Source organism: Colwellia meonggei, assembly GCF_057537295.1.
This window is the reverse complement of record NZ_BAAJLZ010000006.1, coordinates 173,015-230,685: the sequence shown is the minus strand read 5'-3', so window position 1 is coordinate 230,685 and position 57,671 is coordinate 173,015. Positions and strand designations below refer to the sequence as shown.

Below are 57,671 nucleotides of genomic sequence, written 5' to 3'. Positions count from 1 at the left end.
AGCTCAATGAGATAATAAAACAACGCTGTGGAGATAATGTAACACTATATGAAAGGGTTATGGAGTTGCATCACCAAGATCTAAAAAATAGTAAATCAACACTACCAACGGAAAATAGCGTTTCTCAAAATTTATTCAAAACAAACTTTATTGACCCTCTTCAGCAAACCTTCGGAAACTATCAAATTATTGATTTAATTGGATGTGGAGGTATGGGAGATGTATTTTTAGCTTCTCGTAGTGACGGGGAATATCAAAAGAACGTAGCAATTAAGGTAGGAACATTTCAGCTGCAATCAGAATTTCATCAATCTCGTTTTTTATTAGAACGACAGTTATTTGCAGACTTAGAGCACCCAGCCATTTGCAGAATGCTCGATGGAGGAACAACAGATTACGGTACGCCATATATTATAATGGAATTTATTGATGGCATGCCTATTACCGAATATTGTAATGAGCAGGAGCTTTCAACAAATGAGTTAATCAATCTTTTTCTAAAAGTTTGTGATGGCATTCAGTTTGCCCACTCACACTCCATTATACACAGAGACATCAAGCCAGCTAATATTTTAGTAAATAAGCAAGGAGAGCCTAAAATAATTGATTTTGGCATAGCCAGCTTAGATACACCTTCCAATCCGGGCGATGAGGCTAGTAGCACCCCAAAAATGTTTACGCCTAACTTTGCTAGCCCAGAACAAATCAAAGGTCTGAAGCTATCAACAGGATCAGACATCTACTCACTAGGCGTCACTTTATACGAATTACTCACTAAAAGACGGCCATTTGAATTATCCTCGCTGCAGCCGAATGAGTATGATAAAGAGCTAAAAAAAGAACATTCATATATCGGCGAAGATTATAAAAAAAGTTGGCTAAAGAGAAAGTTAAGAAACAAGAACTTCCGATTAGAAGACGTTAATGCAATAGTCACTAAAGCTATGTCTTATGATGTCTCAAAACGTTATCAATCCGTTACTCAATTAAGAAGTGATTTACAGTGTTTTCTTAATCATCAACCAGTTTCGGTTAACCCTCCAGGTCTTTTCCATCGTTTCAGTTTATGGAGGCTTCGACATAAATTTGCCAGCCTGATGTTAATATTTAGTGCAATACTAGTTATATTTTCTTTTACGTTGCTTACATTTAAAAACAACCAGTTAGCGACAGAAAGAGATATTGCCAATACGCAATCATTACGCGCACAAGCAATTAGTTCATTACTTACTAGCGCATTTAAGCAAGTAGACCCATATAATGCAAATGGTCAATCAAAGTCAGCACAAGAAGTATTAGTTGTAGCAAGTCAGCAATTAGTTGAAAAGGAGTTTTCTCCAGAATTAGAAAGCAGTTTACACAACACTTTAGGTGAAGTTTTTTTAAATATGTCTAGCTACTCTGAAGCTAAGCAGCATTTTAATAAGGTATTGTCGGTAACAAATTCGCCCGACTTTAGGAAAAAAAACTTCTCTATAGAGGCTACATTAACATCACTTGGTTTCGCCGAGCTTGGTTTAGGAAACATTGAAAGCGCCCAACACTTTATCGAAAAAGCGTTAGCTGCAACAATAGAAAACAAAACTAAAACTCCACATTTATTAGCCAATATAAATTACTTACAAGGTAGGATTCACCAGCATCAAGCTAAGTGGGAAGAAGCAATCGACTCACATATAAAAGCAAAGAATCTATACTTGTCCTCTAATTCCCAAATGGAAAGTTCTGCGTTACAAAACAATATTTTTTTAGCTAAGGCACAAATAAGTAATCGAAGTTATGCTGTAGCTGAAAAGCTATTACTGAAATTACGTGGGCAATTAACAGAGCAAAAACTTACTATGTCGCCAGATTTTGCAGAGATTGAGGCAACAATAGCTTTACTTTACTGGTTTCAAGATCGTTGGCTAGAGTCAGAAGTTCTTCTAGAAGAACAATTAACTCGGGTAACTAAACTATACGGAATTTATTCTGACCTCCATGCTGATACAGCAGGTATGATGGCCATGACTAAACTACAACTAGCTAAAACAGATGATGCACAGAAGTATCATAAACTAGCAATCGAAATAACAACCCAAAAATATGGTGGCGAACATGTAAAATTGATAGGGCTTTTAATTAATTACGGTAATTTACTGCAAAACTTAGAAAAATATTCCGCAGCAGAACCAATATTAAAGCAAGCATTAGCTTTATCAACAGCGCATCACGGAAGAAACCATGACACGACTGGTTACGCTAAATGGACATTAGGGATTATTACAGGCCGATTAAAAGACTTGGAAAAGAGCATTTTTCTAATGAAAGAAGCAGAGCAACTTTTCCAAGCTAAGTACGATAAAGCTGAATACCCAATAGCTGAGATTAAGTTATCAATCGGAGTAGCACTACTTTATAGCCAAAAATTTCTCCACGCCGAGCAGTATCTATTAGCATGTATAGAGCGAAATATTCAACGGGAGAATGTAAATAAAAAAATGTTAAAGCAAAGTATCAAATATCTTAAACAAATTTACACACAAATCAGCCAACCAGAAAAGATCGGTGCTGTTGAACAATTAGTGAGTGATTTTATTTAATTCTCCCAAACATTATTTTTAAAGTATTAATACAGCTTGTAGTTCATTTTTATTGACGCTTTGTACCATTAAATACACCAAGGTTAGGCGAATCATATGTAACATACGCTATATTACCATGTTCATCTCGGCTAAAAGTAACCTTTAACCCAGGAACCATTTTACTAAAAAATTGAGTTTCAGTCGTCGGATACATTTCAAAACCATTATTCCCAGTAATAGCCGCAACTAACATTTCTCCCTTTGCGGTTATCGTCATACTCAATCCAGGAAAGAAGTCATAAACCCCTAGAAAATCCTGTTGAACTGAAGATGATATCTTAATAGCTTTAACATCACTAAACACATGGCGTAACCCTTTATTAAAAGAAGGCGCTACCATTGTATTATGTGCTTCTCCTTCAATTTCACGATCTTCTATTAATAAATTTGGATAATTGCGAGATTCCAATGTGGTTACTAAACCATTAAATGGTGCTTTAGTTGTCTCAACACTTTCAAGTTCTCCAACACTTAAAAACAACCGAGTTTGCAGATCACTATTAGCGGCAGCGTACTTTGCCTCTTCTTCAAATATCATATAGTCATCCCAAGGTAAGTAAGGAGAAGAAACAATATAGTTGTCGAACATTTCGCCATGATTAAACATAGTGTCTAAAGCAAATAAACCACTTAGTGACCATGAAACTAAAGTTTCATGTGATTGGTCAATATTAAGTTTTCGATTTACACGTGGCATCAATTCGTAGGTTAGCATAGAACGAAAATTATCGGCCCCACCAGAGTTTTGAACATCTGCAACTTCTGTCGGTGAGTAATCTCGTATGCGTTTAACACCATCAGGATCGCTATCCATATAGCCTATACCAATAATAATAGTATCCGGCAATAAGGTATTAAATGCATTTACATGGTCTAATGTATAGACAAAATAATCCGCATCTAAAACATAAGAAACAGGATAGCCACCTACTTTATTTTTATCGTAATCCTCTGGTAACAGTACATAAATTTTAAAAGTTTCATCAACGTATTGTGATTTCAATTTACGTTGAAATCCTTCAGGGTAAACCAATTGTCGTTTTTTATGCTTTTGTTTAAACATGCGCTTTTCCGGCGGAAAATCCATCGCATGAACGGCTGGTGCCGTACTAACTAAAAAAGCAATAATAATCATGATATATTTCATATTCTTCTCCTAAGTACAAATAATTATGTTTTGTTAGAACAATTTAATTACTCGTAAAATAAGAAAAAAAAGGGTCAATTTTTTATAATTTATTTTTTATCAGTTAAATAAGAACGTAAAAAATTTAGCACGTTCATATATAAAAAAGGCTCTTAATTGAATAAGAGCCTTCTGCTAATTAGATCTTTAAATCAAAAGTTTATTTAGAATTTGTAACTTGCTTTTAGATATACAAAGCGACCTTGAGCATTATGAGTGCTATTCACATACCCCATAAAGTCATGGTAAGTAAAAGGAGGTTCTTCATTAAAGAGGTTCGTTGCTCCTATACTTAATGTTGTGTTTTCTATACCAATATAATTAACAACAGTATCAACGGTTAGCATCGAATCTATATCGGATAATGTAACTGTTTCAATAACGTTACCATCTGTATCTTTGATAGTTTGAATACGTACAGAGTTATCCTGTTTAAATGAGCCTATATAGTTTAAAGCAAGGCTTGCATTCCAATCATCTTTAATCCAATTGGTATTAAACGTCCAACGAACTTCTGGCTGTTCAAAATCACCTTCTTGGGTATCTATACGCATACTACCATCAGCATTTGGACGTGCATCTTCATAAGATAAAACATAGTTTACAACATAAGAAAACTTGAACTCTCCCATTTCCGTATCTAAACCATAATTCGCTTCAATATCCAATCCAGATGTTGTGATATTTCCAATATTTTCAAATTGGTCGAAGATGCGAACAACTTCTCCAGGGTCACCGGAAATATTCGAAGGTAAACGTTCAACAACACTTGGATCATTACCTAATGTACTAAACTTAAATTGAGTATCCTTGGTAATAACATTTTCAATATCATAGTCATAATAATCAACTGAAAAATCGAAGTTATCTGTTACTTCATAAATCACACCTAAATTATAACTTGTCGATTCTTCAGGCCCTAAATCCGCATTACCTGATAAAACAGCAGTATATTCTTGAGGTTCACAGGCTTTATTAATATTACCTACGGCATTACAGCGTACTGTATCAACTAAGTTAGGAGATTCATCAGTATTTCCTAAACCAATTTGGTGTAATGACGGTGCTCTAAATGCTGTACCGTATGAGCCACGTAAAGAAAGCGACTCTGTTGGCTGCCATATAAATGCGAGTTTTGGATCGGTTGTCGTGCCAAAGTCACTGTAATCTTCATGACGCAACGCAACCTGTACTTCTAAAGTATCAAGTACAGGAATTGCAAGTTCTGCAAATATTGAAGTATTATCACGTGAACCATTAGCTTGTGTAGCTTCAGTACCAAACACCTCCCCACGCAAAAACTGGTCATCAGGGTTATCACTAATGCTTTCTTCACGGTATTCAAAACCTACAGCCAAGCCAAGGTCACCATGCTCCATCTCTGTAAGTGTTCCACTTAATTTAGCATCAAATGACTTGCTCGTGGATTTACCAATACGTGAAGTTGTAGTTTCAATGAAGTCTAGAGCTTCTTGAGTATTTGTCGACGGTTCAAATGGATTCCATAAGCCACTATCTATCGCCTCTTGTACTCTGCGAGAGTTAGGGAAACCATTTACACCTCGTTCAGTTGACTCACTCTTAATATAATTATATGCAACTTCCCAGCTCCACTCGTTTAGCTCACCTTGTAAACCAATAATTGAACGATAGTAATCTGACGTAACACGCTTTTCACGATTACCTATATCGACCATTCGTCTGCGCATGGTTAAGTCTTGTTGATAAAACTCATGATCAGGCATATCAGCAAATGGGTGATTAACATTATCACCAGCCATAAAGAGTTCATTAAAACTTGGGCTACCAGCACCACGAATGGTTGTTTTTGAATGTTGCCCATTTAACTCAGCAAAGCCACGTAAATTGTCATTGATTTCATACTTGCCCATATAAATAAAACTTGCGCGCTCAGTTGCTGGAACGGAAGTCATCACAGGAGCGTAATCATAGCGACATAGCGTACCTACAATATCTTCTGGTGCACAAACATCATTACCAAAAGTATCAGGAATTCTATTTGTTGGATCCGATTTCAAAGCAATTGTACCCGGAAAGCCCGATGAGCTTCTAAAATCAGTTGCAAAACGGTCATTTGGTCTAAGTGCCGATTGATTAGCTGACTTTGAATAATCACGGTCACCATAAAGTATTTCTTCACGATCAAAATAATCTAAAGCAAAAGTGTGACTCGTTTTTTCGGTAGAATTACCCCAAACTAGGCTGATATTTTTTTCTTCACCCCCACCGTCTGCTGTGTCACCTATTTTGGCGGAAACTTCGGCACCATCAACATCATCTCTTAAAACAATATTAATTACCCCAGCAACAGCATCGGAACCATAAGTTGCGGAAGCACCATCTTTTAAAATATCCACACGCTTAATAGCTGCCAGGGGAATATTATTAATATCAACAAAGGCAGTATCAATGTTATTAGCAAATGGGGATACAGATACTCGTCTGCCATTGACCAATATTAACGTTGAATCCGCACCTAAACCTCGTAACGAAACACTTGAACCACCGTTACTGGTATTATCACTACTATTCCCTTGTGTTGAAAATGTGCCTTGCCCGGCCATCGGTAACTTAGTAAAGAGGCCAATAAGATCCGTGACCCCAGTATTGGCAATATCTTCTGCACTCAGTGATGTTAATGGTGATGGACCTTCCATATCAGTTCTTTTGATATGTGAACCTGTCACTTCAATTCGCTCAACTTCTTCTTCGGCTGCATAAGTGGAGTAACTTTGTGACGTGATCAGTGCGGTAGCGATACCTATGGCGAGAGTGTTCTTACGATTTTTAAAGACTTTCATGTTTCCTTCCTTTTGCTTTTATATTTATTTGTTTTTTATATTTTTTTATTCCATTTACAATACTTAATTACTGTTTAATTAAAACAAATCAGCAGGTTTTTATAACAAATAATGTTTAGCTTTAATAGAGAAGTTCAATATGTTGCTTCACGAAAATGTAAACTTTTGTTAACCGAAGTTATTTATTCTACGAAATCATTCGGATATTTTAAATTAGGTGTTTGAAAGACTTTATTAATAAAAAAGGAGCCCTTAGGCTCCTTTACATTTACTTAAAAAGTGATAATTAGGTTGCAGGTTCTGCTTTCATAAACACTTTACCCGTAAGTCTAAATAGCACAGCACTTAATGCTAATGTAGTCACTATGGTTGCTCCACTGGGTAAGTCGAAGCTTGCGGATAAAAACAAACCGAAAACATAGCCAATAAGTCCAATGCCATACGCCCAAAATAACACATATTTCCCCTGTAACTTATTAATTGCTAATGCAGGTAATATTAATGTACTAAATACAAGATAAACCCCAACCAATTCAACTGACAAGGTAATAACTAGGGCAAACAATAAATAGAAAAAGGCTCCATTTAGTATTTTAGGCTTAATTACTATAAGTGCTAAAATGGCACTGTATACTACGGCTGGTAATAATAGCTGTTGCCAATTAACCCATAATATTTGCCCTGACATCAGTTGTTTAAGTAGTTCACCACCATGTGGGTCGTTAGACAGTAATAACATTGCCGCGACGGCGGAAAGAACATAAAAACAGCCTATCATAGCTTCTAGTTCTTCCTCCATGCGCTTGGCTAACCACGCAATAATGCCAGCGCCTGCCAAGGCAAATATTGCTGGCATCCAAATGTTTACATAGGCGAGTTCGGCAATGTCATGATCCATACGTACAACAATCGCGCCTAAAGCTGCAATTTGTGCTATCGCTAAGTCAATAAAGATAATGCCTCGTTTTAGTACTTGTTTCCCTAAAACAACATGGGTAGAAAGTACTAATATGCCGGCAACAAACGCTGGTAGCAAAATCGTAAGTAGCTCATAATTCATTGTGATTACCTATTACAGCTTTTTTAATTTTTCAGCGCTATATTCTTGCGTCAATAACGTAAAAGCACTGTCGTATAAACTAAACAAGTCATCACTTTCTTCATTGCCACCAACAGATAACGGCAGCACCACAATAGGTAGGTTAGCTTTGTCAGCCAGCCACTTAGCACCACGTTTATCTTGATATGATGCGATAACAATCGCAGTAATATCACCTTGTTTAGCACGTTTTAAAAGCTTAGCTAAATGTCCACTTGTTGGTGGCAAACCTGGCTTAGGCTCTAAATCAGCAACTTGCTCAATATCTGCAAAATCAAATAGATAACGAAAGCTTGAGTGATAGGCAATGACTTTCATGCCCTTTAATTTATCTGCCGAAGCCTGCCATTTTGACATAGACAACTGCCAACGTTTACTAAAGCTTTCAAGTTGCTGCTGATAGCTATTCGCTTGTTTAGCATCTAATTGAACAAGCTTAGCTGTTAATGCAGTTGCAATATCTAACATTCGCTGCGGAGAAAAGTGTAAATGCGGATTACCTAAGCTATGTACATCACCCATACTACGATCAACATTTGCCACTTTGTCTAAGGTATCAACATGCTCTGCAGCAAAAAACAAACCTTTATCAGTACTGCGCACTTGCGCATTAGCAGCTTTCATTTGCAACATGGGCAACCAACCAATTTCCAGCTCAGCACCAGCACAAATAACCAAATCGGCTTGGCGCATTTTAGCTATTAGGCTAGGACGTGCCTGGACCAAGTGCGGATCTTGCATAGCCGTTGTAGCCGAATATATTCTAGCCTCAGGTGCCAGTTCTTTAGCTAACGCGGCGTACTCTGGTTCGCATGCAAAAATATTCATTTGCGCTAGCACACTATGGCTTAATGTGAGTAACGCACTACCTAAGATAAATTTAAAATTGATGCGCACTGTGAGCCCCCAAAGCCATAACATATTGTAAAGTTATCACATTATCTTTTTCAGCATTTTCAAAACCAACATTACTTTGATGACTGAACTCTAATCGTACAGTCGAAAAATGGCTATTATGCCAAGCAATACTCAACTCAGTTTCTTTTAGTTCTTGTGAATCAAAATGTTCTTCATGTTGTAATTGGCTATCTAGCTCACCATAGCGTAAACCTGCAGACCAATTCGGTGAGAATTGATATACACCACTAACATACCAGGCTTGATGATAATCTTTACCACCTTCGTCGTGATGCTCTTCTTCATCGTGATGTTCTTCTTCCTCATGCTCATCATGAAGTTCCGAAACCATAAAGTCATTCACTCGAAAATATTCCGCACTCAACGTTAAATGTTGATATTTATAGTTACCATTTGGTGCCCACTTATAAACAAAGTCAGCGACATAGGTATTTTTACCGGTATAACTAGCTGAATGAGAGTGACCATGCTCGTCTTCCGCATGCTCTTCTTCGTGATGGTCTTCTTCTTCATGCTCTTCTGGTGTTAATTGCCCATTTTCATTACGCAAGTAACTAAAACCTAACTGCCAAGAGCTTTCCGTACCAATATCACCGCCAAATTTAGTAAAAGCAGTATAAACACCTGTCGTATCAAATTCACGCTCGCCATGCTCATCAGCTGCACGTAAACTATCGCCTGCAAAAACCTCTGCGCCCATAGTCCAATATATATCGGTTGGAGCTGTATAGCTTACACGTAAACCGTCATCATAATAATGACCACCCAAAAAAGCTCGATACGCACTAGGGCGACTCGTAAAAGCATCAGTGTGTAAGTGTTGGTTATTTAAATAACCAATATCAGATAGAAAACGACCTGCACGTACGGTAAAACCATTAGGCAATGCCATAGTTTGAATAAATGCCTCTTCAACGTTTACTTCGCTTTCTCCATCATGCGATTCAAACACCGTAGTTAACTTGCCATAGAACATATCATCAATACTGGCACTAAACGCCAATTCAGTTTCACCTAAACCAAAACCTTCAGCACGTTCAGCCATTACACGATTTTCACTTTGATAGTAGCCATCTAAAATAGCACTAACCGTAGGATTAGAAAGCGTTGGTGTTTGCGCCTGTGATGTTGCAGGAAGTAAGGCTGTTACTGCTAATGCAGCAGCAATTTTCGCAGGTAAACGGGTCGGTAAAAATTGTTTGTTGTTCATTTCTTTAAATCTCTAAAATAAATTAAATACGACAACACAAACCATCTGCCAAATAGCAAATTAGGTATGTGGGAATGCAAATTGTTAAATAATGAGTTTTAAAGAGAAACGGGAGGTGCGCGACTAAGGTAAGTAACACTATGAACAAGTGCTAATGACGGTTGAGCAATACTCGTTAGTTCGTACTGCTGACTTATAAATTCAAGATTGGCGTCTTGCTGCGGTAGTACTTGATTGAATTGATGCTGGTGAAAGCACAAAGTACAGTGCGTTTTCGCACCTTCATCGATATGTTCAACACTATGCGCAGAAGCAGCCACAGACAAAACTAACAATATAGCACTGAGCCATATTGCGATGAGTCGCCTGTTAGTTACTGAAAAGTACATTTCTGCTATCCAATGAGTGAATGAATCAAATTCCCCAATAGTGTACGCGACTTACAACACGCCATGCAAGCCAAGCCTGTGCCATTTATCACATTAAAGCGCCCTTTCAGCGCAATTTTTTAGCCTCAAATATTCTGTCTGATTATCACCTACCAAACTTCCCGATAAAGATTCAGTAAGTTTGTACCAAGAATTTTATCAATTTGTCTATTTTGATAACCACGCTTTTGTAAATGCCAAGCAATCAACTCCATCCGCCTTTCAGAGTTTAGCTCAGCTATAAAAGGTGGACGATTAGGTGTTTCCCCTGGCGCTGAAATACCAGCGGCAATGCGTCGTTTAACTTCTTGGCGAATGGCTTCCCGATACTCTGGGCCATCATTTACCGGCACGACACCTTGGTCACTACCAATTGATACATGGTCTTCACCCACTAGATTAACGGCATAATCAATGTGACGTAATAAAGCTTCAGCCGTTAATTCGCTATCACCACCTTCTAAAAATGGCATTAAGTAAAGACCAATTACACCGCCCTTGTTTGCAACAGTTTTTAACTCCGCATCATCATTATTACGAGGATGGCGATAAACGCTATTACAGCCAGTATGAGAAATTGTTAGTGGCCTAGTAGCAGCTGATATTGCATCTGCAACGGTTTTCTTTCCTGAATGAGAAAGATCGACCAACACCTTATTTTTTTCCATACGCGCAAGTGCCTTTCGCCCTAAATTTGTTAAGCCAGCATCATCACTCACTAGCCCACCACTGCCGTATTGCGAAGGGCCGTTGTAACTCATTTGCATGTAACGAACACCTTGGCGAGCAAAAAAATCAATTTGGCTTAAATCATCAGCAAACATTTCTGTTGATTGAAAGCCCATAATAATGCCAATTTGTTTTTGCCGCTTGGCTGCTAGTACGTCTGCAGCCTTAGTAACCAATCGGAAATATTTTGGATAACACTTAATTAAATCAAGCGTTGCTTGTACTTTAACTAGGGTCGTTTTATGGTCGTCACCAGGTGAAGGTATTGTGGCATTCAAGGCACTGATACCTGATTGTTTAAAGAGTGCTAACGTATTTTCATCAAAACTTTTAACACCATAATCAAAAGCGGCGCTGAGGCCATCAATCACTATGCTGCTATCGTAAGGTTGCCAGCTCATATTACTATGAGTTATTTGCTGATGACTTAATGCAAATACACTTTGCGGTAGTAAGAAACCGATAGAGAAACCTGAGCCAATTTTCAAAAACTGTCGTCTTTTCATTTTTAATCCCCACCCTTCCTTAATTAAAGCTCTGCAACACATTCAATTTCTACTTTTGCATTTAATGCAAGGCCTGCAGCGGCATAAGCGCTGCGTGCTGGCGGCATTACAAAAAACGGTAAGTAGGCTTCATTGGCTTTTTGCCAATCATCAATGCTTGCCAGCATTAAGGTACACTTAGCGATATCACTATAATTTAAATCATAGTTTTGCAAAACACTGCCAATGTTTTTCATTGCTTGCTGCATTTGGCTGGTAATGTCGTTACCCGCTAATGTTTTTGTACTTGGGAAATTGCCTATTTGACCTGATAGCCACAGCATACCACCAGCTTTTTTGGCGCTAACAAAAGGTAGACTTTTATCATCACCGATGTAGACAAACTGGCCATTTTTCACAACATGGGCAATATCTTTAACATGATTAATATTTTCAGCAGGGTTTTTATTAAGCACAACCAAATTAGCTACTTTTCCAACACTAATATCACCATGAGTAGCATCAATACCAATCACCTCTGCACCATTAATAGTTGCCGCTTGAATGGCTTCTAATGGCGTCATTTCAACATCATTAACAAGTAATTGCATTTCATGTTGAACTAGTGGGTATTTAGACTGGTAATAATCACTGGCACCATCAGTTCCAGCAGATATTTTGATACCGTTCTTATGCGCTAGTTGCGTAAAGATACTTCCCCATTGATACATTAGCTGACCGCGTTCTCCACGTGCTTGCTGTTGCTTTTCAAAAACCGTTAATGTTGCATCTAAAATAGTGCCTTTATTTTTCATATCATCAATGAGCGGCTGATATCGCTCTAGCTGCAAAGAGTCAACTTTTTGCTCGCTAGTGATATTTTTTCCTTCTCTGCGCAATTGATAAAAATTATCGACAACATGAGCTGAAATATCGGGCGCGTGGGAAATCGTTTCTACACCAGCATTTACCAACTCTTGTGGTCTTGCTGGACCAACAAAAGCATGTGACCATACCTTTAAGCCGTGTTTCTTGGCGGAGTCTTCTAATTTTGGAATAATACTCGCTGGAACTTTTGCATAAATTTTAATGCCTGTAGCTCCAGTGCCCGCAGCCCGTAGCATAATATCATCAAAATCAGTATGCTCGTTGACTGCCCGCATCCAGTTTACATCTCCTGGTGTTTCACCTTTTGCTGAAGCGACAGTTCGAGGATCAGAGAAGAACTCTTTGCCGCCAATAATTACCGAATAAAAAATATCAGGAGATTGAATAACATCATTGTCAGCTCGACGCTTAAGGGAATTCAAGGCGCGAGTGTCACCACCCATGTCTCTAACGGACGTAACCCCACCTTGTAGCAATTTTCTTAAACGCATCCGGGTGATTTGGTCATTATCAGAATCATCTGGAGAAGTAGCATGGTGCACATGCGTATCAATCAACCCTGGAATAAGGTACTTTCCGCTCATATCAATGACAACTATATCTTTCGCTAGAGCCTTATTACCTGCGGCTGTAATTGATTTGATTTTCTTATCTTCAATTACCACAGTTTGATTTTCATTAATTTTTAAAGCAACAACATCAACTACATTAATATTTTTCAAAGCTAATGTTTGTGCTGTAACGGGTAAGGCAAGTGCTAGCGACGCAGCGACGAGTGAAATTTTTTTCAATGCATTCATCTGATTTCGTTAATAGTTAGTTAATGTGCTTTTATCTTGCCTTGAACGCCTCTTGTTTAAAAGCAACTAAAAAGGCATAGTTTATCAACTTTTAGTTGATAATCTTAAAGTATAAATGAATAAAATTACTGCTTTAACCGCATTTTGCCTAACAGCTGAATACTTAAATTTTTCTCACGCCGCCAATGAGATGGGCATATCCACAACTATGGTAAGTCGCTATGTAAAGCAGCTAGAGCAAGAGTTGGGCTGCCTTTTATTAAAGCGCAATACTCGCAAAGTATTTCTCACCGAAGCTGGCGAGCAATACCGAAACCACGTAAAGCCGCTGCTAAAAAAATTACATTTAGTTGATAGCCAAATGAGACAACTAAAAAACGAACCCAGCGGTGAACTTAGAATTTCAACGACAGCGGAGTTTGGTGGGCAATATTTGGCGCCACTGATCGCCCTTTATCAAGCACAATATCCACAAGTAAAACTGAATATTCGCATTGATAATACGCCAATAGATTTATTTGACGATAAAACCGATCTAACATTTAGAGTCGCTCCGAGCTTAAGCAATGCCAGTTATATTGCACAGAAAGTGGCACAGTCGCGATTGTCTTTATGGGCAAGTCCAGATTACTTGAAAAAGTATGGCACACCTGAGAATCTTGACGAATTGGCGCATCATCAGCTACTGTTTTTTAATCACAGTTTACGAAAAGCACAGTGGTTATTTATTGTTAATGGCGAAAGAAGGTTAATAAAGCTGGATTGGTCATGGACATCAAATAGTGGCAAATTACTCAACGAAGCAGCTGCAAATGCCCAAGGGATAATACAAGCACCAAGCTATTCAGTGGCACGTTATGTTACTGAAAAACGCCTAGTGGAAATTCTCCCTGAGTATACGATGAATCAATTACAGATATCGGCAATGTACCCGCACCGCTACGAGCTTTCCACTCGCGTAAAAACTTTTGTTGAATTAGCTAAGCATTACTTTTCAGAGCACCCTATCCCCTAACTTGTGCTTTTTTCAAACCAAAAAACTGCAAACAGAGAATAGTGAATACCATGATTGAAAATTATTTATTTTGCTCAGAAACCAATTCGTAGGCTGCTTGAATATCCTGCGCTTTTTGTTTGGCAATTTCCATCATTTCTGGCGGTAATCCTTTAGCGACTAATTTGTCGGGATGATGCTGCGACATTAACTTACGATACGTTTTCTTCACTTCACTAGCCGAGTTTTTCTCAGTTACCCCTAATACTTTATAGGCATCTTCAAGCTGTTGAGCAGAGTGTTGATAACCTTGATTAGCGCCATGTTGGCCCTGTCGGTGAAAATTAGCGCCGGCAATGATCATTTCAAGCAACTTATCTAGTTCTTTTGCCGAGTACCCTAACCCTTTAGCGATTTTATGTAATGCATCGCGTTCGTCTTTGTCTAGGCTGCCGTCAGCAAACGCTACTTGAATTTGGATCTCTAAAAATAGCAGTAATAAATCATGACGATTACCCACTGCTGACTTTAGCTTTCCAAGTCGTTCTGTTAACGGAAAACCTGTTGTCTTTCCATCACGAAAAGCCTCTTGCGCTTGCTGACGTAATTCACCTTGCAGCCCCAACTTATCCATGTATGCCGTAGCAAACGCGATTTCGTGCTGAGTTACACGACCGTTTGCCTTTGCTATATAGCCCATAACCGAAAACGTGCTATAGAAAAACGCCGCTTGACGATCAGTATCACTTTTTGACCCAGCTAAATTATTAAAATCAAGCCCAACACCTTTATCAAATCTATGACCTAACCAGGCCCCTAATAAAGCGCCAAAAATATTCTTACTTAACATAAAGCCAAATAAGAAACCCAAAATTTTGCCCCAAATGCGCATAATAAAACTCAATTACTCTTTATTTATAAACTATATTAATTTTGGTTCAGTTGAGCTAGTCGCTCAGGAGTACCAACATCGGTCCAAGCGTTATCTATTACATTCGCCGTTATTTTACCATTCTGCGCGCCAGCCCTTAACATAGGCGCAAGTGGTGCCACTGAGTGTAATTCTTCAGCGACATTCTGACTGAAAAAACGTTTTTTATATAACGCTATACCGCTAAATGTATAAGTTGTTTGTTGATTATCAATTAGATTAATCAATTTATTGCCAGCGAGTTGAAAGTCACCTTTTGCATTATGTTCCGGGTTTTGAACAAGCAGTAAATGCGCATCGAACTCACTCGCAAGCTTTGGCAAGTCATTAAAATTGTAATCACAATAAACATCACCATTAACGACAATAAATGTATCTCGTTCGTTGTTAGCCAGCAAAGGTAAGGCTTTGATAATTCCACCAGCGGTTTCTAATGCAACAGGCTCTTCGCTATAGGTAATATTTACCGAGAATTGCTTACCATCAGCTAAATAATCAACCAACTTCTGTCCTAACCAGGCATGATTAATAACAATGTCTGTTATACCTGCTGCTGCTAAATTTTTTATGTGATATTCAATTAAAGGTATACCATTAACTTTAAGTAGCGGCTTCGGGCATGTATCTGTTAAAGGTCGCATACGCTCACCTCGTCCGGCTGCTAATATCATAGCTTTCATATAAAACTTTCCATCTAATTAAAGCTCGGGATTCAGCTTTGTTGATTATTACGCTATTTCGCTCAATGCCGGTATTACCTGTTCACTAATTAACAGGTGAAGAAAGCTGAGCTTATCATACTGGCGACTAATATCTTTTATGTAGGTCAATGTTAGCGGTATATCAGCTAAATAATTAGACTTATTATCTCTATGATGTAAACGAGCAAAAATTCCACTTGCCTTTAAATGACGCTGAATACCCGTTAAATCAAACCATTGCTGCCATGTTGCTGAACTTATATCTTGATGAGGAAAGCTCGCCTGCATCTTGAGTCGATATGCTTCTACAACTGGCGCAATCAGCGCATCAGGCCAACGAACATAACAATCCCGCAATAACGAAACTAAATCATAAACTACAGGTCCCTTCACGGCATCCTGAAAGTCAATAACCCCCAACTGCTGATTTTCAATTAGCATAATATTACGACTATGGTAATCACGATGCATCAATACCTGCGGCTGTGTCATGATGGCATCAGACAAATATTGAAAACAATTGTCTAACTCTTGTTGTTCTATAGGTGATAGTTCTATACCCAAATGTTTATCTAACAACCATTGCTGAAATATCATCAATTCAGTATTAACAAAAGCTTCATCATATTCAGGTAATTCATTAGTCAACGAAGAAGATGATAAGTTTATTTTTTCTAGTTCGATAATTGCCTGCAAATAATACTGCTGCATATTATCTTCTGATAATTTATCAGCCAGTAAAGTGTCACCAAAGTCAGATAAACATAGAAAACCATGCGTCATGTCTTTGGCTAAAATTTTTGGCACATTAACATTCACCGAATGTAAATGTGCCTGCATTTGAATAAATGCTTGGTTATTAGACAGTTCAACTGGCGCATCAACTGCAATATAAGATTTATTTTGAACTTGGAATCGAAAGTAACGTCTAAAGCCAGCATCACCAGTTAATGGCATTAAGCTTATATTATTACAAGAAAAAGCATCTTCTAACCAATGCTTTAATTGCGTTGTTCTTGAGGTGTTCAATGATATTATTCTCTTAAATGTAATAATGCCAATATAACTAATTCGCAGGCTAATGAAAATTGCTATATTATTATAAACTTTAGCGGTAAAATGCCGCTCTTATTCTAAGCTTTTTATTTTTATAAGTTAATTATTCGGACAATAAATGCGTTTTTCCCTTAACAAAGTTTCTTTTGCCTGCCTCTTTTTCTTTTCTTATGCCAGCAACGCACAAAGTAGTAATACGAATAATCTTGATATTAGCCAATGCCCAATTCCAAGTTATGCAAAAATATCTCATCCATCAGATAAAGCTAGCAGTGAAAATTTTACTATTTTATCATCAACATCAAGCATCAAAAAAGGCGAGTTCGCCAAGTTCTCAGGGGGTGTAACATTATTAAATGAAGAAAAATCTATTGTTGCCAATACATTATCTGTTAACAGAAACGACGCAACAGTAACTGCTAATGGCGATATTCATTTTCAAAATAAAGGCATTGATGTTTTCGCTGACTCCCTCAGTATCAATGAACAACAAAAGACCACTCAGTTAACGGCCACGGCATATCAGCTCAATGGCTCTGCAGGCCACGGTAGTGCAGAACAAATTAATATTAATGGCAATGGCAAAACATTAAGCTTCATTGATTCGAGCTTCACTACTTGTTATGACCCTGTGCCCGATTGGCTAATGCGTGCCAGCGAAATTACAATTTCAGCAGATAAAAAATCACTTGAAGCCTACAATGCACGTTTTAGCCTTTTTGATGTTCCAGTACTTTATGTTCCCTATTTAACCATGCCGATAGGTGATGAGCGCCAATCAGGTTTTTTATACCCAAGTATTAGTTCATCAAATAACTCAGGCGTAGAGATTCAAACTCCCTATTATCTCAATATTGCTGAAAATATGGATGCGACAATTACGCCACGCTATATGTCTGATCGCGGTACACAGCTAATTACTGAGTTTAGATACTTACAAGGTTTACAGTCAGGACAAGTGGATATTGAATACCTTAACAGGGATAAGAAATTATCCAATAATAAAGATTCTCGTTACTTAGCTCGCTTGCAGCATATAGGTACTTACTCGGATAGATTCCGTGCTCATATTGACTATACAACAATCAGTGATGACAACTACCTTGTTGATTTAGGCAGTAGTCAATTTAATTCTAATGATTCATATTTATACCAAGTTGGTGAACTTTCTTATTTTGCAGATACCTGGCAAACAACAATGAAATTACAGGATTTTGAAGTACTTGGTAATCACCAACGTAGCTACAAGACTTTACCGCAGATAGAAATTAGTAGTCAGCAAGCACTTTCCAATTTTGATGGCATCATTGACATATACTCAGAGTTTTCAAGCTTTGATACCCCTGATAAGACAAAGCCGACAGCAGAGCGCTATCATTTAGAAGCTGGGCTATTATACCCCATCGTTACCCCTGCTTGGTTTTTAAATTCTGAGTTAAAAGTATTGCAAACCAATTACCGACAAAAAAATATCAATATTGGCAGTGAGCTAGAAAAAAACGTAAGCAGAACCTTACCTAAAGTACGGATACATGGTGGGGTAAACTTCGATCGTCAGCTATCACTATTTGGTAATAATTATAATCAAACCCTAGAGCCACAAGTACAATACCTGTATATACCAGATAAAGATCAAAGTAATATCGGCATTTATGATACTACCAATTTACAGGATGATTATAATGGCTTGTTTAGGGATCGTCGTTTTAGTGGCATCGATAGAATAGCACAAGCTAACCAAGTGTCATGGGGTTTAACCAGTAGAGTACTCAATGATAAAAATGCCGAGCTTTTACGATTTAGTTTAGGTCGAATTGTTTATTTTAACGAAAGTAATTTTAATAATAGCGAGCAAGACGTGGTTGCCGATAAATCGGCATTAGCTGCCGATATTTTTGTTAATTTAAGCCGAAATTGGCACTTTAGTAGCGACATTCAATATAACACGGATACTAGCACGACAAGTAAAAGCCAAACTTCACTAGACTATTTGTTTAGTAATAATCAAACAATTCAATTGAACCATAGGTACGCTAGTGATGTCTCAGGAGAGTCATTAGAACAAATATCACTTGCAACAAATGTTAAAATTACTCAACGCTGGCAGTTTGTTGGCCGCTTTACTCAAGACTTGCAAGGTAGACGTAGTATCGAAAGTTATGCTGGCTTTGAATACAGTAGTTGTTGTTGGGGTATACGTTTTACTTATCATCGTAATATTAATTCAAAAATCGACGATGGCAATATTGTAAACGAAAACCGTGACGCATTTGATAGCAGCTTTAATATTCAATTTGTATATAATGGTACTAATAGCAAGCAATCATCTAACAGCGTTAGTGATATGTTTAACTCAAGTATATTCGGCTATAAACGCCCATACTTCCTTAATAATTAATTAGAAGAAATTTACGGTACATGAAAAATTCATTAAAATTATTACTCCTTAGCTCTACGCTAATGTTTGCCACATCACAAGATGTATTTGCTGAAGAAGTTGAACTCGATAGAGTTGCAGCTATAGTGAATGATGGAGTGGTATTAGAGTCAGAGATAACAGGTTTAATCTCTTCTATCACCCTGCAAGCTAAAAAAAGCAACCAAACCTTGCCTTCAGCACGCGCATTACGAATTCAAGTAATGGAGAAATTAATAAACGACGCCATTATATTGCAGCTTGGTGAACGTATGGGTATGCAAATTAGCGACGCCCAGCTTGACGAAACGTTATCAAATATGGCGCAAGACAATAATATGTCACTGGAATCATTTCGAGATACCATAATATCCAACGGTGAAAGTTATGAAAAATATAGAGAAAATGTTCGAAGTGAATTAATTTCGGGAGAAGTACGCCGTGCTAGCCTTAGCCGCCGGATTTATATCTCTCCTCAAGATGTTTCTAATCTTTTGTTAGAGATGAAGGAAAAAACTAGCGCCGATGTAGAATATCGCCTTGGCCATATCCTTATAGAATTTCCAAACGACCCTAGTCAAGAAGATATAAACGCCGCAAAGATTCGTGCGGAGAAAGTTATTGAACTACTGGAAAGTGGTAGCGATTTTGCAAGAATTGCCATGACCTCTTCCGGTGGAGGTCGAGCTCTTGAAGGTGGTGATTTAGGCTGGAAAAGCATAAATGAAATGCCGACATTATTTTCAAAATTAGTTGATGGAAAAGAAAAAGGCAGCGTTTTTGGCCCAGTTAGAACAGGGTTAGGTTTTAGTATCGTTAAGCTTGTCGATATACGAGGTAGGCAAGTTGTAGAAGTAGAAGAAGTAAAAGCTAGCCATATCTTAATTGAACCTTCAATTATTCTTAGCGAAGCGAAGGCAGAAGCTATGTTGCAGGGCTTTGTAGATAAATTAAACGCTGGGGAAGCTGACTTTGCTGAACTTGCAAAGGAACATTCTGATGGCCCTACCGCAACAAGAGGTGGTGACTTAGGTTGGGCAGACCCAAGTAAATACGACCCTGCATTTACGAATGCTCTAGCTCGCTTAGATATTGACGAAGTCCATAAACCTTTTCGAACATCATTTGGCTGGCATATTGCAAAGTTAACTGGCCGAAGAACGCTTGATGCAACGAATCAAATGAATCAAAACCGCGCTTATCAAATGCTCTATAACCGGAAGTTTGGTATGGAAGGAGCACGCTGGATTAAAGAATTACGCGACGAAGCATACGTTGAAATTATTGAAACGGAAGATAAATAGTGTTAAAGCGAATTGCTATAACACCGGGAGAACCCGCAGGCATTGGCCCTGACTTAGTCATAAAAATTGCTCAACAGTCATGGCCAAGTGAAATTATTGTTGTTGGATCTCCTGAATTACTGAACTCGAGAGCAGAAATGCTAGGCGTCGAATTAACAATTAAAGAATACGATGCTAGTAACAAACCAACGGCTCATCAAGCAGGTACACTGACGGTTCTGCCTGTAGAGTTAGATGATAACTGCCAAGCTGGTGAATTAAATCCAAACAATGGTCGCTATGTTGTAGAAACATTGCGTATTGCTAGTGAAAAGAATATCTCTGGTGAATTTGACGCTGTAGTTACAGGTCCTGTACACAAAGGACTTATTAACCAAGCTGGCATTCCATTTAGCGGTCATACTGAATATTTTGCTCATCAAGCGAACTGTACCGACGTTGTTATGATGCTAGCAACTGAAGGTTTACGTGTGGCATTAGTAACCACACACATTCCTCTTGCATATGTTTCTAAAGCTATTACTCACGAACGATTACAGAAAATCACCCGAATTCTCCATCAAGACTTAATAACAAAATTTGGTATTTCCCAGCCAAAAATATATGTATGCGGTATTAACCCTCATGCAGGTGAGGATGGCCACTTAGGACGGGAAGAAATAGATGTAATGATCCCTGCACTTGATGAATTACGACAAGAAGGAATGAATTTAATTGGACCTTTGCCCGCTGATACCATTTTTCAAGAAAAGTACTTAGCAGATGCAGATGCCATTTTAAGTATGTTTCACGATCAAGGCCTACCCGTGCTAAAATTTAAAGGCTTTGGTTCATCAGTTAATATTACCTTAGGCTTACCATTTATTAGAACATCAGTTGATCATGGAACAGCCTTAGACTTAGCTGGTAGTAATCTAGCTGATGTTGGAAGCTTCAATGAAGCTATTCAAACTGCAATAACTTTAGCTAACAACCAAACTTAGCTGCTATTCGAGCAAAACAATATTATGAGTAAAAACTCCCATTTAGGCCATCAAGCAAAAAAACGTTTCGGGCAAAATTTCCTGCACAATGATGCAATCATCAGTGATATTGTCGATGCAATAAACCCTGAGCCTAATGAAAATTTAATTGAGATTGGCCCTGGTCTTGGCGCCCTTACCGAACCAGTAATTGAGCGCGCGGGGGCACTTAGCGTGGTTGAATTAGACAGAGATTTGGCTCACAGATTACGCCATCACCCTTTTTTAGCACCTAAGTTAACCATTTACGAGCAAGATGCATTAAAGTTCGATTTTGCCAAACTCGCGCGCGAAGAAAAGCCGTTACGCATTTTTGGGAATTTACCCTATAACATTTCTACACCACTAATTTTTCACTTATTGACTTTTAAAGATAAAGTGAAAGATATGCATTTTATGCTACAAAAAGAGGTGGTTGAGCGAATGGCATCGGGTCCAAACTGTAAGTCATTTGGTCGTCTGTCTATTATGACTCAATATCAATGTCAGGTGATCCCAGTTATGGAGATTGGCCCTGAGGCATTTAAACCAGCTCCAAAAGTTGACTCTGCCATTGTTCGCCTTGTGCCACATAAAGAAATTAAGAACCCGGTAAAAGACCTTAAAGCACTTAATCAAGTTTGCTTATCTGCATTTAATCAACGTCGAAAAACAATTCGTAACAGCTTTAAAAAACTGATTTCTGCCGAACAATTGCAATCTTTAGGAATTGACCCAAGCTTACGTCCAGAAAATTTGCATCTTGATGATTTTATAAAGTTAGCTAATTTTATTACCGATAACCCGATTAATGAAAACAATGACAAATAAATATTCTGATGTTTCAAATAATATTCATGTCGAAGTGATAAGCGATTATATTACGCAACAATCACTTGAAGCAGAACAGCAATTTGTTTTTAGTTATACCATCACCATCAGCAATAAAAGCTCCGATACAGTTCAGCTAATTAACCGGCATTGGCTAATTAGCGACTCAAATGGTGAAACGAATACGGTTTCTGGTGAAGGGGTAATTGGTCAACAACCATATATTAAAGCGAATGATAGCTTTACTTATACCAGTGGTTGTATTCTGAAGTCACCATTGGGCAATATGCAAGGGCATTATCAAATGCAATGCGACAATGGTGAACTTATTCAAGTAGAGATACCACTATTTCGCTTAGCAAAGCCTAACATACTCAATTAATGGAAAATTATGGCAATTTATTTTGTTGGTGATATTCAAGGCTGCTATAGCGAACTCGATGCACTACTGACCAAGATTGCTTTTTCAACCTATGAAGACCAATTATATGTAGCTGGCGACCTCGTCGCGCGAGGCCCAGACTCCTTAGCTACATTAAGATTAATCAAGTCTTTAAAGAATAGTGCAAAAGTTGTTTTAGGGAATCATGATCTACACTTGTTGTCTGTATTTCACGGATTAAAAAAAGAAAAGAGACAAGATCACCTCGCACAACTACTTTCAGCTCCAGATGTAGAGGAGTTAATGCATTGGCTAAGACAGCAGCCACTTATTCAAAAACTACCAAACGAAGCTGTTTATATGAGCCACGCTGGGCTCTCACCACAATGGACACCGCAATTAGCGATTGAACAAGCTGAAATTGCTCATCAAAAGCTTATATCTGCCAATTTTAAATATTGGCTTGCGCAAATGTATGGCTCAATGCCTAATAATTGGAAAAATGCTAAAAGCGAGATTGAAAAGTTTAGATTTACCATTAATGCGCTAACTCGTATGCGTTATTGTCATATTGACGGTAGTTTGGACTTTACCTGTAAAGAAAATTTAGAAAACGCACCAAAAGAGTTAATGCCTTGGTTTGACTTTCAACATTTAAATAATAAGGGACAATGGCTTTTCGGACATTGGGCGGCATTAATGGGTTATTGCCCTTATAATAACATTTATGCACTTGATACTGGCTGTGTTTGGGGGCAACACTTATCAATATTACGATGGCACGACAAGGCATTATTTACCGAACCAGCACATAAAACACTAAGTTAGCGACGTTGATTGGTTTAAAAAGTTATATAGCTTGTTATACTAGCATTATGACCTATGCGTATTCCTTAGTTGTCTAATAATAATTAATGATTAATTTACACAATGAAATCTTTAATACCTTATTGATTAATCAGAAAATAATATAATTTATATATTGGTGGGATCTATGAAATTAACAGTAGCAATGAAAATAATTGGTGGCTTCACCATTATTTCGCTTTTACTCTTTTTAACCAGCATAATATCATGGAGTAGTTTAAACACTATTGGTGATGCCACAAAACAGCAAAATGAACTTGCGATACCAACTTTAAAAGGCAGTAATAAATTAGCTCAAGATCTTACGGATATTGGCAATTTAACACTCCGCGCTTATTATCAAACAGAATTAGCCCCACTTGCGGAAAACCGAAGTACATTTGATGCAGATAGAAGCGACTTTAGAGCTCAGTTAAAAAAACTCAAAAGCATAGTGAAAGACGAAGCGGAATTAATAGCTAATTTACGCAAAGTTGATGCTGTGTACGATAGTTTAGAAAATGAAATTAATAGTGTATTAAACAATCGTAAACTGTCGATTGAACAGCACTCAGCACTTATTGAAAAAATTGATACTGTTGAAGAAAAAGCGGATGACACCGCAACCATTTTACTTGACCTTGCTGATCATGACTTAGCTGACACAAAGTTACAGCGTGCTGTTAGTTTAGCCGAGCATTTAGAAACTTTGCTGAACAGTATGGTCAGTTCTGCATTTGAATATCGTGAGATTATCGACCAACAATCAGCGGAATTAGTGAGTAACGAAATTAAAAACTCATTTACTGACATTGTAAACTCTGTCAATGACGTTATGAGTGAATTAAATCAACAAAACATGTCAGGTATTGCCGACGACCTAAGTGGCAGTTTTGCGGAATTAGAAGGCTTTATTACTGGCAGTGATAAAATCTTTAACAACAAAGATAGTCAATTAAACGCGATTGCCGCTGCAACAGTAAGCCTAAAAGCCGCAGAACAAGGTATTAGCCAAACCAACGCCATTTTGGCCACTCAAGTTGATCTAGCTAACAAAAAAGCCATTGCTACAGGTATTTTAGTAGAAGACTCTGTTTCTGACGGCACCCGAAATACCTTAGTTATAACGGTAATTTCTGTCGCATTGGCTGTCATTATTGCATGGATTACTGTTACGAGTATTACACGCCCACTAGGTCGCGTTAATGAAATGCTTAATGTCGTAGCGTCGGGCGATTTATCACGTAAGTTAGACGAAAGCGGAAATGACGAATTAGCGCAATTGTCTCGTAATTGTAATTTACTAATTGATAGCTTACGTAACTTGATTCAAAGCATCGTCAGTCGCTCAACCCAGTTAGCAACAGCTGCTGAACAAACATCTGCCGTTACCGCCCAAAGTACAACTGCCATCGAAGAACAGCGCACTCAAGTTGAACAAGCAGCATCTGCAACAACCGAAATGAGCAGTACTTCACAAAGTGTTTTATCAAGTGCTAATGATGCGCTAGGTGAAATTAAGCAAGCAGACGATGAAGCAGAGCGTGTTAAGGTTATTTCTGGTCGTAACAGAGAAACAATTGAACTGCTAGCAAATGAAGTTGAATCAGCCTCTCAGGTTATCAACAAATTACAGCAAGACAGCGCCTCAATTGGCGGCATTCTTGATGTGATTCGTGGCATTGCAGAACAAACCAACTTACTTGCGTTAAATGCTGCTATTGAAGCTGCACGTGCTGGTGAGCAAGGACGAGGCTTTGCGGTTGTAGCCGACGAAGTAAGAACACTGGCGAGCCGTACACAAGAATCTACGCAAGAAATTCAAAATATGATTGAAGTATTGCAAGGTGGTGCAGAGAAAGCGGTATCAGTAATGGATACCGGTAAAAAACAAGCCACGAATTGTGTTGACCAAAGCGTACAAGCAGAACAAGCACTTGATACTATTACTCATGCGGTTCACGAAGCATTTGATCGTAGTTCACAAATTGCCACTGCCGCGGAAGAGCAAAGTGTTGTTGCTCATGAAATCAGCGAAAACCTTGAGTCAATTGTTGCTATCGCGGAGCAAACAACCGCTGGTTCACAACAAACTGCTGAATCTAGCAGTGAAGTGGCTCGCTTAGCTGAAGAGCTGCAACAATCAGTACAAGAGTTTAAACTTTAGTGTTGATTCACTAATAGGTTTTACAATACAAAAGAGCGCCTTAGCGCTCTTTTTTTTCACCTATAAGCTACCTATTAAAGTGCTATAGGCAAATAAAAATATCTAACTATCAATACGTTGATAAACAGAAAAATTGAGTGAGTATTGATTTTTTTCATCTGCAGGACGAACTTCACTTTCGACTCTTTGCCAGCTTTTTAAATCATATGAAGGGAAGTATGTATCACCAGCAATATTAGCATCAATATGCGTAATATAAAGTCTATCTGCTGAAGGCAAACAATGCTTATATATCGCACCTCCGCCAATAACCATAACCTCTTCAACATCATCTACTAAGGTCAATGCAGCATCAACTGAGCTAACTACTTCGAATCCTTCTGCGCTATAGGCACTATCACGCGAAATCACAATATTTTTACGACCCGGCAGTGGACGACCAATCGACTCATAAGTTTTCCGTCCCATAATAATCGGCTTACCTAAAGTCGTTTTTTTAAAATATGCTAAATCTGCAGGTAAATGCCAAGGCATATCGTTATCTTTACCGATCACTCTATTATCGGCATGTGCCACTATCATCGAAAGTATGGTCATAACCACTCTTTTTAATTTTAAATTAACTGAATATCAAAATATTATACGTTATTACAGATAACAAAAAAGGTGAATTGCCACGTAGCTATTCATCTTTTCTCTTCACATGATAAGAAACCTGAATTGTTCCTTAATAAGCAATCATATCTGATACCTAGGAAGTCGTTTCATTTTTATAACAGCGACGCGAGCGACAAGTAGAAATAAAAGCCAAACAAATGCGCCACCGCTGCTCTGCTTAGTTTCAGGGATAATTTCGGCAGGCTCAGCTACATTTTTAATCTGCAAATAAACCGAGTTTGTCGCCATTAATTCGCCGTCACTAACCGTAACCTGAATTTCAACTGTCTCTTCAGTTGCCACGGCTGGTACGGTAATAACAGTGCTCGCATTAGATTCATCATCAAAGTTCACTTGTGGCCCTGATATTTGACGCCACTGATATGTTAACATGTCATTGTCTGGGTCAACACCAACCGCTACAAGCACTCCATTGCTTCCCTCAACAATACTGATTTCCTGAACTTCAATACTCACTACGGGTGCTTTGTTTACATGATTAACAATAACCTCAGTTCTAGCCTGACTTATATCTCTACTGTCATCAACACTAAGCTCAAAAATTAACAACTCTTCTTCCATAACGGATGGACTAGTAAAGCTTAATTTAGATTGATTAGCATCTATTAATTCAACTTCAATACCGGAAACTTGTCGCCACTGATAAGCTAATTCATCTCCTTCAGCATCACGAGTGCCCGAGGCATCAAGAATAACGTCACTTTCTTCGTCCACAATATACTGACTCGGTAATTCAATGGCTGGTAATTGATTAACAGATTCATAAAAAATAGCACCTGGATCAGTAATACTCCCATTTAACAACATATCACTATCGTTCGGCCCGCCATCTTCTATAAGCAACTGAATACAATCATCACCTTCATTCAGTCCTATACGATAACTTTCTGAATCGATATTTGGACATTGTCCTGCGTCATCGCTCAACGCACTACTAATAGTATTTTTATCGTCAACAATAAAGTCATACCATCCTTTTGTTCGCGCATATTTGCGATAATAAGCTTTATCAGATAGTAAGTTACCACCCGCCAATGGAATGATGACCGCAACTGAGTCACCTACTTGGACTAACCCATCAATAGCAAAATCAAAAACAACACCACTAATTTGGTAATGTTGCATATACACACTTTGATCAGTATCAAGAATAACATTGGCTAGATCTTCGATACTCATACTAGAAAATTGACTACTTGTTCCGTTTAGTGATTGCACAAAAGCTCCGATTGATAAAAAATAACCAGGAGCGACTTGCATCGGTTCATTACCCTTCTCTATTGGTAGACGCGTCGTATTAGCATCATTATCTAGGTAGTTTGAAATACCATCATTATCACTATCCCCTATCCCATCTTCACTATCTACAATGCCATCATTGTCACTATCATTGACATTACTCAGCGCTGATGAATCTTCAATAATAATTTGAATGCGTCTAGTTATTGAGTATAATTCTAAGGTATTAGTTTCAGTCACTAGTACATCTACAAAATATCGTCCAGGTGTCAGGCTTCTTGGTTCAAATTCAAACCTTAAACCATCGTCACTAGTTTCAAAGTCAGAAATTGCATCATTAACAACTTGCCAGCTAACATCATGTCGGTCTTCAACATTCACATCCTTGATCACAGCTTCAATATAAGCTTTACCTGAGCCAGACAATATAATATTAACGTTCTGATCGTTTTGCTGCTTAGTGATTTTCAACCTTGGTTTGAGGTTTCGCTCAATGACACTTAAACGAGCTACATTATAGCTATCGATAAAAGCATTGCTGACATTTTCAATTTCTACAGACAAAGTATCATCACTATTTACATCACTTGGTATCTGAATATTTAGATTTGTAGCAACACCTGAACCCACGACAGCCGATGAATTTATCAGTTGTTCATCATTTATCTTAACAACATATTCAACATTAACAGGGTAACTAGGTGCTTGCCCACTTAGCATTACTGGTAATGAATAATCTCCTCCCGCCATGACAAAAATGAAAGACTTAACATTGAGCTCTGGCAATATATGAACATCAACAGCGGCTGTTGCTCGGTTACCTGAGTTATCAGTCGCTTCCACCTCAACAAGATGCGAACCTGAACGGTATTGCGATTTTCCAATAATAGTTGCATTTAATTCACCGTCAACCAAATCAATGGCTCTAAGATGAACAAGATTTGAAATATCAGTCAATCGTCCGCGGGCTTCAATTGTTATCAGTTCACTTGCGTCAAACTCTGGTGCGGTTGTATCAACAATCATTACTAACTGTTCTTTTGTTGACTGATTTCCAAAAAAGTCTGTCGCTGTCCAGATAATGGTATGCTCTCCTATCTCTAACGGACTCGTTAGATTTGACCTAATTGTCGGAGGGTTCAAGTTATTATCTGTTACTTCAGGTGTTGGCAAATCGATAGTCGTTGTTATGCCTTCAGCTTCAAAAGTTAACGGCGGCAATTCCCCAATAACGGGGGCTTGATTATCACCATTGTTTCTATCTAAGGGAGCATCGTCTTCATCATCAGGAATACCATCATTATCATCATCTGTATCGGCATTGTTACCAATGCCATCTAAGTCAGTATCAATAGATTCAGATGCATCTAATGGGAACGCATCCGCTGAATCTTCAACGCCATCATTATCATCATCGGTATCGGTATTGTTACCAATGCCATCTAAGTCTGTATCGACAGATTCTGTTGCATCTAACGGGAAAGCATCCGCTGAATCTTCAACGCCATCATTATCATCATCTGTATCAGTATTGTTACCAATACCATCTAGATCGGTATCGACAGATTCAGATGCATCTAAGGGGAAAGCATCGGCAGGATCTGCAACGCCATCATTATCGTCATCCGTATCGGCATTATTACCTATACCATCTAGATCGGTATCGACTGATTCTGTTGCATCCAATGGAAAAGCATCGGCAGAATCTTCAATGCCATCATTATCGTCATCGCTATCAGCATTATTACCAATGCCATCTAGATCGGTATCGACAGATTCAGATGCATCTAAGGGGAAGGCATCGGTAGGATCTGCAACGCCATCGTTATCATCATCAGTATCGGCATTATTACCTATACCATCTAGATCGGTATCGACTGATTCTGTTGCATCTAATGGGAAAGCATCGGCAAAATCTTCAATGCCATCGTTATCGTCATCCGTATCGGTATTGTTACCAATACCGTCGAAATCTGTATCTAAGCTATCTGAAATATCTAACGGTAAGTCGTCTAAACCGTCTTCAATACCATCATTATCCGTATCTTTATCAAGTGGATCTGTACCTAAGTTTGCTTCTTCAATATCGCTCAGGCCATCATTATCATCATCGAGGTCAGCATTGTTACCGGTACCATCATCATCGGTATCAAGCCACTCTTCGGCATCATTAGGAAAATCATCAAGTTGGTCAAACACGTTATCATTATCCGAATCTCGATGAACAATACCATCAATAATTAACGCTGGATATTGACTGTCGGTGCCATAATCCCAATACGTTGTTCCCCAATGACTATAAATGCCCGAATTTTCTGTTGGCGCTTGTATTTCGGCAGTTGTATAACCAGTCCCGACACCATTGTCCGGCTGACTGGAAAGATCCGCATTCCAATAGCTATTTGATGTCGTCGACAGTGAATCAAAACCAACAACGTTGCCAACATTGTTATTACCAGAAACTTCACCAATGCTGTAATTTAACTTAACACTTGAACCTGAGAAGTAGCCAACTAAACCACCAACATAATCGCCCCCCGTAACCTTTGACGTTGAGTAGTTATAGTCCGTTCTACCGTTCCACGAAGAGCCTACTAATCCGCCAACACGATCGCCATTAGCTGTTACCGTGCCCTCGGTATAATTACGATTTACGCTACCCTAAGCTTTGAAGCCAACTAAACCAGCAACATGGTTATTTCCGCCAGTAACATTACCGATAAAGCGAGATGCTGTAACATCACCTTGTGATGCATAACCAATCAATCCACCAAGGTAATCCTTGTCTGCCGAAGTTGATACATCACCAATAAAGGAAACATTATGAAACTCGCTTGAGAGAGTTACAGACCCTAACACACCACCAACATGACTTGCTTGCGCTAAGACTTGACCGGTAAAATGAATATTACGGATAGATGAGCTATTTGCTTGAGAGAAAAATCCTACTCTGCTTTCAGTACTGGTATTGTTAATAACCAAGTTTAAGATCTGATAATTATTACCATCAAATGTTGCCCTAAAGATACCAATAGGTTGCCAACCTTCATCTTGGTTAAAACGGTCATTAGCGATACCATCGCCATTTTCATCAAAATCTAAGCTATTAGACAACTCATAACCGCTGCAAACAGTAACAATTACACCGTCACCACACCCTGCTGAGTTATTAATATTACCATCATGATAACCTGTGCCCATTAAATTATTACGTATACTGTTAAGTTGCACTAAAGTGGATATTTCAATTAAGCCATCGGCATCATTATCAATATCACAGGTATTACCGTAGCCATCATTATCGCTATCTAACTGGTCAATATTACTCACTGTTGAGCAATTATCGGCACCATCTAGCAGGCCATCATCATCATCATCGGTATCAACGTTATTGCCAATGCCGTCACCATCAGCATCATATTGTTCACTGCTATCTAACGGAAAATCATCATATTGATCAAGCACACCGTCGTTATCATCATCAACATCGGTATTATTACCAATGCCATCGTTGTCAGTATCGTCCCATTCTGAGCTATCAATTGGAAATGCATCTAGATTGTCTTCAACACCATCGTTATCATCATCAATGTCGTCATGGTCAAAACTGCCATCGAGATCAGTATCACGATGAACAATGCCATTTAAAACTAGCGTAGGATATTGATACTCTGTACCAAAGTCCCACTCCGCTGTTGACCAATTTTCATAAAAGCCACTATTAGTAATTGGAGTTTGTAAATCAACACTGCTATAACCGCTACCACTTGCACTGGTGGCTTGATTTGTTGCTTCAACATCCCAAAGGTTGTCATTATCACTACTACCTTCATACTGACCAACTAAGCCACCAACATATAAATTACCGTTTATAATACCTTTGGCATAATTTCGTGCAATACTCGACTCAGAATAGCCAACTAGCCCGCCAACTGCATAATCACCTGTTACATTAACATGTGAAAAACTGTCATAAACACCACTAGCTAAGTGGCCAACTAAGCCGCCAATATCACTGCCAGTACTGCTAATTGTGCCAACGGTATAATTGTTAGCAATGGTGTTACTTGATCGGTAACCAATTAAGCCTCCCACTTTATTACCTGTGGTTGTGATATTAACATTCGCATAATTGCGCTCAACGCGAGCAACACTAGAAGCTCCGGCCAATCCGCCAATGTATTCGGCACCACCGTTAATGGTTATAATTGAATGACTATCATATATATCAGCTTGCCCTGCATGACCAAATAACCCGCCAATGTATTTTTGGTTTTCATTTGCGTGAATAGCACCTTCAAATGAAAGATTCTCAACATCAACCACTACACCAGCACGGCCCACAATACCACCAACATACGAAGCTTCACTCGTGATTGAGGTTAATGAACCACTAAAATGTAGGTTTTGGATTTTTGAATATTCAATATAACCAAAGAAACCAATATAATGGCCCCTATTGCTATTATTGATCACCATGTTCTTAATTTGAAAACCATTACCTTCAAATATAGAATCAAATCGATTAGCGCTATCACCTATTGGTAACCAACCTTGCCCTTGGTTATAAGTATCATTAAGTTCGCCGTCACCATTTTCATCGAAATCTACGTCATTGAGTAATTCATAACCGTTACAGGTAGTAACGGCAACACCATTACCGCAGCTGGCAGACAACTCAAAATAACCATCATTGTAAGCAACACCAGTGAGATTAAAACGGATATTATAAAGTTGGGATAAGCTTGAAATATCAATTAAACCATCGCCGTCATTATCAATATCACAGGCATCGCCAACCGAGTCACCATCACTGTCAAGTTGATCAGCATTAGCGTTTAATGGACAACTATCAACACCATCATCTAAACCGTCATTGTCTTTATCTGTTTCAGCGTTATCGCCAATACCGTCACCGTCACTGTCAGTATCTTCAGTAGGGTCATTAGGAAAGGCATCGCGATTGTCACCTATACCATCGCCATCACTATCAACACTTTCTAATGGGTTATTTGGAAATGCATCAGCATTATCACCTATACCATCACCGTCGGTATCTAGCCACTCTGTAGGGTCGTTATCAAATTGATCTGACCAATTGCCAATACCATCATTGTCATCATCCCAACGCCAAATAAATACGTCATTGCCATCGCCCCCCAAGTAGGTAACATGCATGTAATAACTATTATCAACATAAATAGCACCGTTTTCTCTAATGCCAATAAAAGTACCATTAATTCTATCATCACCTGTGTTATTGATTAAAATGGTGCCATAACGGTTACTGTCGGATCCCTCGCGTGTGGTTGCTCCTGGCAGTAAATTTATTGATAAAGTGGCATTTGACAAATTAATGTCACCGCTAACAGTCAGCTGATTGTATTGGTCACAAACTTCGCGGCTAAAATAATATCCTGCAAGATTATGATTAACGATTGCGCCGGCTTCTATATTTAAATTGTTCAGCGTTAAACAACCAAAAGCTTCATCAGTGAATAATGTGCTATTCGAATTAACATGAATGTCGCCATTAATGCTGCCTTGACCATTAACCTTCAAGACGCCACCATTATTAATGGTTAACGTTGTGGTATATCCCATAGTAGGTACTACAAAAAACAAAGCGCCGATAAATAATTTTATCGGCTTTTTAATCACTAACGCAGTAACATTCTTTCGCTTAGTTATCATCAATATTTCTCCAAGCCCAATAAGTTACTTGCTTGATAACTGTTTGATTAGTTTTCGTATTTGCTGTTGTTGCAAAATTATTTGTGCTTGTTGTGCATCAATTTGCTTTTGTTGTTCTTGAGTTGCTTGAATCAGTACAGGAATAAGCGCTTGGTAATTAACAGATTTAATGCCGGTCTTATTTGTTTTAACGACTTCAGGGATTGTTTTCTCAACATTTTGCGCAATTAAGCCGTATTGTTTAACGTCTGTGCGACCAAGATCATTCTTCCAATGATATGTAACACCTTCAATACGCTGAATTTTAGCTAAAGCATTTACAATGGGTTTAATATCTTGTTTTAGGCGCTCATCAGAATTCAATGTTAATCCACCTGATATAGTGACTTCACCTGTATTAGCTAAAGTTAGTAGGTCCGTTTTCACGCGCGTTTCTGAACGAGAGTTTGAAGTGGAATTCACATAGGATGCAATAGCAAAGTCGCCATTATCACTCGCCGAGAGCGACCATTGATCAGAAAAATCATCACCATTATCAGCCCATAAATCAATTTCCACCATATTAGTATCAGTAGCAATTGCTGAAATCTTTTGGCTGACAACATCAGAAAACCTAAACAATGGCTCACACACCCATTCATAAGTTCCACCAAAATCAGAATCATCATAATAGCAGTGTTTATTTTTACCTAGGGCAGTTACGGCATCAGCAGAGGGATCCCAGCTAATCGTATTTGAATTTCCAATAACTACCGTATTATCTGCATGACTCATCGCCTGATAGCCTATAGTAATAGCTTCAGTGTGCGTGCTTGAGGCATGGTAACCCATAGTAATTGAGTAATTATCAGTGTTTGTAGCTGAGTCACCAATAGTGACATCGTAACGCCCTTTACCACTTGCATGGCTACCGATAGTTACACTGTTTGTATTGTCGCTTATTGCACCGTAGCCAAATGCAATTGAATCATTATCATTTGCTGAGGCAAAGGCCCCTAAAACTGTCGTACGAAAAATAGCTTCATTACCTCCAGGCGCAATACTGGAACTTGGTGACCAATAAGTACTTCCCGAATATTCCATATCTGTTTCTATTGCCGCATCATAACTATATAAACTATTAGCTGAGTTTGAAAAAGCACCAATCCATACATTATCTTCACCTTCACGATTGGCATAACCTGCTAGTGCCCCCAATGCCGTATTTCGGTTTGCATCGTCTGTATGATTCGTTCGGTTATTATCATACCCAGCGTAAACGCCAACAAATGTATTAAAATCAGCATGTTCAACATTGGGGCCAGCATTAGCACCCACGATAGTATTAGCTAACCCAGCACCTACATCATGACCAGCAGCAGAGCCAATCATAGTATTCCTTGATGCCTCGCCCATTAATTGATTACCTGCTTGTTCGCCTATCGCGGTATTGTTGTGACCAAAAAATGCTTGCGAGTCTCCATCAACAACAGGGTTTCCTGAACCTGAACCCGCACCGCTTCCAGCTCCAACAAAGGTATTATTATCACCTAACGTATTTCTGTGACCAGCTTGTTCACCAATGAAAACATTATCATCACCGTTGATATTACTTTCACCCGCTTCTTCACCAATAAATGTGTTATCAACACCTGTTGTATTATTCCCACCCGCGTCAGATCCAATAAACGTATTATCTGTTGCAGTATTTGATGCTCCAGCTCTAGCACCGATAAAAGTGTTATCAGCACCCGTTATATTCAACTCACCACTATTAGCACCTATAAATGTATTATCTGTTGCCTTATTTATAGCGCCAGCATTAAAGCCAACATTGGTAATATTATCGCCAGAAGTATTAGCTGCACCCGCATTTTCACCAATATTAGTATTGTTATCAGCACTTGACGTTTGAGCTGCACCTGAATTAGTACCAAGATTTGTATTACCATCAGCAAAACTTATCGGACTAATACTAAGTAAAGTAGTAATAGCTATTGATGTAATACTCTTGGTAAATAACTTGCTCATAACAACACCTTTATTTGACAGCAGATTAGCAACCTGCTGCATAAAATTTTTTGATAATTACAATTTTAAGAAACAAATATGCAGTCAATAAGGAGGTGAGCAATTAGATGAAAATATTTGCATGACTCCTTACTCACTTCATATTTAATTGCTCTAATATCAAAATGACGAACTAAGGAGAAATATTAATCGTGAATAAAATATTGGTTATTGAAGCAAGTACAATGATTGCCAAAAACCTAACAGACTTTTTAAATTTGCATAATTATCATACGAAATACTGCACCAGCAGTGATAATGCGGTTAATAGCATTACAGTATTTAAACCAAATTTAGTACTATTAGACTTTAGCTTGCCAGAAGTTGACGGTCTGCAAATATGTCAGAACATTAGAACGTTTTCTGACGTTCCAATCATTTTTATGTCTAGTCAAGCAAACCGTCAACAACGGCTTCAAACTTTCAACGTTGGTGCGGATGATTTCATAGAAAAGCCATTCAATAATGACGAATTACTTTTACGAGTTAAATCAGTATTAAAGCGCTGTAATACTCGTACTCACCGCCAAATACAGGTAAGCTAATTATAACCGCAATCGTGATGATGAAAGATGTCTAAAATATACTTCATTTGCCTTTTTCTTTTTTTGTTGTTATTTACCTTATCCGTCAAGAGCTCAAACTTCGGTAAATTTGACGTAATAACAACCCCTGTTTTTACACAAATTAATCAACAACTCTACAATACTAAACTAACCACTAGAGCTATCGCCCAAGATCACCAAGGATATCTTTGGGTAGGAACAACAGAAGGACTATATCAATTTGATGGCTACCAAATGAATTTATTTCGCCATCAGTCAGATAATATAAACAGCATACTTGATAATCATATTGAAGATATAGTTGTTGATAAACAAGGCTATCTATGGCTTGCAACCCGTTACAATGGGCTAAGTCGCTACGACCCTAACAGCAAACGCTTTGTTCATTTCACTGTTACGTCCAAAAAAAAGAAAGGCTTATCTAGCAATACCATTTATGAAATAAAACAAGATAACAATGGCTTATGGGTTGGCACAGATAATGGGCTAAACTTTATTGATTTTAATAATCTTAATATTACACATTACCTCATTGAAGATGAACCCATCCAAGTTATTTCATTGGCCATTAACCAAAAGGCAAATTTATGGCTTGGCACTTCAAAAGGCCTAATGTTTCGCGATAAGAAATCAACAAATATTAGCCACATTTCCAAAACCCTCGATGGCCCTTTCCCAGCCATGACTATTAAAGAAATTTTAATCGCTGAAGATAAAACACTATGGTTTGGTACTTCGTTTGATGGCCATTGGCGCTACTTTCCTGAAACAGGAAAATTAGTACCTCTTCCTAATAAAATAACGGAATCAAAAACTGACGGTAATACAATATTACAAGCCAATTCAAAGCAAATATGGTTTGGTACTACGTCACAGGGTATTGAAATTAGAGATGCTATCTCTGGAAAAATGCTACAACATATAGAGCACGACAGCGCCATTCCACACTCACTCCTTTCTGGAGGAGTGTCTACGTTATTTAAAGACAAATCGGGGCTTATCTGGGTTGGTAATAGACATGCGGGCCTGCAGTATTTAAACCCTGCGAATGATGCGTTTAGTGTTGCTAGCTCAAGCCCACAAAAAAGTAACGGGCTAAGCGGTTCTCCAATTGACGCTATCCTTCCGCTTGCTGACGGAAAACTGCTGCTATCTATAGCTTCCAATTACAACGTAGATCTTATTGATCAAGAAAAAGGCAGAACAAAATCACTAAAATTCATAGTTGATTTCGAAGGTAAATCTCGTCAACTAAACGTATTAACTATGTTGGAATCAAAAACCAAACAAATATGGCTAGGTAGCTTTCCTGCCTACCTTAGTCGCTACGACACCGTAACTGAAAAAATCACAAATTTTAAGGTGCCACTAAAAAAACAACGCCAAGGTGCTGTTTTAGGAATGTTAGAAGACCAAGCAACAGGACACTTATGGTTAGCAATGAGTGAAGGTATGCTTCGCTTTAATCCCAATGATAATACTTTCCATACTGTTGATTATGATTTCCACGGGGCCCTGCGTTTAATTCAACAAGACAAAACAGGTAATATTTGGACAGGAAATAAACATGGCTTATACGTATTACGTAAAGGTGATCAAAAGTGGTTTGAGTTTAACCAAAAAAGCCACCCTTCATTTACCAATAATAATGTGCAAGGCATTTTAATTGATAGTCTAGAACGAGTATGGATAGGTAGCCAAAATAATTTTTACCAGCTCCGTTATTGGTTCGAAGAAAATGCAATTTTTAGTTCTGTTAATAGCCGGTTAGACCGTATAGATGCTGGCGCAAAAAATATCATCGAAGATAACCTAGGCAATATTTGGTTGTCCTTAGATCGGTATTTCAATCCAAAAACGTGGGCATATCATAAACTTAGCAAAATCGAAAAAGCGAATATCGACGCCTTTAGAGGTAGTTATCAGAAAAGTAACTCCGGAATATTACTTTTTGGTGGCGCAAATGGCCTATTACAAATTGATCCAGAAAATATCCAAAAGTGGCAATACACTCCACCTTTAGCGCTTACTAAAGTAACGATAGACCAGCAACAAGTCCCAACACGGCGGAGTATAACGGTACCAAAAGATGCTAAAAGCTTATCCGTAAACTTTACAGCTATTGACTTCACCGAGCCAAACAAATTGTCTTATCGCTATAAACTTGATGGGTTTGACGAGAAATGGATAGCAACTAATGCTCAACAACGAGTAGCAACATATACTTCTTTAGCGCCCGGAGACTATAGCCTGAAAATATCTGCCAAAAACAGGGCTAATATATGGAGCCCTCACCCACTTACGTTAAAAATAACAGTCGAAGCAAACTATTATCAAACGTTGTGGTTCAAGGTTTTAGCTTTACTAATAGCAGCTATCATTATATACAGTTACATCAAGTGGCGCGTGAAGAAAATAGCACATCAAGAACATATCAAAAATGAAATGTTACTCGCATCTGAACGTGCTGAAATGATGGCAAATTTAGTGGAAAAGAAGAATCAATTGCTTGCCGATGTATCGCATGAATTAAGAACGCCACTAACAATACTGCAATTAAAGGTCGAAGCTCTGCAAAATAACCTTGTTCAGGATGTTGAAGCCTCATACGACAGACTTATGGATAAAATATCAGATATTAACCATTTAATATCTGATATTTATCAATTAGCACAATCAGATATTGGTGCGCTGCGCTTATCATTTGACGTATACAATTGCCGAAGTATTATCGATTCATGGACCGATGAGTTTTCAGCAACAGTAAGCAACAATGGCTTTATCTGGCAACAAAATATCAATGTGTTTGATGGCATTTCTATCGAGTTTGACAAAAATAAAATAAAACAAGTCCTGACAAACTTAATCGACAATAGCATGGCCTATACCGACAAACCTGGAAAAATTCGATTATCGGTACAGTTAAATGAAAATAATTTAGACATTATTATTGAAGATAGCGCTCCAGGAATAAGTCAACAAGATAAGCAAAGAATTTTCGAGCGACTATATCGTATTGAAAGTTCGCGAAGTCGAGCCACCGGAGGGTCTGGCTTAGGGCTCGCAATTTGTAAAAGTATTGTCGAGGCTCATCAAGGTTCGATAGCTGCATCTAGCAGTATATTAGGTGGTGTTGCTATTCACATTCAGCTACCGATAGTCATGGAATAAAACTATGAGCAAGATACTATTAGTTGAAGATGATATTGAAATAGCAGAACACCTGAATGTGTTTCTTAACAACAGCGGTTTTAATGTTATTCATCACATCAGTGGTGAAAAAGTCGTTGAAGCAGTAAAAGTTGACCAACCTGACCTAATCTTACTCGATATAATGCTACCGATAAAAGATGGCACAACATGTTGTCAAGAAATACGTAAATTCTCTGATATTCCAATAATTATGATAACGGCGAAAGCAGAAGAAATAGACCGCTTAATTGGATTAGAAGCTGGTGCTGATGACTATGTCTGTAAGCCCTTTAGCGCAATGGAACTTATTTTAAGGATCAAAGCTATTCTTCGACGTACGTTAAAAAAAGCTGCTACAGACAGTTTAATTCTAAATAGAGAAACCTTTAAAATTAGCTACCATGGGAAAACAGTAGAGTTAACGCACTTAGAATTTAATCTATTCAACTTATTGTACTCAAATCCAGAAAGAATATACTCACGAAGTCAAATACTCGACCTTGCCTATCCCGACATGCGAAATATATCTGACCGAACAATCGATAGCCATGTTAGAAACATTCGCAAAAAAGCGCTTGCATTTGAACTACAAGAAAGCATTATTGAATCCGTCTATGGAGCAGGTTACCGTTATATTATGCTGAAATAATTAGCTAAGTTGAAACAAAAAAGGTGCAATTGCTGTTTAGCAAATGCACCTGTATCAATAACGGAATAAAGCGGTTAACGTTTAACGTTTATATTCCACTTCAACGTCATAGTCATCTTCATCCCAATCTTCATCATCAAGGTCATCTTCTAAATCCGCCATAGCGTCTTCATGGTAGGTATCCCACTTAAACTCAACCGTTTTGCCGTCAACAGGAGTCTCTTCTTCCTCGGCAGGTAACGCTTCAATAAAACTCATAACGCCTTGGCAAAGATCTTCAGTGCCCGTTCTATTGAAAGCAGAAATGGTACGTACTTCGCCTTCCCAGCCTAAGCCGTCAATAATGCGATCCGTAATCTCTTTTGCTTCTTCTTCTAGCAATAAATCAAGTTTATTAAATACTAACCAGCGTGGCTTACCAGCTAACTCCGCTGAATGCGTTTCAAGCTCACTAATAATCGTTTGTGCATTCGCAAGTGGATCTGAGCCATCAACTGGCATCACATCAACAACATGCAGTAATATACGGCAACGCTCTAAGTGCTTAAGGAACTGTGTACCTAAACCAGCACCGTCAGCTGCACCTTCAATCAAACCAGGGATATCAGCAATTACAAAACTACGTTGTGCATCCAATCGCACTACACCTAAATTAGGTACTAAAGTGGTAAATGGGTAATCAGCAACTTTTGGTTTCGCAGCAGAAACACTGCGAATTAGCGTTGATTTACCAGCATTTGGTAATCCTAATAATCCGACATCAGCGAGTAATAATAGCTCAAGTTTTAAGTTACGAATTTCACCCGGTGTTCCATCAGTTTTCTGACGAGGAGCACGGTTAGTACTACTTTTAAAACGTGTATTCCCTAAACCATGCCAACCACCTTTAGCAACTAGCAACTTTTGTTCGTGCTGAGTTAAGTCACCAAGTTGTTCACCAGTATCAACGTCAACTGCACGTGTACCTACTGGAACTTTTAATAATAAATCATCAGAACTTTTACCGGTACAGTCACGGCTTTTACCATTTTCACCACGTTTTGCACGATGAAAGCGTTCAAAGCGATAATCGATCAGCGTATTCCAACTTTCATCAGCAACTAAATAAACATCACCGCCATCGCCACCGTCGCCACCATTTGGGCCACCGAACTCAATGTACTTTTCTTTACGGAAACTTACGCAACCATTACCACCGTCGCCGGCTTCGACGCGAATTTCTACTTCATCTACGAATTTCATGGTGTTTTAAAACACTCCAAAACGTTATTTTCTGTCATATATTATAAATGATTTTAGTCAATTAGCTTTGAACTATGTCACTTTTTATACAATTAGTAGCGATAACATATGCCATCACTATTGTTATCGGCCAGAAAATTAATTTAATTGCAAAAAAAAACCCTGCGTAACAGCAGGGTTTTATAAGTTTGCGTATTACTACTCAGCGATAATGCTTACAAACTTGCGGTTTTTAGGACCTTTTACTTCAAATTGTACTTTACCGTCAGATAAAGCAAATAAAGTGTGGTCTTTACCGATACCCATGTTGTTACCAGCGTGGAATTTAGTGCCACGTTGACGAACAATAATGTTACCTGCTAAAACTGTTTCGCCACCAAAACGCTTAACACCTAGGCGTTTAGCTTCTGAATCACGACCGTTACGTGTACTACCTGCAGCTTTCTTATGTGCCATTGTAAATCGCTCCTAATTAGCCGTTAATGCCAGTAATTTTCACTTCAGTGAACCATTGACGATGGCCCGCTTGTTTGCGTGAATGCTTACGACGTTTAAATTTAACAATTTTAACTTTGTCAGCGCGACCTTGGTTAACAACCTCTGCCACAACTTTACCACCAGCAATGTAAGGTGCGCCTACATTGATGTTCTCGCCATCGGCGATCATTAAAACGTTTTCGAATTCTACTGCTGCACCAACTTCAAGTTCGATTTTTTCTAAACGAACTGTTTGGCCTTCAGTTACACGATGCTGTTTACCACCGCTTTGGAATACCGCGTACATAGCTACTCCGTACTGCGTCATCATCTATGTATGTGACGCTTAAATTTAAAATTATAGGGCGCGAATTCTACGCGAAGATATCTGCGAGGGCAAGTAGAAAAGTAATGATTTATTATAATTTTTATTTAGCAAAAAACTTATCACTTAGAAAACTTCTATCGCTATGAATTTCGTGTAAAATTAGTCCTGAATATATTGTGCATTATAACATGAAAGGTAGCTCGTTACGCTTTATGAACATCAAAAACATTCAATCTTTGACACAACAAGACATGACAGCAGTCAACGACCTTATCTTTTCTAAGCTACATTCTGATGTTGCCTTAATCAACCAACTAGGCATTTATATTGTTAATGGCGGCGGTAAACGCATGCGCCCACTATTAACCGTCCTAGCATCAAGAGCATTGGGATATGAAGGAAGTGAACACTTACAACTAGCAGCTATTATTGAATTTATTCATACTTCTACTCTTTTGCATGATGATGTCGTTGATGAATCAAATATGCGTCGTGGCCGAGAAACTGCAAATGCCATGTTTGGCAATAGCGCTAGCGTTTTAGTTGGCGACTTTTTATATTCTCGTTCGTTTCAAATGATGAGTGAACTTAATAACTTACAAATCATGGATATTCTATCTGATGCAACCAACATTATTGCTGAAGGAGAAGTGCTGCAGTTAATGAACTGTAATGATCCTGATACAACAGAAGAAAGCTATATGCAGGTAATTTACTGCAAAACAGCAAAACTATTTGAAGCAGCAACACGCTTAGCTGCAGTTATTGCCAAGCAAGACCAAGCAACTGAAACTGCCATGCAAAATTACGGTAAGCATTTAGGCACCGCGTTTCAATTAGTTGATGATATTATGGACTACACTGCTGACGCGCAAGAAATGGGAAAAAATGTTGGTGACGATTTAGCAGAAGGTAAACCTACTCTCCCACTTTTATATGCTATGAAACATGGTAATGAGCAGCAAAGCACTCTAATTCGTAGCGCGATAGAAAATGGCGATGGCATGGATCACCTTGATGATATTCTTGCGGCGATGCAACAAACCGGTTCATTGGTTTATACCCAGAAAAAAGCTGAACAAGAAGCAGATAAGGCCATAAACGCGTTAGCAAACTTGCCAGAGTCAGAGCATAAACAAGCGCTTATATCTCTTGCGCATATTGCTGCTAATCGTAGCCATTAATTAGAGTTCAGTATATCAAGTCACAACTTTTCAGCGTTGTGACTTATTCTTTCTTATCCCCCTACCAATTTTCACCACTAGTATTTCAGTAAAATCATTTGTTATAGTCTTAGCACATTATTCAATGATGAAAACAACATGAGCAGCGGTCCTATTCAAAATACTCTAACTATTAGTCAAAGCGAATTTGGTCAATTAAGTAATGGTGAAAATGCCCTACTTTTTACGTTAAGCAATGACAACGGTGTTCAAGTAAAAATCAGCAATTATGGCGGCATTATCGTTTCATTAGAAACTTTAGATAAAAACAATCGTTCTGCCGATATTGTTTTAGGGTATGACACTGTTCAAGATTATGAGCAAGACCCATACTATCTAGGGGCAATTATTGGTCGCTTCGCTGGTCGAATAGATCAAGGTTCTCTTACTATTGATGATGAAAATTATCAACTCAGCATCAACAACACAGATAACCAACTTCATGGCGGCTTTAAAGCATTAAATAAACAGCTTTGGCATGCAGAAACTGAAAATAGTAAGGATAAAGTAAGCTTAATATTACGTCATACTAGCCCAAATGGAGACAATGGTTTTCCTGGTAACGTTGAATTTAAAGTCATCTATAGCTTAAATCAACAAAATCAACTCATCGTTGAGTACTTTGCCAACACAGATAAAACTACACCAATCAATCTTACTCAACATAGTTATTTTAATTTAGCTGGGCACAGTTCAGGTGATATTTATCAGCACCTAGTACAGCTCAACGCTGATTACTTTTTACCTATGGATGAACGTATTTACCCGACCGGGGAAATTAAAAAGGTGACTGGCAGCGCACAAGACTTCACTCAGCTAGAGTTACTAGGGAAAAACATCAATGGCGACGATGAGCAAGTTAGAATAGCACAAGGTTTTGATAACTATTGGTTGAGTAACCAAGGTGTGATTGATGGTGATAACTACTCTGCCATGGCATTTGAACCTGACTCTGGACGACGCCTGACTATGTATAGCGACCAACCTTGTTTGATTTTATATACCGCCAATTATATTGACGGCAGCCAAGTTGGCAAAGAACAATGTAGATATCAAAAGCATTCAGCATTTTGTTTTGAACCACAAAGAATGGCCAACAAAAATACCGGGGCAAATATAAACAATACTATTCTTCACCCAGAACAACCTTTCTATAGTAAAACTCGTTTTATTTTTTCGAATGGGTAAAATAAAAAAGGGGTAAACATAATATGTTCACCCCTTTTTCTAAATATGTAGTACTAAAAAATTTATTTTTGTGTTGAAACACCTAATAATAAACTAATCTCTTTAGTGATTTCTTCAATTTTATCGACATCTGTTGGCGCAATAAATATCGTATCATCACCCGCTAATGTACCAAGAATACCTGTAGATTCACCTAAGCTATCTAACATTCTAGAAATTAATGGTGCGCCACCAATACCCGTTTTTAAAATTATTTGCATGTTGTTGTGCTTAACACTAATAACCACAGATTGAATGGCTTGCTTTGATTTAGGCACCGCAAGTTCATCAGGTAAAATATAAACAACCTGTTCGCTGGCATTACGCATTTTTACCGCGCCAAGCTTAGACAGTAAGCGTGATATTTTTGCCTGAGACATATTCTTAAAGCCTTGCTCAGCAAGTGCATCAGCTAATTGACTTTGCGAGCCATAGCACTGTTCTTTTAATAATGCTTTAAAGGCTACAATTAATTCGGCTTCATTTTTTTTACGGCTTGTTGTCATGTTTTAGCTCAATACAGAAATTTCTAATGTCTATTGTATAAAAATATTAAAAGCTCAGCCATTTTTTATTTTCAACTTGATGTTTTGTCCAAGTTATTCAATAACCTGTTTGCGCTGTTCCATTAACCCCATTGCAAGAATATAAGGATTTTCTTTTTGCAAAGTAATGAAATCTTCCTTGTTAGCCATATCTTGCCACTGATGAGCAATTAAGCTTTGCGCGACGGCACCACCTAATGTAGCCCCTGGACCTAAAATAATTAATTTATCTGGCGCAAATTCTTTTATCGCGACTTCTATAGCTTTAGAAAAGTTGTATGGCGCAACCACTTGAGTATCAAGCGTATAATTATAGAGCTGTTCAGTATTACAACTGTAAGGCTGCCACACTTGCCCTAAGCCATCAATAAGAGGAACTTTCGGAGCATTAAACATCGACGATGACATTTTATCCATCGCTTGTTTTGAAACATCAGTTAATAACGGGGTATGAAATGCAGCATGGTTAAATAAGTTCATCGGGTATCTGTCTTGTACCACTGGCAGTAAAGTTTCCAACGCTTTTAACCCTGCTTTATTACCGCCAAAAACAATATAACCACCAAGATTTATCGAAATATGCACTTCGCAGCCAGCTTTTTCATTGGCTTGTGCCAGCCATTGCATTACTTGCTGTTCTTTTTCATTATCAATTTGCCAGTCATCATTAATAATCGGGTAAATCATCTGGCCGCCAATTACGCCGTTGGTCATCATTGAGCCCATAGTATTAATGAGTTCAATAGCTTGTTGTGGCTTTAAAGCACCTGCAACCGCTAAAGCTATATACCAACCCATTGAGTTTCCAGTTACGGCAACAATATCAAATTCATCTTGGTTGATCGCTTGATAGTCAGATAAAGCACAGGCATAAATTAACGCTGAAGCATTTTCCCCTGCGGTATGTACACGCATGCTGTAGTTATCCATCCCATCAAGTTCAGAAACTTTTATTTGCCCTTGGCTTTCTCGATAATCATCGATCAACGAAACTATTTCAGTTTTATCTCCGTGTAATCGCTGCAAGTAACCAAGCTCTTCTTTATTATACGTGCCGCGACCTGGGCATATAACAACAGCTCGTTGCTTGCTCTTTACTGGCTTTTCTACTGATGAACTCATTGGCAAATCTCCATAGCTGCTGTCACGATATTCTCAACCGATGGCAGTACTTCATAAGCGGCTGCGCCTAAAGGAATAAAGCTATCGCTGGCAGTAACTCGCTTAATTGTTGGTAGCGTTTTAGCTTGTTCATGAATCAAGGTAACTAGTGCCTCACTGATTGAACCAGTTTGACGGCACTCATCAACAATGAGTACATTTTCGCAATCATTTACTTGCGCCAAAATACCTTTTTCGTCTAATGGTGCTAGCCAACGCAAATCGACAACTCGTGTTTCAATGCCCTGTTCAGATAATTGTTTTTGAGCTTGGCGAGATAAGTAATTACCATTGCCGTATGTTAAAATACAAAGCTGCTTGCCGTCGCCATGAGCTTTAACTGTTAAATTTACTGGTTGATCACCGCTAGCCGGAGGCTGATATTCATGAGTCCATAAACCATCACCTTCTTGATGCAAATCTTTAGTCATATACAAAGCAATTGGCTCTAAAAACACCACCATACGCTGTTGCTCCTGTGCTAAACGCACACTGGCACGCATCATTTCTACAGCATCAGCACCATTAGATGGGCAGGCAATAACGAGCCCAGGAATATCGCGAAAAACAGCAAAAGAATTATCATTATGAAAGTGACCACCAAAACCTTTTTGATAAGCTAAGCCGGCAATACGAATCACCATAGGATTGGTAAACTGACCATTTGAGAAGAACGGCAACGTTGCCGCCTCACCACGAATTTGATCTTCAGCATTATGGACATAAGCTAAAAATTGAATTTCGGGGATAGGTAAAAAGTTATTATGAGCAAGGCCAATTGCGGTGCCTAAAATAGTTTGTTCATCTAATAAAGTATTAATGACGCGATTTTTACCAAAGCGTTCACACAATTTAGCCGTAACATTATAAACTCCACCTTTTTTACCAATATCTTCACCACACATGACAATATTGGGATATTCAGCCATTAAATCCATCAACGCCCAGTTAATCAACTTAGCCAAATGCTGTTTCTTCTTTAAATTATGTTTTTCATGCTTAAAGATTTCATTGCGACGTTCTGGTGTCACTATGCTTGAACTGCGCGCTTTAAAAACATCCGGTACAATACTTTTCATAACCGCATCAGCAGAAGTTAACTTTTCTTTACTAGCGGCATTTTCAGCAACCACTTCAATACGCTGTTCAATTTGATCGTAAATACTAATTAACTCGTCAGCAGTTAATATGTTGTTTTCTAAAATAATACGAGCAGTATGTAATAGTGGGTCTTGAAATTCAGTCGCAGTAATATCGGCGATATCACGATAAACAAACTCTGCGTCAGAGCCAGCATGGCCTAACAAACGCACCGTTCGTACATGTAGAAAAACAGGTTTACGTAATTCACGCGCAATACGCTCTGCTTCTTTCGCCGTTTGATAGGTATCTAGAATATTTAAACCGTCACAATACAAGTAATGTAAGCCTTCACGGTTTTTATAATTGGCTGCAATCCAGCCATCAGGTGTTGCCGTTGAAATACCAATACCGTTATCTTCACAAACAAACACAATGGGCATTGGAATCGACTGATAAGCTGCCCATGCAGTACTATTAATAGCGCCTTGCGTTGTTGAATGATTTGACGATGCATCACCAAAATTACAAATAATGACACCATCATCAGGAATTTCACCTTGATGCGCTAAACGTTTAGCCAAAGGGATACTGTATGCTGCTCCCATCGCTTTTGGTAAATGAGAAGCTATAGTGCTAGTTTGCGGTGGTATTGAAAGCGCCTTACTACCCAGAACTTTATGGCGACCACCTGAGATTGGATCATCCTTTGATGCGGCAAATGACAACAACATATCATAAAGTGGTGTTTGCCCTGGTACCTGCTTACCACGCTGAATCACAAAAGCACCACTGCGATAATGCAAAAATGCCATATCCGTTGGACGAAAAGCTTTGGCATAAGCAGCATTGCCCTCATGGCCGGAACTACCTATGGTATAAAAACTTTGCCCTTTTTTCTGCATCACTCGAGATTGTAGATCTAAGTGGCGGCTCATCGCCTGCGTTTCGAATAAATCAATAACATCGCTGTGGCTTAAACCAACATCCTCAGGCGTTAATTTAACTGATGATTTAGGTAAGGTTTGCGCACGAACAAAATTGACAAAGTTTTCTTTCACCAATTGATTACGATCAGACATCATATCTCCAGTGGAAATTGTGATTTTAGGTACAAATTAATGGATGGCTATTTAGCGAATAAACAAAAGGCGTATATGAATACGCCTTTTATTGATATTGCTTAGAAGAATGCCTGTAGGCCTGTTTGAGCTCGACCCAGTATCAAAGCATGAATATCATGCGTACCTTCGTAAGTATTAACTGCTTCTAGGTTAATCATGTGGCGTATAATATGGAATTCATCAGCAATACCATTACCACCATGCATATCACGAGCAACACGGGCAATTTCTAGTGCTTTACCACAAGAGTTACGCTTAATTAAAGAAATTGCTTCCGGCGCCAGTTGACCGGCATCCATTAATCGGCCCACTTGCAAACAGGCAAATAAACCAGTGGTGATATCGGTTTGCATATCAGCTAATTTTTTCTGAACCAATTGTGTCGCCGCTAATGGGCGGCCAAATTGTTCGCGATCTAAAGTATATTGACGAGCACCATGCCAACAAAACTCTGCTGCACCTAATGCACCCCATGCAATACCGTAGCGCGCTTTATTTAAACAGCCAAATGGTCCTGATAAACCTTTAACATTCGGCATAAGGTTTTCGCTTGGCACGAAAACGTTATCCATCACTATTTCACCGGTAATTGATGCACGTAATGAAAATTTACCCTCAATTTTCGGTGCACTTAAGCCTTCCATACCTTTTTCTAAAATAAAACCTCGGATCACGCCATCTAATTTTGCCCAAACAATGAAAATATCGGCCACTGGAGAGTTAGTGATCCACATTTTATTACCGGTAATACGATAGCCACCATCAACCTCTTTGGCATGAGTCGACAAACTTGCTGGATCAGAGCCTGAATTTGGCTCGGTTAACCCGAAACAACCAATATATTCACCTGTTGCAAGTTTTGGTAAATACTTCATACGCTGTTCTTCACTGCCGTAAGCATAAATTGGGTGCATTACTAATGAAGACTGCACACTCATAGCACTACGGTAACCACTATCAACTCGTTCGACTTCACGGGCTACTAATCCATAAGTAACGTAGTTTACGCCAGCACAACCATACTTCTCTGGCAATGTTGCACCTAATAAGCCCAACTCACCAAGTTCACGCATAATTTCCACATCGAAAATTTCATTGCGATTCGCTTCTAAAACACGCGGCATTAACTTTTCTTGGCAATATTGGTGGGCACTATCACGTATCATTCGCTCTTCTTCAGATAATAAAGAATCGAATAAAAGTGGATCTTCCCATTTGAATGAAGGGCGGTTAGCACTGCTTGAACTAGACATGAAATTACCTATTTATTAGCGGGTGAAATTTAAAGTGCAAAAATAATAGGCAAATATTAGCCAAAGTTAAAATATTCTTTTTCTTTATCTGCTATAGTTTTTGCCTATACCTTGTTATAAAAATACCATTATGGATTTAAAATCTCTTTATTATTTCACTTCGGTGTATGAGCTAAAAAGCTTTAGTGCTGCGGCAAAGTCATGCTTCATTGCCCAACCATCAATTTCAGCAGCAATTTCACAACTGGAACAACAGCTTAATGTGTCGCTGTTTAAACGCCATGCTCGTGGCGTAACACCAACAGAACAAGGTGAAAAACTCTTTCCATTAGCTAAGCAATTACTTGGGCAAGCTGGCGCAATAAAGACAATATTCACTGAGAAAACCAATAAGCAAGCATTTAGTTTAGGGGTAACTCGAGGCTTAGGTGTAGAACGAATGAGTTTGCTTTTAAAAGATTTCACCTCAGCACAACCAGAAGTTGAACTGACTTTAGTGCCACATTCAGAAAGTGTTGATGCTCGTATCATTTTGAAAGACGAACTCGAAGATGGTGAGCTTTTTATTGATATGTGGCAAGAAGATTACCTCTTAGCACTACCTTATGATCATATATTTGCCCTAAACGATGCTGTAACTTTAAAACAACTCGATAACTTAGCTTTTATTCAGCGAACACCTTGCAGTGCTTGGAATACCTTACAAGATACTCTTGCCTTAACCGGAATTAGCTTAGATATTAGGGCAAAAATAACCACCATAGATTATGCTATTGGTTTAGTACATGCTGGACTAGGCTGCGCATTTTTGCCAGCACATGAAGAAATACTCGATAGAGGTGACGTTGTTTTTAGACCCATTGATGGACTGCAATTAACCCGAGAAATTGTACTCGCTTACAAAGCCTCTTCTGACATTATAGATACGTTGAAGCGACTTGCTCATAAGCATGCAAATTAGAGCTTATTAGTTTGTTGATTTGTTGATTTGTTGGTAGGTAATTTCACTCCAATGAACCAACAATGCAGTACAAGCTTATAACTTCTAACGAATTATTTTTTCATGGGTACTATTTCACAATGATACCCTGTACAAATATCAAGTTACCTGCCAAAAATATATTGAAAGGTGAAAATTTAACATCACGCCAAAATAACTAGACCATAAAAATTGTTAAATGTTGCATTACGGCAGACTTTCTTACATTTTTTAAACACTTTATCGAACTGATAAACTAACGCCAGATAATTACATTTGATAACATTACAATGAAATGCCATGGTTAAAAAGTTACGATTAAACTTTAAAAATACAATACCGTTAACACTTTAGCTAAAATTAGCTCTACTCAAATAATAAAAATAATATGCCATATAATTTTAATAACAACCGATTTTCAAATGAGTCAGATGAGCACCAAACCATTATGTTCTTAAATAGTTCAATAATCTCTACTTATATACATACTCCAATTACGAGCGTTAGTTATGCTAATTAAACGCTTTATATTTTTCATCGGACTATTGCTGACTATCACCAGTCAAGCAAACGAGAAAATTCCTGAAAATGAAACCACCGTTTTTAACGAAACCTTCAGTTGGCAAGCTATGGGGAATATTTTTGTTACCTATAATCCATCGTTATTGAAAGGACATGATCAAGAAGAAGCTTTTGACTACCTTGGTGCAGGTATACTTTTGGATGTCTACTATGAAGGTTTTTTTATCCAATCTAACCACCGACGAGTATCACTACAAGGTGCGGAGCTTGGGTATCAATTAGTAGTTACACCCAAGTGGGAGTTAGATCTCATCAGCAAAACCTATATATTTGGTTATGAGCCTGACGATATTATAGATAGTGCCGATAAACCCATCCCAACATTAGAAGGCTTATCAAATCGCGAACCAGGGGAAGGTGTCGGCTTACGTTATACCCGTTACCATGCTAATGCTTCACTCTCTGTTGATTTTGCAACTTTAGCACCATTAAGCGAATCAAATGGTTGGGTGCTTGATGTTTTATATACTTATATGCTGCCTTACCGAAACTGGGACTTTTATCTAAGCGCAGGCTATACCCATTACTCTGAAAAAGTAATGGATTATTTTTATGGTGTTAATTCTGCTGAAGTAACGCCTGATAGAGCATATTACGAAGCCAATGCAGGGTATCGTGTACAACTAGAGCTGTTTGCTCAGCACCCTATTTCCACCAGCTGGTCTTTTGCTGGTGGTGCCACTTATAGCCGCTATTCTGATAGTACTAAAGATAGTCCATTGGTAGACGCGCAAGATTTAGCGAAAGTGAAACTTGGAGTGATCTATGTTTTCTAAATGGGACAAAGGAATTGTCTTATTAGTATGTTATTTCTGCAGCATAGCTCATGTTTCTGCGCAGCAAATACCTACACCGGATAAACTAAATAATGCGATACCAGCACAGCTAACCGTAAATTCGACATTTTCGGTACTACCAGCAAAGTGTATAACGTTGACACAAGGACGTCAGTGCTTCGCAACAATTACATTTACTTGGCAAACTCAAGCCCAAGGTAATTATTGTATTTATCAAGTAGGTAAAAAAGAAGCTATAGACTGTTGGTTTAACCAAAAACAAAACAGTATTACTTTTGAGTTTGAATCAAATAAAACGATGCATTATCAACTTGTCGCCTATGATTTTGATAAGGTAATAGCAGAAGCAGCAGTTGAAGTAAGTTGGGTACATAAAGCGTCACCGAGAAAACGACGCTGGCGCATATTTTAAGAGAAAGTATATGAACGAATCAAAGCAAGTTTTACTAGTAGAAGACGATCTAACTTTAGGTGATTGGGTACGCGAATACCTTACAGAACAAGGTTTTATTGTTGAACATTGTACCCGCGGTGATGAAGTTATGGAGTACCTCAAACACTTTAAAGCCGATATCGTACTTCTCGATGTAATGCTGCCAGGGTTAAACGGTATTGAAGTTTGTCGTCAAATTCGCCAAACGTTACAAACACCAATTATCATGTTAACGGCACGTGCAGATGAATTTGATGAAGTTATTGGTTTAGAAGCTGGAGCTAACGATTACGTAATTAAGCCCGTCCGTCCGCGAGCCTTGTTAGCGAGAATTTCAGGAGCATTAAAACAATCCATACCTGCTATCAATGCTTCATCTGATATTCAACATGGTGAGTTATTAATCAACCTTGAAGCAAATCGAGTTACCTATCAAGGTAAAGAAATTGAGCTTTCAACCAGCCTATTCGCCTTCTTATGTTTTTTAGCAAATCATGCCGGTGAAGTTGTTGATCGTGATACTGTATTTAAAGCATTGAAAAATCGTGAATATGACGGACAAGATAGACGCTTCGATGTCATGCTTTCTACTTTACGAAAGATTTTTAATGATGATCCGCAAAAACCTAAAAAATTCAAAACAGTTTGGGGCAAAGGTTATTTATTTGTTGCTGATGCTTGGAATAACGAAGAGCAAACAAGTTCTTAACAATGCGCCGTTTATATATCAGCATCATTTTAACCGTTATTGGCTCTTTGTTTATCATAACTTGGGGGCTTGATAAAATTGTCGCCAAACAAACTCCCACTCAAGCACAAAGTGAATATGCTTTGTATCACCAATTAATTGAAGGTTTCGATCGTCAATTATCATCGCAAGACAAGAACAACTTAGCACGTTTTAGTCAACAAATAAGTCAAGATTACCAGTTGGCGCTGCAGTTAGATAAAAGTAAAAACATCGCTTTACCTCATGAATTAACACCACAACTATCTCAAACTGGCGGATTGTTATTAGCGTCTGAAACACAACCTTATTTGTTAAAACAAGTGTCGAAATACCCTGATTATGTTATCCAACTTTCTTTGCCAGTAACCACAGTTGAAGAACACAAAATAGACATGATATTAACTGCCACTTTATATTTAGGGGTTTGTATAATTTTACTGGCTTGGTTATTCCCTTTAACACGTCGTCTTTACTTGTTAACCCAAACTGCGGCTAATATAGGCGCAGGCAATCTAAGTGCGCGTATGCCATTAAACCGCCTTTCTTATATCAGCATGTTAGAGAGTAGTTTTAACCGAATGGCAGCGCAAATAGAGAAACTTGTTGCTGATAATAAAATTCTCGCTCGTAGCATGTCACATGATATTCGCACGCCAATGTCCTGCTTACGGTTTGGTGTTGAAGCAGCAATGGATACAAAAGATCTAACTAAAAAAGATCAGTATTTAGCACGAATGGAAACAGAACTTACTCGAATGGAAGATATGACAACGGCATTTTTAGAGTATGCAGGTATGGAACGTCAAGGCTTTCACTTAAAGCTTGAAGCAATCAATATCAATGACTTCCTAAAAACCATCAATACCGATTTTCAAGCCTTAGCTGAGCAGCATAATGTTACCTTGAACTATCACGCAAGTGATGAGTTAACAAAGAACCCTGTAATATTATCACTCGACTTTCATTGGTGTTATCGTGCGATTCAAAACCTAATTAGCAACGCCGTTCAATATGCTAACAACGAAATTTTATTAGCCAGCTACCGGCGTGGAAACCAGCTTTATATCAATATAAAAGATGATGGTAAGGGCATACCTGAGGAAAGTATTGATAACATTTTTGATCCATTTGTGAAGCTAGATGTCGATCGTTCCCGAGAACTCGGTCATTTTGGCCTTGGCCTAGCCATAACTGCCAAGGTTGTTCATTGGCACAATGGTACGATTCAGGTAAATAATAAAGCGGATTTTCCAATAGCGCCAAATGACAAACAACAGTTCGACAGTGCGATTACCAAAACTTCTGGTGCTTGTTTCACTATTGCCCTACCAATATCAACGCAAGAAAAGTAGCCTAGGTACTGGCAAATTGTATACCTTTCTATCTGGTCAACAATGCCTTAACATATAGCATAGTTTCGCTATATGTAAGTCCAGCCGCAAAGAGTACCTGCACACAGTATGAGTTCAAATCAAACAACATCATTATCTATCGTTCTAAACGCTTTTGGCTATTCTGAAAAAGACTGTGTCGTAACACCATTAGGAAACGGGCTTATAAATACCACATACCTAGTAAATACAGGTAAAAAAAGTGTTGTATTACAGCAGCTAAACAATCAAGTTTTTAAACAGCCCGAGCATGTTTTTAATAATGCCGATGATATTAATCGGCACTTAAATATTAAACAAACAGCCAATCAATATGCGATGCAGCCAACTCAACAATATAAAACGAATGATAAAAAAAATCATGTTTTAGATAATGGCGAATATTGGCGTTGTATGCGCCTTATAGAAAACTGTTATACCCTAGAAAAAATTGAAAATAATCAACAGGCAAAGCTTGTTGCCAATGCCTTTGCACAATTCACTTCGGCACTTAGCGATTTTAACAGTAAAAATTTAGCGAGTATTATTCCTGATTTTCACAACTTAACAGCGCGCCTAACGCAGCTTGAGAATGCTATTAGCCAATCAGAATCAGAACGTAAAAAACAAGCACAATCACTAATAGATTATATCCATTCACAAAAAGCATTTTGTCAGGAAGTAAAAGAATATATTAAAATATTGCCGTTACGAGTCACCCATAACGATACAAAAATAAACAATCTGCTATTTAGTTATGAAACTAATAAACCCACGGCAGTGATTGATTTAGATACTTGTATGGCAGGATATTTGATGCATGACTTCGGTGACATGGTTCGCACTTGTTGTAGTTCATTGCCTGAAGACAGTGCAGAAATTAACAGCATGACAATCAACTTTAAAACACTTAGTGTTCTTACCGAAGCATATATTAATGGCTTAGCAGAAACCTTAACTGATATAGAACGCAGTAGCTTACTAATCGGTGTAAAATTAATGCCATTTATGCTCAGCATACGATTTTTAACTGACTACCTTAATGGCGATCAGTATTTTAAAACTCAATACTCTGAGCACAATTTAATGCGAGCAAAAAACCAAATGCAACTTTACAAACTTTTTTGTCAAAATCATGAGAAGTTAACTGAGATTATTCTGCGTAAACCAGTACTTAATGCTATTGCCTGAGCATACTTAAGAGGTGAATTATTACTTTGCAAAGTGTGAAAAAATTGGGATCGAGGAAAGTGTTAGCCATCTAGTTTGATTGACTTGTTAGCTGGAATAGCACCGTTGATTTTTGCGGTTTATTTCCTGAATCGTTTCATTGTTTTTAATAATTTTTTGATTTATTAAATCTACCGTTTTTTGAATAGTTCTCTACTAAATTTCATTTTGCTCATTTGCTAATTTAATTTTTAAACCTGTGAGTTTGTTCTGTTGGGTATCGGTATTTTCTTCAATGAGCTTTATAATCATTAACACATCTGCACAACTTTCTTTTCGCTCCCCACAGCCAATTAATAATAAGTTGATAACAAAAAGTCCATATTTCATTTTTAACTCCAATCAACATTATCCAGTTAATAGTTTATTCTGCAGAGGTCTAGCCAGTTCTAATCGAATATCAGCCTAACAATCTATACATAACCCCCTATACCTAATGAATTCGTTCAAAATCCAGCATTACTGAGGTATCCCGATAATATGAGAAAACATATGGAAAACTATTAATAAACAACTCAATGTAGTAAATAAGAAGTTAATTTAAACGACATTAATCAATGGCTGCACAGTGAACTGGGTGCCAGAAGTTGTATATGACTTTGACATTATATTTACCCTTTTTTTATTATTTTTTGTAATTCTGTTTTTCTGCATATAAAAATCAATTTAATCCAATTTATTAATTACCAGCTTAATCCTACTATATTTTCAGGGAAAGTTAGTTATAAAAACAGCTTACACCTAAACTACTTGAACACTGATCGGCTTTAATACCGATGAGCTGAAAATACACATATGAGGAATTAATTATGAGTAAGAAATTAACCACTGCAGCAGGCTGCCCTGTTGCACATAATCAAAATGTACAAACCGCAGGGAAACGCGGGCCTCAACTTCTACAAGACGTATGGTTTTTAGAAAAAATGGCTCATTTCGATCGTGAAGTAATCCCCGAACGCCGTATGCACGCAAAAGGCTCTGGAGCTTATGGTACATTTACGGTTACCCATGACATAACTCAATACACAAAGGCAAAAATATTTTCAGACATTGGCAAAAAAACCGATCTATTCGCACGTTTTACTACCGTTGCGGGTGAGCGCGGTGCCGCTGACGCAGAGCGTGATATTCGTGGCTTTGCTTTAAAGTTTTATACGGAAGAAGGTAACTGGGATTTAGTAGGCAACAACACACCAGTATTTTTCTTACGTGATCCACTAAAATTCCCTGATTTAAATCATGCAGTAAAGCGTGACCCTCGTACCAATATGCGAAGCGCGAAAAATAACTGGGACTTTTGGACATCATTACCTGAAGCATTACACCAAGTTACGATTGTTATGAGTGACCGGGGTATTCCTGCAACGTATCGTCATATGCATGGCTTTGGTAGTCATACCTTCAGCTTCATCAACAATAAAAACGAACGTTATTGGGTAAAATTTCATTTTGCCTCTCAACAGGGCATTAAAAATTTATCAGATGCAGAAGCGGGAGTAGTTATCGGCAATGATCGTGAAAGTCATCAACGTGATTTATTAGAAAGCATTGATAACCAAAACTTCCCTAAATGGACATTAAAAGTTCAAATCATGCCTGAAGCAGAGGCTGCTAGAGTAACTTATAACCCATTCGATTTAACTAAAGTATGGCCACATAAAGATTACCCATTAATTGAAGTTGGTGAGTTTGAGCTAAATCGTAATCCAGAAAACTACTTTGCAGAAGTTGAACAATCGGCGTTTAACCCAGCTAACGTGGTTCCTGGAATAAGCTTTTCTCCTGACAAAATGCTACAAGGTCGATTATTTTCATACGGTGATGCTCAACGATACCGTTTGGGTGTTAACCACCAACACATTCCTGTGAACGCTCCGCGTTGCCCTGTTCATAGTTACCACCGCGATGGTGCTATGCGTGTTGATGGTAACTTTGGCAGCACATTAGGCTATGAACCTAATAATGAAGGCCAATGGGCAGAACAACCTGGTTTTTCTGAGCCCGC

44 protein-coding genes (2 of these 44 running past the window's edge) are annotated in these 57,671 nt (G+C 38.3%); 21 read left to right on the top strand and 23 right to left on the bottom strand.

Annotated elements, in window-relative coordinates; translation table 11 throughout:
- Positions 1-2,582, top strand: the 3' portion of a protein-coding gene (locus AC27E9_RS15250) for a protein kinase domain-containing protein (protein ID WP_487131628.1). The gene continues 79 nt to the left of window position 1, outside the view; the window shows 2,582 of its 2,661 coding nt (coding positions 80-2,661); its start codon lies off the left edge, out of view; it ends in the stop codon at positions 2,580-2,582.
- Between the two features lie 49 nt (positions 2,583-2,631).
- Here AC27E9_RS15250 and AC27E9_RS15245 read toward each other — a convergent pair whose 3' ends face one another.
- The 8 genes from AC27E9_RS15245 to AC27E9_RS15210 all read right to left on the bottom strand — a co-directional run bounded on the left by AC27E9_RS15245 (position 2,632) and on the right by AC27E9_RS15210 (position 13,189).
- Complete coding sequence (locus tag AC27E9_RS15245; protein WP_487131626.1) at positions 2,632-3,771, bottom strand: alpha/beta hydrolase; 1,140 nt, start codon at positions 3,769-3,771, stop codon at positions 2,632-2,634.
- Positions 3,772-3,974: 203 nt separating this feature from the next.
- Positions 3,975-6,632: a TonB-dependent receptor plug domain-containing protein gene (locus tag AC27E9_RS15240; RefSeq protein ID WP_487131625.1), complete on the bottom strand. Its 2,658-nt coding sequence runs from the start codon at positions 6,630-6,632 to the stop codon at positions 3,975-3,977.
- A 286-nt stretch (positions 6,633-6,918) separates the two neighbouring features.
- A complete protein-coding gene (locus AC27E9_RS15235; RefSeq protein WP_487131623.1) occupies positions 6,919-7,692 on the bottom strand; it encodes a metal ABC transporter permease in 774 nt (257 codons plus the stop codon).
- A gap of 12 nt (positions 7,693-7,704) precedes the next feature.
- The gene (locus tag AC27E9_RS15230; RefSeq protein WP_487131621.1) at positions 7,705-8,628 is read right to left on the bottom strand and encodes a metal ABC transporter solute-binding protein, Zn/Mn family; all 924 of its coding nucleotides are present in this window, start codon (positions 8,626-8,628) and stop codon (positions 7,705-7,707) included.
- The gene (locus tag AC27E9_RS15225; RefSeq protein ID WP_487131619.1) at positions 8,612-9,859 is read right to left on the bottom strand and encodes a hypothetical protein; all 1,248 of its coding nucleotides are present in this window, start codon (positions 9,857-9,859) and stop codon (positions 8,612-8,614) included. Before AC27E9_RS15225 ends, AC27E9_RS15230 begins: the two co-directional genes overlap by 17 nt.
- A 98-nt stretch (positions 9,860-9,957) precedes the next feature.
- The gene (locus AC27E9_RS15220) at positions 9,958-10,248 is read right to left on the bottom strand and encodes an ABC-type zinc uptake system zinc chaperone (protein ID WP_487131617.1); all 291 of its coding nucleotides are present in this window, start codon (positions 10,246-10,248) and stop codon (positions 9,958-9,960) included.
- Positions 10,249-10,397: 149 nt separating this feature from the next.
- Positions 10,398-11,522 carry a dipeptidase gene (locus AC27E9_RS15215; protein WP_487131616.1) on the bottom strand — a complete coding sequence of 375 codons (1,125 nt, stop codon included), beginning with the start codon at positions 11,520-11,522 and terminating at the stop codon, positions 10,398-10,400.
- Positions 11,523-11,545: 23 nt separating this feature from the next.
- Positions 11,546-13,189, bottom strand: coding sequence for an amidohydrolase family protein (locus AC27E9_RS15210; RefSeq protein WP_487131614.1), 1,644 nt, complete (start codon positions 13,187-13,189; stop codon positions 11,546-11,548).
- 115 nt (positions 13,190-13,304) lie between these two features.
- Between AC27E9_RS15210 and AC27E9_RS15205 the strand changes: the two genes are divergently transcribed.
- Complete coding sequence (locus AC27E9_RS15205) at positions 13,305-14,204, top strand: LysR family transcriptional regulator (protein ID WP_487131612.1); 900 nt, start codon at positions 13,305-13,307, stop codon at positions 14,202-14,204.
- 61 nt (positions 14,205-14,265) lie between these two features.
- On the opposite strand, the gene djlA is transcribed toward AC27E9_RS15205, so the two are convergent.
- The 3 genes from djlA to AC27E9_RS15190 are packed head-to-tail and all read right to left on the bottom strand — an operon-like array spanning position 14,266 to position 16,844.
- Positions 14,266-15,075, bottom strand: coding sequence for a co-chaperone DjlA (gene djlA, locus AC27E9_RS15200; RefSeq protein ID WP_487131610.1), 810 nt, complete (start codon positions 15,073-15,075; stop codon positions 14,266-14,268).
- Positions 15,076-15,110: 35 nt separating this feature from the next.
- Positions 15,111-15,794, bottom strand: a complete 684-nt coding sequence (gene murU, locus AC27E9_RS15195) for an N-acetylmuramate alpha-1-phosphate uridylyltransferase MurU (RefSeq protein WP_487131608.1) — start codon at positions 15,792-15,794, stop codon at positions 15,111-15,113.
- A gap of 48 nt (positions 15,795-15,842) precedes the next feature.
- Complete coding sequence (locus tag AC27E9_RS15190) at positions 15,843-16,844, bottom strand: aminoglycoside phosphotransferase family protein (protein ID WP_487131606.1); 1,002 nt, start codon at positions 16,842-16,844, stop codon at positions 15,843-15,845.
- A gap of 145 nt (positions 16,845-16,989) precedes the next feature.
- Here AC27E9_RS15190 and AC27E9_RS15185 point away from each other — a divergent pair, with 145 nt between their 5' ends.
- The 7 genes from AC27E9_RS15185 (at position 16,990) to AC27E9_RS15155 (ending at position 25,818) form a co-directional block, all read left to right on the top strand.
- Entirely contained in the window at positions 16,990-19,269 is a 2,280-nt protein-coding gene (locus tag AC27E9_RS15185) for an LPS-assembly protein LptD (RefSeq protein ID WP_487131604.1), read from the top strand.
- Complete coding sequence (gene surA / locus AC27E9_RS15180; protein WP_487131666.1) at positions 19,269-20,591, top strand: peptidylprolyl isomerase SurA; 1,323 nt, start codon at positions 19,269-19,271, stop codon at positions 20,589-20,591. Before AC27E9_RS15185 ends, surA begins: the two co-directional genes overlap by 1 nt.
- Positions 20,588-21,574, top strand: a complete 987-nt coding sequence (gene pdxA / locus AC27E9_RS15175) for a 4-hydroxythreonine-4-phosphate dehydrogenase PdxA (RefSeq protein WP_487131664.1) — start codon at positions 20,588-20,590, stop codon at positions 21,572-21,574. Before surA ends, pdxA begins: the two co-directional genes overlap by 4 nt.
- A 24-nt stretch (positions 21,575-21,598) precedes the next feature.
- Positions 21,599-22,423: a 16S rRNA (adenine(1518)-N(6)/adenine(1519)-N(6))-dimethyltransferase RsmA gene (rsmA, locus tag AC27E9_RS15170; protein WP_487131602.1), complete on the top strand. Its 825-nt coding sequence runs from the start codon at positions 21,599-21,601 to the stop codon at positions 22,421-22,423.
- Positions 22,413-22,805 (top strand): Co2+/Mg2+ efflux protein ApaG, encoded by a 393-nt coding sequence (apaG, locus tag AC27E9_RS15165; protein ID WP_487131600.1) that lies wholly within the window; start codon positions 22,413-22,415, stop codon positions 22,803-22,805. Before rsmA ends, apaG begins: the two co-directional genes overlap by 11 nt.
- 9 nt (positions 22,806-22,814) lie before the next feature.
- Positions 22,815-23,633 carry a symmetrical bis(5'-nucleosyl)-tetraphosphatase gene (locus AC27E9_RS15160; protein WP_487131598.1) on the top strand — a complete coding sequence of 273 codons (819 nt, stop codon included), beginning with the start codon at positions 22,815-22,817 and terminating at the stop codon, positions 23,631-23,633.
- A gap of 166 nt (positions 23,634-23,799) precedes the next feature.
- Complete coding sequence (locus AC27E9_RS15155; protein ID WP_487131597.1) at positions 23,800-25,818, top strand: methyl-accepting chemotaxis protein; 2,019 nt, start codon at positions 23,800-23,802, stop codon at positions 25,816-25,818.
- Between the two features lie 102 nt (positions 25,819-25,920).
- Here the strand turns inward: AC27E9_RS15155 and folA are convergent, their stop codons facing one another.
- From folA to AC27E9_RS15135, 4 genes are all read right to left on the bottom strand, one after another.
- Positions 25,921-26,415 (bottom strand): type 3 dihydrofolate reductase, encoded by a 495-nt coding sequence (folA, locus tag AC27E9_RS15150; protein WP_487131595.1) that lies wholly within the window; start codon positions 26,413-26,415, stop codon positions 25,921-25,923.
- 141 nt (positions 26,416-26,556) lie between these two features.
- The gene (locus AC27E9_RS15145) at positions 26,557-29,934 is read right to left on the bottom strand and encodes a PKD domain-containing protein (protein WP_487131593.1); all 3,378 of its coding nucleotides are present in this window, start codon (positions 29,932-29,934) and stop codon (positions 26,557-26,559) included.
- Between the two features lie 462 nt (positions 29,935-30,396).
- Positions 30,397-33,429, bottom strand: a complete 3,033-nt coding sequence (locus AC27E9_RS15140; protein ID WP_487131591.1) for a thrombospondin type 3 repeat-containing protein — start codon at positions 33,427-33,429, stop codon at positions 30,397-30,399.
- A gap of 24 nt (positions 33,430-33,453) precedes the next feature.
- Positions 33,454-35,439, bottom strand: coding sequence for a tail fiber domain-containing protein (locus AC27E9_RS15135; protein ID WP_487131589.1), 1,986 nt, complete (start codon positions 35,437-35,439; stop codon positions 33,454-33,456).
- Between the two features lie 191 nt (positions 35,440-35,630).
- Here AC27E9_RS15135 and AC27E9_RS15130 point away from each other — a divergent pair, with 191 nt between their 5' ends.
- From AC27E9_RS15130 to AC27E9_RS15120, 3 genes are read left to right on the top strand one after another with little or no spacing between them, the layout of a single operon-like run.
- Entirely contained in the window at positions 35,631-36,023 is a 393-nt protein-coding gene (locus AC27E9_RS15130; RefSeq protein WP_487131587.1) for a response regulator transcription factor, read from the top strand.
- A 27-nt stretch (positions 36,024-36,050) separates the two neighbouring features.
- Complete coding sequence (locus AC27E9_RS15125; protein ID WP_487131585.1) at positions 36,051-39,215, top strand: ligand-binding sensor domain-containing protein; 3,165 nt, start codon at positions 36,051-36,053, stop codon at positions 39,213-39,215.
- A 4-nt stretch (positions 39,216-39,219) separates the two neighbouring features.
- A complete protein-coding gene (locus tag AC27E9_RS15120; RefSeq protein ID WP_487131583.1) occupies positions 39,220-39,885 on the top strand; it encodes a response regulator in 666 nt (221 codons plus the stop codon).
- A gap of 81 nt (positions 39,886-39,966) precedes the next feature.
- Here AC27E9_RS15120 and cgtA read toward each other — a convergent pair whose 3' ends face one another.
- The 3 genes from cgtA to rplU form a co-directional block, all read right to left on the bottom strand.
- The gene (gene cgtA, locus AC27E9_RS15115; protein WP_487131581.1) at positions 39,967-41,127 is read right to left on the bottom strand and encodes an Obg family GTPase CgtA; all 1,161 of its coding nucleotides are present in this window, start codon (positions 41,125-41,127) and stop codon (positions 39,967-39,969) included.
- Positions 41,128-41,325: 198 nt separating this feature from the next.
- Positions 41,326-41,583, bottom strand: coding sequence for a 50S ribosomal protein L27 (gene rpmA / locus AC27E9_RS15110; RefSeq protein ID WP_487080197.1), 258 nt, complete (start codon positions 41,581-41,583; stop codon positions 41,326-41,328).
- A gap of 16 nt (positions 41,584-41,599) precedes the next feature.
- A complete protein-coding gene (rplU, locus tag AC27E9_RS15105) occupies positions 41,600-41,911 on the bottom strand; it encodes a 50S ribosomal protein L21 (RefSeq protein WP_487080196.1) in 312 nt (103 codons plus the stop codon).
- Positions 41,912-42,144: 233 nt separating this feature from the next.
- Here rplU and ispB point away from each other — a divergent pair, with 233 nt between their 5' ends.
- Positions 42,145-43,116, top strand: a complete 972-nt coding sequence (gene ispB, locus AC27E9_RS15100) for an octaprenyl diphosphate synthase (protein ID WP_487131662.1) — start codon at positions 42,145-42,147, stop codon at positions 43,114-43,116.
- Positions 43,117-43,254: 138 nt separating this feature from the next.
- Complete coding sequence (locus AC27E9_RS15095) at positions 43,255-44,343, top strand: aldose epimerase family protein (RefSeq protein ID WP_487131579.1); 1,089 nt, start codon at positions 43,255-43,257, stop codon at positions 44,341-44,343.
- 62 nt (positions 44,344-44,405) lie between these two features.
- Here AC27E9_RS15095 and argR read toward each other — a convergent pair whose 3' ends face one another.
- The 4 genes from argR to AC27E9_RS15075 form a co-directional block, all read right to left on the bottom strand.
- Positions 44,406-44,888 carry a transcriptional regulator ArgR gene (argR, locus tag AC27E9_RS15090; protein WP_487131578.1) on the bottom strand — a complete coding sequence of 161 codons (483 nt, stop codon included), beginning with the start codon at positions 44,886-44,888 and terminating at the stop codon, positions 44,406-44,408.
- Between the two features lie 93 nt (positions 44,889-44,981).
- Positions 44,982-46,049: an ACP S-malonyltransferase gene (locus AC27E9_RS15085; RefSeq protein ID WP_487131577.1), complete on the bottom strand. Its 1,068-nt coding sequence runs from the start codon at positions 46,047-46,049 to the stop codon at positions 44,982-44,984.
- A complete protein-coding gene (locus tag AC27E9_RS15080) occupies positions 46,046-48,250 on the bottom strand; it encodes a dehydrogenase E1 component subunit alpha/beta (RefSeq protein ID WP_487131575.1) in 2,205 nt (734 codons plus the stop codon). The genes AC27E9_RS15085 and AC27E9_RS15080 overlap by 4 nt, the downstream gene beginning before the upstream one ends.
- 101 nt (positions 48,251-48,351) lie before the next feature.
- On the bottom strand, positions 48,352-49,545 hold the full coding sequence (locus AC27E9_RS15075; RefSeq protein ID WP_487131574.1) for an acyl-CoA dehydrogenase: 1,194 nt from the start codon (positions 49,543-49,545) through the stop codon (positions 48,352-48,354).
- Positions 49,546-49,675: 130 nt separating this feature from the next.
- Here AC27E9_RS15075 and AC27E9_RS15070 point away from each other — a divergent pair, with 130 nt between their 5' ends.
- The 6 genes from AC27E9_RS15070 (at position 49,676) to AC27E9_RS15045 (ending at position 55,627) form a co-directional block, all read left to right on the top strand.
- On the top strand, positions 49,676-50,506 hold the full coding sequence (locus tag AC27E9_RS15070; RefSeq protein WP_487131572.1) for a LysR family transcriptional regulator: 831 nt from the start codon (positions 49,676-49,678) through the stop codon (positions 50,504-50,506).
- A 527-nt stretch (positions 50,507-51,033) separates the two neighbouring features.
- Positions 51,034-51,882: a MipA/OmpV family protein gene (locus AC27E9_RS15065; RefSeq protein WP_487131570.1), complete on the top strand. Its 849-nt coding sequence runs from the start codon at positions 51,034-51,036 to the stop codon at positions 51,880-51,882.
- A complete protein-coding gene (locus AC27E9_RS15060; protein WP_487131568.1) occupies positions 51,872-52,315 on the top strand; it encodes a DUF3019 domain-containing protein in 444 nt (147 codons plus the stop codon). Before AC27E9_RS15065 ends, AC27E9_RS15060 begins: the two co-directional genes overlap by 11 nt.
- Before the next feature lie 10 nt (positions 52,316-52,325).
- Positions 52,326-53,045, top strand: a complete 720-nt coding sequence (locus AC27E9_RS15055) for a response regulator transcription factor (protein ID WP_487131566.1) — start codon at positions 52,326-52,328, stop codon at positions 53,043-53,045.
- Positions 53,046-53,047: 2 nt separating this feature from the next.
- Positions 53,048-54,418 carry a HAMP domain-containing sensor histidine kinase gene (locus tag AC27E9_RS15050; RefSeq protein WP_487131564.1) on the top strand — a complete coding sequence of 457 codons (1,371 nt, stop codon included), beginning with the start codon at positions 53,048-53,050 and terminating at the stop codon, positions 54,416-54,418.
- 108 nt (positions 54,419-54,526) lie between these two features.
- On the top strand, positions 54,527-55,627 hold the full coding sequence (locus AC27E9_RS15045; RefSeq protein WP_487131562.1) for a phosphotransferase enzyme family protein: 1,101 nt from the start codon (positions 54,527-54,529) through the stop codon (positions 55,625-55,627).
- 195 nt (positions 55,628-55,822) lie between these two features.
- Here AC27E9_RS15045 and AC27E9_RS15040 read toward each other — a convergent pair whose 3' ends face one another.
- Positions 55,823-55,996 carry a hypothetical protein gene (locus tag AC27E9_RS15040; protein ID WP_487131561.1) on the bottom strand — a complete coding sequence of 58 codons (174 nt, stop codon included), beginning with the start codon at positions 55,994-55,996 and terminating at the stop codon, positions 55,823-55,825.
- A 479-nt stretch (positions 55,997-56,475) separates the two neighbouring features.
- On the opposite strand from AC27E9_RS15040, the gene katE2 reads away from it, so the two are divergent.
- A protein-coding gene (gene katE2, locus AC27E9_RS15035; protein WP_487131560.1) for a catalase KatE2 crosses the window boundary here: on the top strand, positions 56,476-57,671 show its 5' portion. Its footprint extends 256 nt past the window's final position; the window shows 1,196 of its 1,452 coding nt (coding positions 1-1,196); the start codon lies at positions 56,476-56,478; its stop codon lies beyond the right edge, outside the window.

Bases quoted from the DNA above. Each gene is read 5' to 3' on its own strand.
- AC27E9_RS15245 (WP_487131626.1), bottom strand. From the start codon at position 3,771: ATGAAATATATCATGATTATTATTGCTTTTTTAGTTAGTACGGCACCA.
- AC27E9_RS15240 (WP_487131625.1), bottom strand. From the start codon at position 6,632: ATGAAAGTCTTTAAAAATCGTAAGAACACTCTCGCCATAGGTATCGCT.
- AC27E9_RS15235 (WP_487131623.1), bottom strand. From the start codon at position 7,692: ATGAATTATGAGCTACTTACGATTTTGCTACCAGCGTTTGTTGCCGGC.
- AC27E9_RS15225 (WP_487131619.1), bottom strand. From the start codon at position 9,859: ATGAACAACAAACAATTTTTACCGACCCGTTTACCTGCGAAAATTGCT.
- AC27E9_RS15220 (WP_487131617.1), bottom strand. From the start codon at position 10,248: ATGTACTTTTCAGTAACTAACAGGCGACTCATCGCAATATGGCTCAGT.
- AC27E9_RS15215 (WP_487131616.1), bottom strand. From the start codon at position 11,522: ATGAAAAGACGACAGTTTTTGAAAATTGGCTCAGGTTTCTCTATCGGT.
- AC27E9_RS15210 (WP_487131614.1), bottom strand. From the start codon at position 13,189: ATGAATGCATTGAAAAAAATTTCACTCGTCGCTGCGTCGCTAGCACTT.
- AC27E9_RS15205 (WP_487131612.1), top strand. From the start codon at position 13,305: ATGAATAAAATTACTGCTTTAACCGCATTTTGCCTAACAGCTGAATAC.
- djlA (WP_487131610.1), bottom strand. From the start codon at position 15,075: ATGCGCATTTGGGGCAAAATTTTGGGTTTCTTATTTGGCTTTATGTTA.
- murU (WP_487131608.1), bottom strand. From the start codon at position 15,794: ATGAAAGCTATGATATTAGCAGCCGGACGAGGTGAGCGTATGCGACCT.
- AC27E9_RS15185 (WP_487131604.1), top strand. From the start codon at position 16,990: ATGCGTTTTTCCCTTAACAAAGTTTCTTTTGCCTGCCTCTTTTTCTTT.
- rsmA (WP_487131602.1), top strand. From the start codon at position 21,599: ATGAGTAAAAACTCCCATTTAGGCCATCAAGCAAAAAAACGTTTCGGG.
- apaG (WP_487131600.1), top strand. From the start codon at position 22,413: ATGACAAATAAATATTCTGATGTTTCAAATAATATTCATGTCGAAGTG.
- AC27E9_RS15160 (WP_487131598.1), top strand. From the start codon at position 22,815: ATGGCAATTTATTTTGTTGGTGATATTCAAGGCTGCTATAGCGAACTC.
- AC27E9_RS15155 (WP_487131597.1), top strand. From the start codon at position 23,800: ATGAAATTAACAGTAGCAATGAAAATAATTGGTGGCTTCACCATTATT.
- folA (WP_487131595.1), bottom strand. From the start codon at position 26,415: ATGACCATACTTTCGATGATAGTGGCACATGCCGATAATAGAGTGATC.
- AC27E9_RS15140 (WP_487131591.1), bottom strand. From the start codon at position 33,429: ATGATAACTAAGCGAAAGAATGTTACTGCGTTAGTGATTAAAAAGCCG.
- AC27E9_RS15135 (WP_487131589.1), bottom strand. From the start codon at position 35,439: ATGAGCAAGTTATTTACCAAGAGTATTACATCAATAGCTATTACTACT.
- AC27E9_RS15125 (WP_487131585.1), top strand. From the start codon at position 36,051: ATGTCTAAAATATACTTCATTTGCCTTTTTCTTTTTTTGTTGTTATTT.
- AC27E9_RS15120 (WP_487131583.1), top strand. From the start codon at position 39,220: ATGAGCAAGATACTATTAGTTGAAGATGATATTGAAATAGCAGAACAC.
- cgtA (WP_487131581.1), bottom strand. From the start codon at position 41,127: ATGAAATTCGTAGATGAAGTAGAAATTCGCGTCGAAGCCGGCGACGGT.
- rpmA (WP_487080197.1), bottom strand. From the start codon at position 41,583: ATGGCACATAAGAAAGCTGCAGGTAGTACACGTAACGGTCGTGATTCA.
- rplU (WP_487080196.1), bottom strand. From the start codon at position 41,911: ATGTACGCGGTATTCCAAAGCGGTGGTAAACAGCATCGTGTAACTGAA.
- ispB (WP_487131662.1), top strand. From the start codon at position 42,145: ATGAACATCAAAAACATTCAATCTTTGACACAACAAGACATGACAGCA.
- AC27E9_RS15095 (WP_487131579.1), top strand. From the start codon at position 43,255: ATGAGCAGCGGTCCTATTCAAAATACTCTAACTATTAGTCAAAGCGAA.
- argR (WP_487131578.1), bottom strand. From the start codon at position 44,888: ATGACAACAAGCCGTAAAAAAAATGAAGCCGAATTAATTGTAGCCTTT.
- AC27E9_RS15085 (WP_487131577.1), bottom strand. From the start codon at position 46,049: ATGAGTTCATCAGTAGAAAAGCCAGTAAAGAGCAAGCAACGAGCTGTT.
- AC27E9_RS15080 (WP_487131575.1), bottom strand. From the start codon at position 48,250: ATGTCTGATCGTAATCAATTGGTGAAAGAAAACTTTGTCAATTTTGTT.
- AC27E9_RS15075 (WP_487131574.1), bottom strand. From the start codon at position 49,545: ATGTCTAGTTCAAGCAGTGCTAACCGCCCTTCATTCAAATGGGAAGAT.
- AC27E9_RS15070 (WP_487131572.1), top strand. From the start codon at position 49,676: ATGGATTTAAAATCTCTTTATTATTTCACTTCGGTGTATGAGCTAAAA.
- AC27E9_RS15065 (WP_487131570.1), top strand. From the start codon at position 51,034: ATGCTAATTAAACGCTTTATATTTTTCATCGGACTATTGCTGACTATC.
- AC27E9_RS15060 (WP_487131568.1), top strand. From the start codon at position 51,872: ATGTTTTCTAAATGGGACAAAGGAATTGTCTTATTAGTATGTTATTTC.
- AC27E9_RS15055 (WP_487131566.1), top strand. From the start codon at position 52,326: ATGAACGAATCAAAGCAAGTTTTACTAGTAGAAGACGATCTAACTTTA.
- AC27E9_RS15050 (WP_487131564.1), top strand. From the start codon at position 53,048: ATGCGCCGTTTATATATCAGCATCATTTTAACCGTTATTGGCTCTTTG.
- AC27E9_RS15045 (WP_487131562.1), top strand. From the start codon at position 54,527: ATGAGTTCAAATCAAACAACATCATTATCTATCGTTCTAAACGCTTTT.
- AC27E9_RS15040 (WP_487131561.1), bottom strand. From the start codon at position 55,996: ATGAAATATGGACTTTTTGTTATCAACTTATTATTAATTGGCTGTGGG.